Origin of the sequence: Kitasatospora sp. NPDC028055 (genome assembly GCF_040637885.1) — a bacterium.
GTDB lineage: Bacteria > Actinomycetota > Actinomycetes > Streptomycetales > Streptomycetaceae > Kitasatospora.
The window spans coordinates 1-57671 of sequence record NZ_JBEZXE010000021.1 but is presented as its reverse complement, the minus strand read 5'-3'; the positions used below and the strand labels follow the sequence as shown (position 1 = coordinate 57671).

The 57671-nt window shown below is 73.7% G+C and carries 47 protein-coding genes (1 of these 47 running past the window's edge); 20 read left to right on the top strand and 27 right to left on the bottom strand.

Going from position 1 to position 57671, the window contains the following annotated elements:
• Window positions 1-1365: the 5' portion of a hypothetical protein gene (locus tag AB0F71_RS21530; RefSeq protein ID WP_360236807.1), read on the bottom strand. Its footprint begins 2424 nt before the window's first position; only the first 1365 of its 3789 coding nucleotides appear in the window; it begins with the start codon at window positions 1363-1365; its stop codon lies beyond the left edge, outside the window.
• A gap of 3 nt (window positions 1366-1368) precedes the next feature.
• Window positions 1369-5046, bottom strand: coding sequence for a hypothetical protein (locus tag AB0F71_RS21525; RefSeq protein WP_360236804.1), 3678 nt, complete (start codon window positions 5044-5046; stop codon window positions 1369-1371).
• 948 nt (window positions 5047-5994) lie between these two features.
• Between AB0F71_RS21525 and AB0F71_RS21520 the strand changes: the two genes are divergently transcribed.
• From AB0F71_RS21520 to AB0F71_RS21505, 4 genes are all read left to right on the top strand, one after another.
• Window positions 5995-11496, top strand: coding sequence for a PA14 domain-containing protein (locus AB0F71_RS21520; RefSeq protein ID WP_360236801.1), 5502 nt, complete (start codon window positions 5995-5997; stop codon window positions 11494-11496).
• Between the two features lie 119 nt (window positions 11497-11615).
• Window positions 11616-12674, top strand: coding sequence for an RICIN domain-containing protein (locus AB0F71_RS21515; RefSeq protein WP_360236798.1), 1059 nt, complete (start codon window positions 11616-11618; stop codon window positions 12672-12674).
• 206 nt (window positions 12675-12880) lie between these two features.
• Window positions 12881-14206 (top strand): Tim44-like domain-containing protein, encoded by a 1326-nt coding sequence (locus AB0F71_RS21510; RefSeq protein ID WP_360236795.1) that lies wholly within the window; start codon window positions 12881-12883, stop codon window positions 14204-14206.
• Window positions 14207-14256: 50 nt separating this feature from the next.
• Window positions 14257-15174, top strand: a complete 918-nt coding sequence (locus AB0F71_RS21505; protein WP_360236792.1) for an alpha/beta hydrolase — start codon at window positions 14257-14259, stop codon at window positions 15172-15174.
• Window positions 15175-15260: 86 nt separating this feature from the next.
• Here AB0F71_RS21505 and AB0F71_RS21500 read toward each other — a convergent pair whose 3' ends face one another.
• A complete protein-coding gene (locus AB0F71_RS21500) occupies window positions 15261-16202 on the bottom strand; it encodes a hypothetical protein (protein WP_360236789.1) in 942 nt (313 codons plus the stop codon).
• Window positions 16203-16704: 502 nt separating this feature from the next.
• Between AB0F71_RS21500 and AB0F71_RS21495 the strand changes: the two genes are divergently transcribed.
• Both AB0F71_RS21495 and AB0F71_RS21490 read left to right on the top strand, forming a co-directional pair.
• Window positions 16705-17409 carry a DUF4232 domain-containing protein gene (locus AB0F71_RS21495; RefSeq protein WP_360236786.1) on the top strand — a complete coding sequence of 235 codons (705 nt, stop codon included), beginning with the start codon at window positions 16705-16707 and terminating at the stop codon, window positions 17407-17409.
• Between the two features lie 141 nt (window positions 17410-17550).
• A complete protein-coding gene (locus AB0F71_RS21490) occupies window positions 17551-18453 on the top strand; it encodes a hypothetical protein (protein ID WP_360236783.1) in 903 nt (300 codons plus the stop codon).
• 100 nt (window positions 18454-18553) lie between these two features.
• On the opposite strand, the gene lanL is transcribed toward AB0F71_RS21490, so the two are convergent.
• The 5 genes from lanL to AB0F71_RS21465 form a co-directional block, all read right to left on the bottom strand.
• Window positions 18554-21073 (bottom strand): class IV lanthionine synthetase LanL, encoded by a 2520-nt coding sequence (lanL, locus tag AB0F71_RS21485; RefSeq protein ID WP_360236780.1) that lies wholly within the window; start codon window positions 21071-21073, stop codon window positions 18554-18556.
• A gap of 2 nt (window positions 21074-21075) precedes the next feature.
• Window positions 21076-21243, bottom strand: coding sequence for an SflA family class IV lanthipeptide (locus AB0F71_RS21480; RefSeq protein WP_360236777.1), 168 nt, complete (start codon window positions 21241-21243; stop codon window positions 21076-21078).
• Between the two features lie 211 nt (window positions 21244-21454).
• Complete coding sequence (locus AB0F71_RS21475; RefSeq protein ID WP_360236774.1) at window positions 21455-21835, bottom strand: CBS domain-containing protein; 381 nt, start codon at window positions 21833-21835, stop codon at window positions 21455-21457.
• Window positions 21836-21940: 105 nt separating this feature from the next.
• Window positions 21941-23500, bottom strand: coding sequence for a DEAD/DEAH box helicase (locus AB0F71_RS21470; protein ID WP_360236771.1), 1560 nt, complete (start codon window positions 23498-23500; stop codon window positions 21941-21943).
• Window positions 23501-23870: 370 nt separating this feature from the next.
• Window positions 23871-24074, bottom strand: coding sequence for a cold-shock protein (locus tag AB0F71_RS21465; RefSeq protein WP_031068443.1), 204 nt, complete (start codon window positions 24072-24074; stop codon window positions 23871-23873).
• 256 nt (window positions 24075-24330) lie between these two features.
• Here AB0F71_RS21465 and AB0F71_RS21460 point away from each other — a divergent pair, with 256 nt between their 5' ends.
• Both AB0F71_RS21460 and AB0F71_RS21455 read left to right on the top strand, forming a co-directional pair.
• A complete protein-coding gene (locus AB0F71_RS21460) occupies window positions 24331-24558 on the top strand; it encodes a hypothetical protein (protein ID WP_360236768.1) in 228 nt (75 codons plus the stop codon).
• A 116-nt stretch (window positions 24559-24674) separates the two neighbouring features.
• Window positions 24675-25037 (top strand): hypothetical protein, encoded by a 363-nt coding sequence (locus tag AB0F71_RS21455; protein WP_360236765.1) that lies wholly within the window; start codon window positions 24675-24677, stop codon window positions 25035-25037.
• Between the two features lie 138 nt (window positions 25038-25175).
• Here AB0F71_RS21455 and AB0F71_RS21450 read toward each other — a convergent pair whose 3' ends face one another.
• Window positions 25176-25541 (bottom strand): hypothetical protein, encoded by a 366-nt coding sequence (locus AB0F71_RS21450; RefSeq protein WP_360236762.1) that lies wholly within the window; start codon window positions 25539-25541, stop codon window positions 25176-25178.
• Between the two features lie 411 nt (window positions 25542-25952).
• Between AB0F71_RS21450 and AB0F71_RS21445 the strand changes: the two genes are divergently transcribed.
• Window positions 25953-26156: a cold-shock protein gene (locus AB0F71_RS21445; RefSeq protein WP_360236759.1), complete on the top strand. Its 204-nt coding sequence runs from the start codon at window positions 25953-25955 to the stop codon at window positions 26154-26156.
• Between the two features lie 115 nt (window positions 26157-26271).
• On the opposite strand, the gene AB0F71_RS21440 is transcribed toward AB0F71_RS21445, so the two are convergent.
• Window positions 26272-26637, bottom strand: coding sequence for a VOC family protein (locus tag AB0F71_RS21440; RefSeq protein WP_360236756.1), 366 nt, complete (start codon window positions 26635-26637; stop codon window positions 26272-26274).
• Window positions 26638-26756: 119 nt separating this feature from the next.
• A complete protein-coding gene (locus AB0F71_RS21435; protein ID WP_360236753.1) occupies window positions 26757-27248 on the bottom strand; it encodes an Lrp/AsnC family transcriptional regulator in 492 nt (163 codons plus the stop codon).
• 184 nt (window positions 27249-27432) lie between these two features.
• Between AB0F71_RS21435 and AB0F71_RS21430 the strand changes: the two genes are divergently transcribed.
• Window positions 27433-29088: a histidine decarboxylase gene (locus AB0F71_RS21430; RefSeq protein ID WP_360236750.1), complete on the top strand. Its 1656-nt coding sequence runs from the start codon at window positions 27433-27435 to the stop codon at window positions 29086-29088.
• 68 nt (window positions 29089-29156) lie between these two features.
• On the opposite strand, the gene AB0F71_RS21425 is transcribed toward AB0F71_RS21430, so the two are convergent.
• The 3 genes from AB0F71_RS21425 to AB0F71_RS21415 all read right to left on the bottom strand — a co-directional run bounded on the left by AB0F71_RS21425 (window position 29157) and on the right by AB0F71_RS21415 (window position 30903).
• Window positions 29157-29660, bottom strand: a complete 504-nt coding sequence (locus tag AB0F71_RS21425) for an LURP-one-related family protein (protein ID WP_360236747.1) — start codon at window positions 29658-29660, stop codon at window positions 29157-29159.
• Window positions 29661-29919: 259 nt separating this feature from the next.
• Complete coding sequence (locus tag AB0F71_RS21420) at window positions 29920-30150, bottom strand: hypothetical protein (protein ID WP_360236744.1); 231 nt, start codon at window positions 30148-30150, stop codon at window positions 29920-29922.
• A gap of 69 nt (window positions 30151-30219) precedes the next feature.
• Window positions 30220-30903: a LuxR C-terminal-related transcriptional regulator gene (locus AB0F71_RS21415; RefSeq protein ID WP_360236741.1), complete on the bottom strand. Its 684-nt coding sequence runs from the start codon at window positions 30901-30903 to the stop codon at window positions 30220-30222.
• Window positions 30904-31070: 167 nt separating this feature from the next.
• Between AB0F71_RS21415 and AB0F71_RS21410 the strand changes: the two genes are divergently transcribed.
• Complete coding sequence (locus AB0F71_RS21410; RefSeq protein ID WP_360236738.1) at window positions 31071-34352, top strand: cytochrome P450; 3282 nt, start codon at window positions 31071-31073, stop codon at window positions 34350-34352.
• A 103-nt stretch (window positions 34353-34455) separates the two neighbouring features.
• On the opposite strand, the gene AB0F71_RS21405 is transcribed toward AB0F71_RS21410, so the two are convergent.
• From AB0F71_RS21405 to AB0F71_RS21385, 5 genes are all read right to left on the bottom strand, one after another.
• Window positions 34456-35340 (bottom strand): S1 family peptidase, encoded by an 885-nt coding sequence (locus AB0F71_RS21405; protein ID WP_360236735.1) that lies wholly within the window; start codon window positions 35338-35340, stop codon window positions 34456-34458.
• Between the two features lie 195 nt (window positions 35341-35535).
• Window positions 35536-36975, bottom strand: a complete 1440-nt coding sequence (locus tag AB0F71_RS21400; protein ID WP_360236733.1) for an amidase family protein — start codon at window positions 36973-36975, stop codon at window positions 35536-35538.
• Window positions 36976-37036: 61 nt separating this feature from the next.
• Entirely contained in the window at window positions 37037-38206 is a 1170-nt protein-coding gene (locus AB0F71_RS21395; RefSeq protein ID WP_360236730.1) for a damage-control phosphatase ARMT1 family protein, read from the bottom strand.
• A 479-nt stretch (window positions 38207-38685) separates the two neighbouring features.
• On the bottom strand, window positions 38686-39246 hold the full coding sequence (locus AB0F71_RS21390; protein WP_360236727.1) for a GNAT family N-acetyltransferase: 561 nt from the start codon (window positions 39244-39246) through the stop codon (window positions 38686-38688).
• 7 nt (window positions 39247-39253) lie between these two features.
• Window positions 39254-39493, bottom strand: a complete 240-nt coding sequence (locus tag AB0F71_RS21385; RefSeq protein ID WP_360236724.1) for a hypothetical protein — start codon at window positions 39491-39493, stop codon at window positions 39254-39256.
• A 27-nt stretch (window positions 39494-39520) separates the two neighbouring features.
• Here AB0F71_RS21385 and AB0F71_RS21380 point away from each other — a divergent pair, with 27 nt between their 5' ends.
• Entirely contained in the window at window positions 39521-40600 is a 1080-nt protein-coding gene (locus AB0F71_RS21380) for an NAD(P)-dependent oxidoreductase (RefSeq protein ID WP_360236721.1), read from the top strand.
• Between the two features lie 103 nt (window positions 40601-40703).
• Here the strand turns inward: AB0F71_RS21380 and AB0F71_RS21375 are convergent, their stop codons facing one another.
• Window positions 40704-41330 carry a DUF4937 domain-containing protein gene (locus tag AB0F71_RS21375; RefSeq protein ID WP_360236718.1) on the bottom strand — a complete coding sequence of 209 codons (627 nt, stop codon included), beginning with the start codon at window positions 41328-41330 and terminating at the stop codon, window positions 40704-40706.
• A 184-nt stretch (window positions 41331-41514) separates the two neighbouring features.
• On the opposite strand from AB0F71_RS21375, the gene AB0F71_RS21370 reads away from it, so the two are divergent.
• From AB0F71_RS21370 to AB0F71_RS21355, 4 genes are all read left to right on the top strand, one after another.
• The gene (locus tag AB0F71_RS21370) at window positions 41515-42237 is read left to right on the top strand and encodes a ribonuclease H (RefSeq protein WP_360236715.1); all 723 of its coding nucleotides are present in this window, start codon (window positions 41515-41517) and stop codon (window positions 42235-42237) included.
• 71 nt (window positions 42238-42308) lie between these two features.
• Entirely contained in the window at window positions 42309-43022 is a 714-nt protein-coding gene (locus AB0F71_RS21365; protein ID WP_360236712.1) for a hypothetical protein, read from the top strand.
• A gap of 148 nt (window positions 43023-43170) precedes the next feature.
• Complete coding sequence (locus AB0F71_RS21360) at window positions 43171-43479, top strand: hypothetical protein (protein WP_360236709.1); 309 nt, start codon at window positions 43171-43173, stop codon at window positions 43477-43479.
• A gap of 9 nt (window positions 43480-43488) precedes the next feature.
• Window positions 43489-45306 carry a DUF1003 domain-containing protein gene (locus tag AB0F71_RS21355; protein ID WP_360236706.1) on the top strand — a complete coding sequence of 606 codons (1818 nt, stop codon included), beginning with the start codon at window positions 43489-43491 and terminating at the stop codon, window positions 45304-45306.
• Window positions 45307-45408: 102 nt separating this feature from the next.
• On the opposite strand, the gene AB0F71_RS21350 is transcribed toward AB0F71_RS21355, so the two are convergent.
• The 5 genes from AB0F71_RS21350 to AB0F71_RS21330 all read right to left on the bottom strand — a co-directional run bounded on the left by AB0F71_RS21350 (window position 45409) and on the right by AB0F71_RS21330 (window position 51235).
• Window positions 45409-46581: a hypothetical protein gene (locus AB0F71_RS21350; protein WP_360236703.1), complete on the bottom strand. Its 1173-nt coding sequence runs from the start codon at window positions 46579-46581 to the stop codon at window positions 45409-45411.
• A gap of 292 nt (window positions 46582-46873) precedes the next feature.
• Complete coding sequence (locus AB0F71_RS21345) at window positions 46874-47770, bottom strand: carbohydrate ABC transporter permease (RefSeq protein WP_360236700.1); 897 nt, start codon at window positions 47768-47770, stop codon at window positions 46874-46876.
• Window positions 47757-48845, bottom strand: a complete 1089-nt coding sequence (locus AB0F71_RS21340) for a sugar ABC transporter permease (RefSeq protein ID WP_360236697.1) — start codon at window positions 48843-48845, stop codon at window positions 47757-47759. Before AB0F71_RS21340 ends, AB0F71_RS21345 begins: the two co-directional genes overlap by 14 nt.
• Window positions 48835-50088, bottom strand: coding sequence for an extracellular solute-binding protein (locus AB0F71_RS21335; RefSeq protein ID WP_360236695.1), 1254 nt, complete (start codon window positions 50086-50088; stop codon window positions 48835-48837). The genes AB0F71_RS21340 and AB0F71_RS21335 overlap by 11 nt, the downstream gene beginning before the upstream one ends.
• A gap of 112 nt (window positions 50089-50200) precedes the next feature.
• Window positions 50201-51235: a LacI family DNA-binding transcriptional regulator gene (locus AB0F71_RS21330; protein WP_360236692.1), complete on the bottom strand. Its 1035-nt coding sequence runs from the start codon at window positions 51233-51235 to the stop codon at window positions 50201-50203.
• Window positions 51236-51359: 124 nt separating this feature from the next.
• Here AB0F71_RS21330 and AB0F71_RS21325 point away from each other — a divergent pair, with 124 nt between their 5' ends.
• The 3 genes from AB0F71_RS21325 (at window position 51360) to AB0F71_RS21315 (ending at window position 55418) form a co-directional block, all read left to right on the top strand.
• Complete coding sequence (locus AB0F71_RS21325) at window positions 51360-53453, top strand: glycogen debranching N-terminal domain-containing protein (protein WP_360236689.1); 2094 nt, start codon at window positions 51360-51362, stop codon at window positions 53451-53453.
• 260 nt (window positions 53454-53713) lie between these two features.
• A complete protein-coding gene (locus tag AB0F71_RS21320; protein ID WP_360236687.1) occupies window positions 53714-54496 on the top strand; it encodes a hypothetical protein in 783 nt (260 codons plus the stop codon).
• A gap of 211 nt (window positions 54497-54707) precedes the next feature.
• The gene (locus AB0F71_RS21315) at window positions 54708-55418 is read left to right on the top strand and encodes a hypothetical protein (RefSeq protein ID WP_360236684.1); all 711 of its coding nucleotides are present in this window, start codon (window positions 54708-54710) and stop codon (window positions 55416-55418) included.
• On the opposite strand, the gene AB0F71_RS21310 is transcribed toward AB0F71_RS21315, so the two are convergent.
• Window positions 55394-55816: a helix-turn-helix domain-containing protein gene (locus AB0F71_RS21310; protein WP_360236681.1), complete on the bottom strand. Its 423-nt coding sequence runs from the start codon at window positions 55814-55816 to the stop codon at window positions 55394-55396. The two genes, AB0F71_RS21315 and AB0F71_RS21310, sit on opposite strands and share 25 nt — an antisense overlap.
• Before the next feature lie 113 nt (window positions 55817-55929).
• Here AB0F71_RS21310 and AB0F71_RS21305 point away from each other — a divergent pair, with 113 nt between their 5' ends.
• Complete coding sequence (locus tag AB0F71_RS21305) at window positions 55930-56769, top strand: NAD(P)H-binding protein (protein ID WP_360236677.1); 840 nt, start codon at window positions 55930-55932, stop codon at window positions 56767-56769.
• Between the two features lie 245 nt (window positions 56770-57014).
• Here AB0F71_RS21305 and AB0F71_RS21300 read toward each other — a convergent pair.
• A partial coding sequence (locus AB0F71_RS21300) for an MFS transporter (RefSeq protein WP_360236674.1) occupies window positions 57015-57671 on the bottom strand: 657 nt, incomplete at its 5' end.

Here is a 57671-nt window from a genome sequence, read left to right as displayed (position 1 = left end):
GCGTCGGCACAGCGAGTGCCAGGTCTGGTGCTTGTCGTCGAACACGTCCATCCGGTAGCCGCCGAGGAGGGAGTCCGCGAGCAGGGCCGAGGCCATCAGACCGGCCGGGGTGGAGCGCTGCTGCGCCCGCCGGATCTGCTTGCCGTGCTCCTCCTGCCGCGCCCGGTCGACCAGGGCGAAGCCCGTCGAGTGCAGTGCGGGCAGCGCCCCGACCGGGACCGGGGAGTTCCCGTCGGGCGGGGCCGACGAGGCGTCCGACCGGGCCGTGCTGACCAGCCGCAGGGCGGCACCGTCCACGTCGAAGGACAGCAGCTCGAAGCGGGGGTTCGCGGAGGGTGCGAGACGGGCGCCGGTCAGCGGCAGCAGGCCGTCGCTGAACCCGGTGGAGGTCGGGCCGTCGACGGAGGAGGGCACGAAGCGGGTGCCGGTCAGGGTGTAGGCGGTGGCGGGGGAGAGGTCGCTCTGGGTGGCCGCGCCCCAGCCGGGCAGCGGGTGCGGGCCCGGGGCGGGCCACAGCGGCACCACGCTGAGCTCCGCCGGGTGGGCCTGGTCCACCGGGGTGAGCGCGGAGGCCGGGACGGCGAGGTCGAGCAGCAGGCCGAGTGCCCGCAGGACGACGGGGTGGTCGGCCAGGTGGGTGACGGTCTGGTGGAACTCGGGCACGGGCGCGGCGTCGGGGGAGATCCGGCGTGGTGGCGCGGTGGTGCCGGGGGCGCCGCGCCGGTAGAAGGCGTAGGCCTGGGCGAGCGCCGGCGTGGCACCGGTCGGTACGTCAGTGGGGGAGGCGTCGGCCGGGGCGCCGACGGGCGCCAGCAGGCCGGGCTGCCATTGGTCGGCGATCGCGCGCAGCGCGGCCCGGAGCCCGGGGTGGCTCTCCGGCGCCGCGCCTCGGTGTGCGGCGTGGGCCTGGGCGGTGGCGGTGTAGATGCCCTTGACGTCGGTACCGGCCTGGCCGGCCGGGAAGGCCGTGGTGTCGCGCCCGTCGAAGCCGCTCGGCCGGTACGGCTCCACCGGCATCGTGCCGGTGATCAGGGCGTGCCAGACGGCGAGTTGCCGCTCCGGCGGGAACTGGACGGTGCTTCCGTCGAGGGCGGTGTACGGGATGCGCACGGACCGCAGTGACCGTCCGGCGCGGCGGATGTCGAAGCCCGTGACGGCGAGCCACTTCGGCCAGTCCTGCAGCCCGAAGTCCGTGACGGTGAGCGCCGTTCCGGCCGGGCCGATCAGGCGCGGTGTCAGCAGCACCGACAGCAGCGCCATCGGTTCGGACTGCCCGGGGACGGCCGTCACCCGGCCCGCCGGGATCACCGTCCAGACGAACTGCCGCTCCAGGCTGGTCGAGTCGTGCGGGCCGGTCGATGACATGGCTCACTCCCCTGCGAAGGCCCGGCAGTAGGTCTGCCACGGGAAGGACTGCCCCTGCGGTCCGAGCGCGGCCCGGACCGAGGGGTCCGCGGCGGCCGGGGCGCCGGGGAGGGTGGCGCGTTGTCCGACGGAGGGCGGGCAGTTGCCGAAGCACTTGTGGCACTCCAGCGTGAAGGACTTGGAGAAGAAGGTCAGGTCCACGGTGACCACGAGCCGCGCCGAACCGCTCAGCGACCCGCTGGTGGCGTCGTACGTCAGGGCGAGGGTCAGCTCGATCGAGACGCTGATCAGCCCGAGCAGGGAGACGCTGCCGCCGATCCGCAGATAGCCGGTGACCTCGGTGTCGGTCCCGTTCTTGGCGAACACGACGCCGCCGAAGACGTGCACCTCCGCGGAGACGATGACGAAGTCCATCGCGATGGCGGCGCCGAACTCGATCCCGCCGGTGAAGCGTTGCAGGCCGCTGTCGGCCCCGCCGGCGCTCAGGCCGAGTTCCAGGTACCCGCCGCCGCCGAAGCCGGACACCGTGACCAGGAACGGCCGCTCCCGGGTGCCGAACGCGAAGTCCATCAGGAGGGGCCGGCCGGTCAGGGAGAGCGTGACGCCGACCTGGATGGTCAGGTTCTGCAGGCTGAACACCAGCAGGCCGAGGCTGGGGACGGCGACGGTGTACGAGGCCGTGATGCCGGTGGCCGAGGGGTCGATCCTCGGGCCGTCCTCCCCGAACGAGAGGTACCGCTCCAGGGTGGCGAGGAAGCCGAGGTCCCCGCCGAGTGTGACGTCCGAGAGCCGGACCTTGAGGTCCAGCCGTCTGCCGGGGTCGGCGGTGAAGGTCACCGACGGGAAGGTGAGGGTGACGTACGCGGGGGCGTTCGGCTCGGGGACGATCAGCCGGAAGTCCGTGATCACCCCGGTGGCGTGCATCTCCGCTCTGCCGTCGACCAGTTGGGACCTCACGTCGATGCTCAACGAGCAGTCGGGGCCGGGGTGGAACGGTCCGGCGTCCTTCGCCAGCCCCTGGTGCCAGGTCAGCTCCGCGGACGGGGTGGGCGTGCCCTCCCCGGTCCAGACGAGCGTCGGCGGGGCGGAGACGGCCTTGATCAGGCTGCTCAGCGGGACGACGCCGAACAGGGTGGCATCCGGGGCGAACAGCTTGGTGGGATCGGTCCGGAAGGCGTCGCTGACGGCCGGCCCGAGCGTGCGGGAGATCTGCGACACGGTCATGTTGGGCGCCGACAGCCCGCCGACCCGGGCCCCGGCGGCCCCGAAGTCGAGCGGCAGGGGCGTCACGAGCTGGAGCAGCGCGTCGGGTGCCGGGCTGCCCCAGGGCGTGTCGACGAGCGCCTTCGAGACGGTGGCGGGCAGCGCCGGGAGCGGGCCGAGGAGCCGGCGGACGGCCGGCAGGCCGACGGCGAGCTGGGTGACCTGCGGGTAGAAGCCGACTCCGCTGGGGGAGAGCCCGGCACCGGTCCCGCCGAAGGTCATCGACTGCACCTCCTGCACCGCGCCCTCCACGGCTCGGGTCGCCGATGCCATGGCGAGCGGGACGCGGACGCCGATGTCGGACAGCGGGCGGCCGGGGTTCGCGAAGGGCCCGGTGTGCGGGCCCGTCCCGTAGATCCGGTCGAGCGCCGCGCCGTGGTCGGCGCCGGTGGCGGCGTCCTCGACGAACAGCAGCGGCAGGTGCAGCTCCACGGACTGCTGCCCGGCCGTGGCCTGGAGGGTGAACACCACCGGGGCGCCGCCCCTGGTCGGCCAGAAGCACCTCGGCGGGGTGGCCGAGGAGTCCGCCGGGATCCAGGAGGCGTCGTCGAGGCCGCCGGTCTGCCCGGGGTCGATCGAGACGCTCTGGAACGGGAACCGGCGCTCGTGCGGGCCGCCCGCGCCGATGCCGTAGTCGTCGCGGACGGGTTCGGTGACGATCAGGAACGCCTTGCGGTGCAGGGCGGCCACCGAGGGGTCCGTGCCGTCGAACCGGCGGTCGGAGACCTCGATGTAGGCGGCCCGGTGGCCGAACGGGAACAGAGCGCCGGGGACGGACACCTTGACGTGGAAGTCCCGGCCGAGCGCGGCGTCGTGGGCCCACTCCAGCCGGGGCCAGTGGGCGGCGGCGGAGAACCGGGCACCGTAGGCGCTGAGGATCAGTCGGTCGACGGTGAGGGGCACGGCCGGGGAGGCGGCGGCGGCCGAGATGATCCTGTCGTACCAGGTGTCCAGCGGAGTGCCGTGGTCGGTGCCGTCGGCCAGGGACCGCAGGGGATGCGCCGTCAGGTGCCCGTCCGGGCCGGCGATCCGGCTGTGCCACAGTTCGGTGCCGCCGGCCGCGCCGGTGGCGGGCAGGGTGCGGTGGGTGCACCGGGCGTCCGGCTGGAGGGTGAGCAGCAGGTTCCAGGGGACTTCGAGCCGGGCCAGCAGGTCGGCGGTGGTGGCCGTCGTGACGAGCAGCGGCAGGCGGTTCATCGCGTCGAGCAGGCCGGCCACGGTGAGGGTGACCGGATCCGCGCCGACGGCGAAGCACAGGGTCGACGGCCCGGCCAGGAAGCCCCGGGGCGGCTGTCCGGACTCCACCACCGTCTCGGCCAGGTGCTGCGAGGGGAGGTCCACCAGCAGGTGCCCGCCGCCCGGGTCGGCGACCAGTTGCACCGTGCCGTCGGGCAGCGTCCGCTGGTGCAGGCCCTGGCTCCGGACCGTCAGGGTGACCAGGTCCTCGGGGCGCAGCACGGGGTAGCTGTCCGTGGGCGCGGCCGGCAGGTCGAGGAGCTGCCAGTCCTGCCAGCCGCGGTCGAAGCGGCGGTGCATCAGGGCGGTGCCGGACCAGACGGCGAACACGTCGAGGCGGCTGCCGCCGGAGGCGACGGCGGCCAGCCGGGCGCCGGTCGGGCCCAGTGTGCTGGTCGGGGCCCCGGCGGTGAGGTCGCCGCCGAGCTGCTCCCAGCCGAGCCAGGGGTCCAGGGCGGAGTGGTGGAGGCCGCGGTCGCCGCCGAGGAAGACGTCACGCTCCGTCGCGGCGAGGCAGGTGAAGGAGCGTTCGTCGCCGTCGGGGAGCGGACCGAGCGCCTCCCAGGGCGGCGGCCGGTGTGTCGGCGGGGTGTCGCTCTCCAGTCGGGTGTGGAGCAGGAGGTGTTCGCGGGGGTCGGCGAGGAGCAGGTCGACCCGGCCGGGTGCGGTGGCCGTGGCCGCGGCCGCGAGGTGGCCGGGTGGTCGCTCGCCCGTGCGGAGCACAATTGGCCCCTTGCTTGGGTGGGCGTGCAGATGCTCCCAGGTGGGGGCGCCGGTGTCCGGGAGGGTCTCCAGGACGAGGTGGACCTCGCCGGGCCGGCCCGGCACGACCGTGAAGCCGGTCACCGGGCCACGGCCCAGGCCGGGGGCGCCGAGTGACGTCCAGTGCGGGTGCTCCCCGGCGCCCGGGCGCAGGCACCGCAGCTCGCCGTCGGCACCGAGGGCGAACACCTCGACCGGGCGGCCTTCGACCGCTGTCGCGCTCAGCCAGTTGAAGCCGGGGGCGCCGGTGGCCCCGGGGGTGCCGGGCGCGGGCCAGGGGCGGTCCAGGGTGCGCCAGGGGTGCCAGCCGCCGTCGAAGGCCTGGTGCCGTACGGTGCCGTCCTCCGCGCCGACGAAGAGGTGGAGTCTGCCGTGCCCTGGCGAACAGACGGCCAGGGCCCGTGCCGGGTGGGTGTGCATCGGGCGCCCCCAGCAGATTGAACGCAGCAGATTGAACGCAGCAGATGAACGCAGCGGATGAACGCAGCACATGGACACGGCGGATTGACGCCGTGCCGGTCGGCGGGGGCGGAGTACGGACTGCCGGGGCCCGCCAACTCGCGGTGCTTCCAGGCTATTCCCGGTTCGGATGCGGATCAATTCCTGGCCCTGGCCTCGGTCCTGGCCCGCTGCCCCGGCCCGCTGTCCGGGCCGGGCGGCGTCACTGCGCGTAGGCGGACCGGGGACCGCGCCGACGGTCGCGCGCCATCGGCCGGGTGCTCGACGGGCCGTACGGTTCCGGCCAATTGGGGCACCCGCGCCGGGCGGTTCCACAACTCCGCTTAGGGATGCCCAGGGGCACGATCTTTACCATGTCCCTGACAGGAGGGCCGGCGGTGACGGCCGGGCCCTGCGGCGGGTGTTCCGTTTGGCGGCCCGGAGATCCGGTGGTTCCGGCCAAGGTGCACGGCACCTGTTCCCCGGGGCCCGCCGGTCCCGGAGGATGCCAGTCGTTGCGTATGCCTCCCGGTCGGGAGTGCAGGAGCGTTGGCCCGCGCCCTGACGTGTCGCGGGTTCCGGCGGGCGTCGACGGCGTTGGAGGGGGCCTTGTCCAGAGGTGCCGGCATGGCGCGGGGGTCCGCGCGCTCGTGGTTCCGGTGGGTCGTGTTCATGGTGGCGACGGTGTTGGTGGCTTCGCTGGCCCAGGCGGGAGGCCTGCCATCGGCGCAGGCGTCGGCGTCCGCGCCCCTGCCCGAGCCCGCATCCGCGCCCGAGTCCGCCCCGGCGAGGACGGTCCCACGGGACCTGCCGATCCTGTCGGTCCCGTCGGCGGCCGAGCAGAAGCCGCAGGCCGAGGTGGGGCAGCCGAAGGCCGACTTCGCGCCCTTGGCGACGGGCGGGCATCCCCGGCCCGGCGCGCGCGGATCCGTGCGCGCCGCAGCCCCGGCGGCGCCGCAGACCAGTCTGGTGTCCCCGGTCGACGGTGCCGTGGTGGGTACGGAGACGCCCGCGCTGCAGGTGGCCGCGGCCGGTGACGGTGTCCTCTACTGCTTCAAGATCTCCACCGGGTTCGACGGCCGTTCGGGCAGCGTGGTGGACTCCGGCTGCCTCGACCAGCCGCAGTGGACGGTCCCCAAGCACGTGCTGCACGACGGCGGCCGTTACACCTGGACGGCGGCCACCGCGGTGTCCGGCGGGACGACCGCGACGCCGCCGCAGTGGGTCGGGCACTTCACGGTCAACCAGCGGGTCGGCGACCCGGGGCCGGCACCCACCGACCACCTGGGCCCGGTGACGGTGAACCTGTTCAACGGCAACGCCCACGTCGAGGCCGCCGGGCCGGCCTTCCGGACCGTCGGCGGATCGGCGGGGGTGAACCTCGCCTACAACTCCCGGGAGGGCGCCCCGCACGGCGTCCGCACGTCGTACTTCAACGACTCCCGGCACGCGGGCACTCCGGACGCGATCCCCGTGATGGTGCGCGGCGAGTCACAGGTCAACCTGGACTGGGGCATTCCGTGGACCGGCAACCCGGACAACCTGCCGTGGCGTGACAACCCGATGCCGCCCGCCCTGGACAAGAACTGGTTCGTCGTGCGCTGGGAGGGCCAGCTCAAGGCCCCGGTCACCGGGGACTTCCGGTTCGCCGGCGCGCACACCGACGGCGCCCGGATCTGGCTGGGCGACAAGCTCGTCTACGACAACCCCGGGCCCGCCGAGCCCGGCGATGACTTCCTGCTGCCCGGCCCGCGCCAGGACCACGACCTCGCGTTGAAGGCCGGCCAACTGGTGCCGATCCGGGTCGAGCTGTACCACCACTCCGACCAGCGTCCGCGCATGGTGCTGTGGGCCAAGAGCAGCACCGGCACCGACGACCAGCGCGCCCACAACCTGGATCCGAGGATCGTGCCGACGGAGTGGCTGCTCTCCGCGGATTCGCAGGCGCTCCCGGCGGGTTGGACCCTGTCGGCGCAGTCCAGCGGCTACAGCCGGGCCGAGATGCTGGACGGCTCGGTGGTGCTCACCGACGGCGCCGGCGGCAAGCACACCTGGGCCAAGGCCTCCACCGGCGGCTACGCGCCGCCGGTCGGCGAGGACGGGGTGCTCGCCTTCGACACCGCGGGCCGGATCACGCTCACCGAGGGCGACACCGTGTCGCTGTTCAACCCCGACGGCACCCTGGCGGCGGTGGAGTCGGTGCTGGACGGCAAGAAGCCGGCCGCACTGCAGTACGGCTACAGCGGGACGCCACCGCGGCTGACGCAGATCAAGGACCCGGTCTCCGGCCGGTCGCACCAGCTCTTCTACAACACCGATGGCAGCGACGGCTGTTACGGCGGAGTGCCCCGCCCGCCCGGCTCCGACCCGGCCCCGCCGCAGATGCTGTGCCGGGTCCGGTACTGGGACGGCAGCGAGACCAGGCTCTGGTACCAGATGGGCACCCTGGCCCGGGTCGAGAACCCCGGCGCGGTCATGCAGGACTTCGACTACCTGGGCCGGGCCTCGGCCAAGCAGCGCTACGACGAGGCCGGGGACAACGAGGAGGAGAAGCAGAAGGCCCTGGACAGCATCGGGCCGCTGGCCACCATCCGGGGCAGTCTGGCCTACGACTGGGTGGCGCACCAGGCCCCGTCCGCGGCGAATGGCTGCACCAACACCGGTGACACCGCCGCCGCCTGTACGGTGATCGGCTACGACTCCGTGACCGAACAGCCCCAGGAACCGCCCGCCCTGCGCGCGGTGCAGGTGCTGGCACCGGCCCCGGACGGCCGCTCCGGCGACAAACGCGCCGAGCACTTCTACCAGTACTACCTGGAGCGCAAGCAGGCCACCGTGGCCCTGGCCGGGGTGTACGACTCCACCCGCTCCCGCACCGTCACCTACGACGACGCCGGACGCACCCTGGTCACCACCGACTTCACCGGGGCGAGCATCGCCGCGGAGTGGAACACCAAGGACCAGGCCACCGCGGCCGTCGACAGCGCCGGCCGACGCTCCACCACGGTCTACGACCACGCCGACCGCCCGGTCGACAAGTACGGGCCCGCACCGGCCTCCTGCTTCACCGGCCAGATCCCGACACCCGCGTGCGCGGCGACGATGCCGCACACCCGCACCAGCTATGACGAGGGCTTGGCGGGGCTGTCGGCCGCCTTCTACGACAACCCGGAACTGGCGGGCGTCCCGACGGTGTTCGCCACCGGGGTCGGCGCCGCGGACGGGGCACTGTCACGGTCGTGGGGAACGAGCCCACCGGTGCCGAACACCGGTGGCTGGTCCGGGCGCTTCACCGGCGAGTTGCAGTTCCCGGCCGCCGGGCAGTACGGCCTCGGGTTCACCGCGGTCGACGGAGTCCGCCTCTGGGTCGACGACGTCCTGACCGTCGACGGCTGGGGCGACAAACCCGCCACCGCGGTCACCGGCACGTACGCCAACAGCACGGCCGGCAGCTGGCACCGGGTCCGCGTCGACTACTACAACCGCTCCGGCACGACCGGGGCCCTGGCCTTCACCTGGACCCCGCCCGGGGCCGGTGCCCCGGCCCCGGTGCCCGGCACGAACCTCGCGCCCCGCTACGGCTGGGCGACGGGCACCACCACCGACGACACCTCCGGCGGCGGCCAGGAGCGGGCACCGTCCAAGCACAGCACCAGCAGCTACTCGGACCCGGCGGCGGGCATCGACCCGGCGTACGGGCTCACCGTGTCCACCACGGGTGATCCCGGCGGACTGGGTCTGACCGCCCGTACCAGCTACGAGCGCCCGGGCGAGGGATACCTGCGCAAGCTGGCCTCGGCCATGCCCGCCGGTGACCTCGCCAACCCCGACAAGCGCAACACGACCGTCTACTACGGCGACTCCGAGACCCGCGCCAACCCCTGCGACCCGAGCGCTCCGGCCGCCAACCAGGGCGGCATGGCCAGGACCGCCACCGCGGCCAAGCCGGGCAGCGGGGCGGCGCTCACCGGCGAGACGGTGTACGACGAGGCCGGCCGAGTCGTCGCCGAACGTGTCAACGACGAAGCGTGGACCTGCACCGCCTACGACGCCCGCGGACGGGTGGTCAAGCGGAGTTCTCCGGCCTACGGGGACAAGCCCGCACGTACCGTCACCACCGACTACGCCGTCGGCGGTGACCCGCTGACGGCGAGGACGACCGACGAGAACGGCTCGATCACCACGGCGATCGACCTGCTCGGCCAGGAGGTCGGGTACACCGACGCCAACGGCGTCACCTCCACCTCCACCTACGACCAGGTCGGGCGTCTGATCACGGACACCACCACCGTCAAGGGCGTGACCAGCACGGTGGCGTACGCCTGGAACGACGCCAACCAGTTGACCGACGTCAAGGTGGACGGGACCACCGTCGCCACCCCCTCCTACGACGCGGCCACCGAACTGGCCGGAGTCGCCTACGGCAACGGATCCCGCCTGGACTCGCTGGCCCGCAACGGATCGGGCAAGCCGACGGCGCTGACGTGGAGGACAGCCGCGTCCACCGTGGTCGACACGGTGACCCGCTCCCGGGACAACCGTGTCACCGACGACGCGGTGACGGCGGACGGGAAGCCCGCCGCGAACTACTCCTACACCTACGACGCCGTGGGCCGACTCGTCGCGGCGGTCGTCCCGCACCACCGACTCACCTACCGGTTCGACCCGGCCGACGGCTGCGGACCGGCGCAGACGGCGGGGTCGAACACCAACCGCACCGCATCCACCGACAGCCGCGACGGCGGCCTCGCGGTCACCACCGTCTACTGCTACGACGGTGCCGACCGGTTGACGTCCACCAGCGGCGGTCTGACCCTGGCCCTCGCCTACGACACCCACGGGGACACGGTCAGACTCGGGGACGATGCCCTGGGTTACGACTCCACCAGGCGGCACATCCAGACCACGACCGCGTCCGGTACCACCATCTCGTACACCAGGGACCCGGCCGACAGGTTGACGGCCCGTACCGTCACCGGCGCCACCGACGCAGCGAAGAACGGAACCACCCGCTACTCCTACAGCTCCAAGCACGACGACGCGGACCTCGTCCTGGACAAGGACGGCAAGCTGCTGCAACGCATCGTCGCGCTGCCCGGCGGGGTCCTGCTGACCAAGAACTACGACAAGGCCGCCACCACCAACTGGTCCTACCCCAACATCCACGGAGACGTGCTGTTCACCGCGGACGGGGCCGCCACTCGCACCGGTGACATCCGCCTCTACGACCCGTACGGCCAGAACATCGACCCCGGTACGGGTGCCTTCACCGACATCCCCGCCCCCGCGACGGTCGCCGGCGGGATGGACTTCGGGTGGCTGGGCCAGCACGAGCGGCCGGTGGAGCACCTGGCCGGCCAGCAGGCGATCGAGATGGGCGCACGCGTCTATCTGCCGGTCCTGGGGCGGTTCCTGCAGGTCGACCCGGTACCGGGTGGGTCGGCCAACGACTACGACTACGTCAACGCGGATCCGATCAACGGCCTGGACCTCGCCGGAACGTTCAGTTGGAAGTCGGTGGTCCGCGTCGGCACCACCGCAGCGGAAGTGGTGGCCTTCGTGCCGGGTCCGATCGGGACGGTCGCCTCCGGGGTGGCCGTGGCCGGTCAGCTGGCGCAGGGCAACAAGCAGGCCGCGGCGATGGACGCGCTGGGCATGATCCCCGGCGGCAAGCTCGCCGGCACCCTCGCCAGGGACGCTGCCAAGGAATCCTCGACACTCGGCAAAGCAGCCGAGGCCGTCGAGAGGTCGTGCAATTCCTTCGCGCTCGACACCCAGGTCGTGATGGCCGACGGCACTGTCAAATCGATCGGCGACGTCCACGAAGGAGACCAGGTCCGGGCAACGGACCCGGCGACCGGCCACACCGCGGCTGAACCCGTCGCGGACGTGATCACCGGTCAAGGCACCAAGCACCTGATCGACATCGGCATCGAGGGCCCGCAAGCGGTGACGATCACCGCCACGGACGGCCACCCCTTCTGGATCCAGGGTCACGGCTGGGCCGATGCCGGGGAGATCAGGCCCGGTGACCTCATTCGTGGTGGGCCCGGCTCCGGGGTCGTCCGGGTCGCCACGGTCCACGACCGCGGCGAGGTCGTCGGCCAGACCGTCCACAACCTCTCCGTCAGCGGCGTCCACACGTACTACATCCAGGCCGGGGCGGCCCAGGTTCTGGTGCACAACTGCCCGGCCAAACGCCCCTCCACGCCGAACCAGATGAACCAGGAAGTGAACCTCGGGAGCGCCCCGTCGGGAGTCAAGCGGGTCGACAAAGGGATCATTCCGGGCGAGCAGGACCACGTTCACTTCACTGACGGAACGGCGTTGAACAGGGACGGGACCTGGAAGCACGACGGAAACGGAAGTCCGCGGCCGCCGACCAAGAGCCAGCAGAAGTGGCTGGAGGGGCACGGCTGGACGCTTCCCTGATCAATGAACCACCTGGTCTTCGTCCCTTCCTCCGCACAGTCCGGAGCGACGGTCAGAACGAAAGGATCCCACCGATGGAAACCACGCCTGCGAAGCACCCGAGACCCTCGTGGAGAAGGATGGCCGCCGTCGTCGTGGCACTGTTCGCGGCAGTGGGGCTCATGGCCGCCCCCGCCGCCGCGCGGGAGGAGAGCGGCACGTCGCTCACGGCGCTGATCCAGCTGACCTTCACCAACGTCAGCAACGGGAAGCAGCTGGACGTCCTGGACGGCAGCTACGACGACAACGCGCCCGTCTCGGTCAGCCCGGCTCCGGGGTCCGCCACGACGTGGCGCATCAACACGGGCATGAGCTTCGGCTCGGGGTTCGCCATCGTCAACAACACCACCGGCAAGTGCATGGACCTGACCACCGCCCGCTACCAGCTGCGGCAACAGCCCTGTGACGGGCGGGCGTCCGAGCAGTGGTACGTCCAGCCGGTCGCCGGATCGGCGCAGAAGGCGTTCAGGATCCGCCAGGTCGGCGACAACACCTGCCTGACGGTCCAGATACCGCCCGGCATGGACAACTGGGCGTACACCTACCGCTGCGACAACACGCCGTACCAGCAGTGGACGCTGCCCGCCGAGGTCTACCAGACGGCGTGGAACCTCGCCGTGGACTACGCGGCCGCCCGGTGCAACAAGGACACGGCGACCTGCTCGTGGTCCACGGCCAGTCAGACACCGCCGTTCACGCTGCCGGAGGCGTGCGTCTCCCCGATCTGGTTCAACGACACCTCGACCACGATCCCGTGGGAGTTCTCGCTGAGCACCACCACGGGGTGGACCAACACCATCGGCTTCAAGCTGGGCGGGAGCCTGAGCGTCGGCGGAAACATCGGTCTCGCCAACGTCACGCTCGCAGTCACCGGCGAGATCAACGGTGCGACCACGGTGGACCTCAAACAGGAACTGGGCAGCAAGCTGACCGTGAGCGTGCCCCCGCGCCAGTACGGGTGGGTCACGCTGTCCGAGCTGGCCACCAAGGCCACCGGGACCTGGACGTTCGACGCCCAGGGCTTCCCCTGGACCGCCGACGACACCATCACCGTGCCCCTCAAGTACGACACCAAGGGCGGCGCGAGCATCTACAGCGCACGGACCAGGCCCACGTTCACCAACTGCGCCGGAACGTAGCAGCGCCACCGGGCGCGGGGAGCAGGGCAGGGGGTGTGGTGGCCAGGGCCACCACACCCCCCTCGTCGCGTTGTGTGACCGGCCGGGGGCAGTGTGCGAAGGCGTCCGACCGGGCCGACGGCGTGGGCGACGCTGCTTGTAGGCTCGTACGGAACAGCTCGGATTCTTGAAGGGGGAGCCCGGTGCGCGCCCGTCGGTGGACAACTGTGGTTGCTGGAGTCGTCACGCTGAGCAGCCCGGCGGTGGCGTACGCCCGCGGCGGGGGCGGTAGCCACGGGTTCAGCGGTGGGGGCAGCCATGGTGGTGGGGGCGGTGGCAGCCACGGCAGCGGCTTCCACGGCTCGACCGGCGGCGGCTTCGGTTTCGGTTTCGGCTCCGGAGTCGGCAGCGGTGGCGGCGGGCTCGTCCTCCTGCTGGTGATCGTGGCCGTCCTCCTCCTGGTCCTGTGGATCATGTACCGGCGCCGGAGGACGGCGCAGGCGGTCGGTCTGAACACGGTCTCGGACCGTACGGCGCACCGCGCGGACGAGCAGGCGCGCGAGCGCGCCGCCCAGGTCGGGGCCCGGGTCGACGCCATCGCCGACACGGACGCGACCTTCGACCGCGCCGCGCTCGAGAGCCGGGCCGGCTGGCTCTACGTGACCGCCCAGAACGCCTGGACCCGGCACGACCACGCCACGTTGCAGCAGATCCTGTCCCCGGTGCTCTACGGCAAGTGGGCCGACCAGCTGCGCGACTACGCGTCACGCGGCGAGGTCAACGTCGTGGAGATCGTCTCCGGCCCGGTGGTCGAGCTGGTCGACGTCGCGAATCGCGCGGGCGAGGAGAACGACACCGTCACCTTCCGGGTCACCGCCACGCTCCGGGACTACGTACGCCGCGGCGACGGCGCGGATGCCGTCCGAAAGGACGGCTCGACGCGACCGGTCGAGTACTGGACGCTGCGCAAGAACCGGGCCGGGGAGTGGATCGTGTCGTCGGTGGAGCAGGCGGCCGAGGGTGCGCACCACCTGACCGGTGCCATCGAGACGGACGGCTGGGACCAGAAGGAGGTCGCCCGCGAGGCGGTCCTCGAGGTGGCCGGCCGGACCGCGGTCCAGGGCGCGGGCGACATCCTGTCGCTCACCAACATCTCGTGGAGCACGGATGCCGACACCGCCGTCGGCGATCTGAGCGTGCTCGACGGCCGGTTCGACAGGGCGGTGCTCGAGGTGGCCGTCGAGCGGTTCCTCGAGGAGTGGGTGATGAACGACGGCAGCCTGGACTTCACCTCCGTCCGCACGGTCGACCGAACCGTCATGCGTGACGCCGTCGTCAGGTCCGTCACGGTGCGTTCGCTGGTCTCACGCGAGCCGATCGTCTTCCGCGTCGCGGTCGACGCGGAGGGCGTCTACTACGAGGTCGACCGTCGCACCGAGCAGGTGCTCCGCGGCGACGCGCGCGAGCGCCGGCCGATCACCTTCGCGTTCGACCTCCGGCTGGACGACACCTCGACCAAGGCGTGGACCGTGATCGCCACCCGCGTGGAGTAGGGGCGTCGAGGAAGCAGGCGTGACGTCAACTGGCGTGCGAGCATGGCCGGATGACTGCGAGCATCGAAGAGGCACTCGACCTGCACCGGGTGACGACACCGGTTCTGGAGATCGCCTACCACCGGACCGGTGGGCGCCGCCGGGAGACCGACGCCCCGGTGATCCTGCTGCACGGCTTCCCCTACGACGTGCGGGCCTACGACGAGGTGGCGCGGCTGCTCGCCGAGGGCGGCCGGGAGGTCCTGGTGCCGTACCTGCGGGGCTTCGGGCCGACCAGGTTCCTGGACGGGGGCACGCCGCGCAGCGGTGAGCAGGCGGCGCTCGGGCAGGACCTGGTGGACTTCATGGACGCGCTGGGGATCGAGCGCGCCGTGCTCGCGGGCTACGACTGGGGCGGGCGGGCGGCCTGCGTCGTGGCGGCCACCAGCCCGGAGCGGGTCCACGGCCTGGTGGCGGCGGGCGGCTACACCGTCCAGGACATCGCGGGTGCGACGGAGCCGGCCGCCCCGGAGGCGGAGCACAACTTCTGGTACCAGTACTACTTCCACTCGGAGCGCGGGCGGCTGGGGCTGGAGCGCAACCGCGAGGAGCTGTGCCGGCTGCTCTGGCGGCTGTGGTCGCCGACCTGGGCGGGGGCGGAGGAGGCGTTCGCGGCCTCGGCGGCCAGTCTGCACAATCCGGACTTCGTCGCGGTGACGGTCCATTCCTACCGGCACCGCTACGGCCTGGTGGAGGGGGATCCGCGCTACCGGGCGCTGGAGGAGCGGCTGGCGGCCCGGCCGCCGGTCGGGGTTCCGACGGCGGTGCTGGTGGGCGGCGACAACGGGGTGATCGCGCCCGCCGACCAGACCGGCACCGAGCGGTTCACCGGCCCGTGCGAGCTGCGGACCCTGCCCGGGGTGGGGCACAACGTGCCGCAGGAGGCGCCGGCGGCCTTCGCCGAGGCGGTGCTGAGCCTGGGGTGCTGAGCCCGTTGGGGTGCTGAGGCCCGGGGTGAGCCGTGTGGGGGCCGGACGGGCTCCCGTCCGGCCCCCACGGCTTCACCGGGCGGCCGTCAGCCGTGCGTCACGCACTTGTTGGCGCTGTTGGACCACAGGCCCTGGAGGTCGAAGGTGCCGGTGCTCAGGGTGACGTAGGCGTCGAGGTTCTGGCACGCGTCGCCGATCTCACCGCCGCCGCCGTTCCAGCCGATGCTGGGCCAGAAGTCGGTGACCGTCTCCGCGTACTCGTGGGTCTCGGTGGACTCGATGCCGGAGAGCAGCCGGCCGTCGGTGAAGGTGGTGCAGGCGCCCGCCCCGTTGTCGGGGATGTACGGCAGGTTGGTGTACGCCAGGGTGCCGTAGGAGCTGCTGGTCTTGTCGTGCCAGGCGCAGAAGCCGGAGTTGGGGAAGCCGTCCGGGTGGGTGCCGGTGGGGGACACCACCACGTACTGGGCGTTGAGGTTGGGCGCCTGGGTGGTGTTGCCGAAGTGGGCGGCGGCCTTGCCGGCCTCGGCGGCGATCTGGGCGGCGGTGGCGTTGGCCGGGGTGGCGGCGGCGTTGTCGAACCAGACTCCGGCCAGGGGGGAGGAGGCCGGGTGCTGGACGTGGGTGCCCTTGGTGCCGCAGGTGGTGGTGCCCTTGGCGACGCCCTCGCAGTACTGGCTGAGGATGGTGCCCCAGGTGTCCTGGCTGCCGTAGAGGCCCTTGAACATGTTCTGCATGTCGGGGGCGACCCCGGCCGGGTCGGAGGACCACTGGGAGCCCCAGAACACCAGGTACACCTTGGGGGTGGGGGAGACCACGCCCTGGGTGGCGGAGGAGCGGACCGAGAGGGTGTTGCCGGAGGTCGCGGTCGGGCTCTTGGTGGTGGTGCCGGGGTGGAGCGGCTTGGCTCCGAAGTGGGCGGCGGCCGGGGCGGGTTGTGCCTCGGCGCCGGCGGCCAGGGTGGTGGTGCCGAAGGCGGCCAGGGCCAGTGCCGTGAGGGTGTGGGCGGCGGCCTTGAGGGGGGTGCGCATGCGTCTGCTCCCGAGTGTGAGGGTGTGGGAGGTTCGTCCGTACGGGCCTGCGGGACTACGGGCCTGTGGGCCCGCGGGCCGGGTCCGGACACCACATCAACTCGGCCGTCCGTCCGTCCAGATGGTGGGCGCGCGGGCGGGGAACCCTTTGCCGTGCTCATACCAAGTCCTTGTCGCGGCGGCGGCGGCGGGGCAGGGCGGGGCGGGGCGGGGCTGGGGCGGGGGTGGGACGGCGGCGGAGCACCGCCTCCGCCACCGGCACCTACCCCGAACTCCTGCACGGCCACCCGGACTTCCGCCAGCTGGCGGGCCACCACCGGTCGGGCTGACCGATCATCACCGGGCGGGTGTTGTCAACCGGCCCGTCCCCGAACGGGTGTCACAGTCCCGTCCCTGTCATGTCCTGGTGATTGTGACGCCGGGTGTGCCACCGAATACCGGTGGGCCGACGTCCTGTGAAGTGTTCCAGGCAGTCAGCACACACCGTCATCGGGGAGCCGCCATGTCCGTCCGCCACCGTCGTCCGCTGCTCGTCGCCACCGTTCTCGCCGGCGCGGGGCTGGCGTTGACCGCCTGCGGGCCCGACAACACCGACCCGGCCGCCGGGCCGGCGCCCTCCGCGAGCAGCACGGTGGCCGCGAAGCCGACGGCGGGCGGTGCGGCCACGGCGGGCGCGCCGACCACGGGCACGGGCTCGCGCCCGGCCACGCACGCGCCGTCCGGCGGCAGCACCAAGTCCGGATCCGGGTCCGCGGCCGGTGGCCCGTGCGACGTCCAGCACCTCTCGATCCACGTGTCGGCCCGCTCCGGGGCGCCCAGCCAGCGGGTGATCGAGGTGCAGAACACCGGCGGGAGCTCCTGCAGCCTCAGCTCCTCCCCGGGCGTCGACCTCGGCAACGCCACCGCGCGCGACCGGAGCAAGAACATCAAGCCGATCCTCGCCAGCGGGACCACGCGGTTCACCGTCGCGGCGGGCCAGAAGGCCTACGCGGTGATCGACCTCGACCCGAGCGGCGCCACCACCGGTACCGCCCCCGGCATCGACGAGCTCAACGTGCTGGCCGACGACGAGGGCACCAACATGCCCCTGTCGAGCACCCAGAACTTCCCGCTCGGCGCCGGCGCCAAGGTGCTGGAGCCCAAGATGAGCATCTACCGGGGCACCGTGGCGGAGGCCGTCACCTCCATGACCGCCGCCCCCAACTGAGCGGGACCTCGAGCGCCGTCCGGGGCAGGCCGGGCTCCGACCCTCGAATCGAGGGTCGCCTGACCTGCGGGAACGGCTGGATCGCCGGGCCGAGCCCGGGATCTGGGCGTGTCGGGCGGGCGGACGGGGTACCCGAAGTGCATGGCAGTCTTCCGAAAGCCGGGGCGCTTCAAGCGGGCGGGCCGTTCCGGTCCGGCGCGTCCCGAGCCTGTTCCCCGGTCCGGATCCGGTCCGGAGGGGGGTCTGGCCGAGGGCCTCGCCGAGCTGGTGGAGGAGGCCGAGCGGCCCACCGGGGCCTGGCAGGTCGCCGAGTACCACGCGGAGCGCGGGCGGGGGCGGGCGCTGGTGGCGGGCGTGGCGGGGCGGCTGGGCAGCGGGGGCCGGCTGGCGGCCCGCGGCGCGGCGCTCGGCGGCAAGGCGCTGGCCGAGCAGCTGGTGCGCACGGCGCCACGGATCCCGGTCCGCGACCTCGCGACCCTGCGCTCCCAGCACCCGGACGCGGCCGACCCCGAGCAGCTGGCCGATCTGCTGGTGTCCGGTGCCACCCGGGCCTCCGCCGCCCTCGGCGCGGGCGTCGGGGCCGCGGCCATGCTGCCGGTGCCGCCCGCGATGCCGCTGGAGATCGCGGCCGAGACGCTGGCGGTGGCGGCCGTGGAGGTGAAGCTGATCGCCGAGCTGCACGAGGTCTACGGCGTCCCGGCGCCGGGCAGTGCCACCCAGCGGGCCGGGGCCTACCTGGGGGCCTGGGCGAACCGCCGGGGGATCGACGCGATGCTGCTGACCCGCCCGGCGGGCTTCGCGGCGCTGGCCCTGGGCGCGGAGGTGCGCCAGCAGGTGCGGCGCCGGCTCACCCGCAGTTGGGTGCGCCGGTTGCCGTCCGTGACCCCGCTGCTGCTGGGCGCGGGCATCGGCGCGACGGTCAACCGGCGGGACACCCGGCGGCTGGCCGGGCAGGTCCGGGACGACCTGCGGTCGCGGCCGCCGACGGACCGCGGGTACTGGGCGGCGGCCGGGCCGGCGGTCGAGGGCGAGGTCCTTCCGTGACCCCTCGCCCGGGACAGGCCGAGCGCCCTCGCCCGGCACAGGTTGAGCGCCCTCGCCCGGGACGGGCCGAGCGGGAGCGTTGACGGCCGGCCGGGCGCGGTCAGTCGAGCAGGCCGAGCCGTGGTCCGCCCCGCTCGTGCAGCCGGCGGAGGAAACCGAGCACTCCGGCGGAGCCGCCGGCCCAGGTGGCGCTCGGCCGGGCCAGGCCGGCGTCCGGGAACACCGGACGGGACGGCGGGCCGCCGCTGCGGCTCAGCAGGATCGCCGCGACGGTGCCGGCGGCGTCCCAGAACTCCTCGGCTCCGGTACCGCCACCTGACTCGGTCCCGGAGCCGGACGCGACGGCGACGTCCACCAGCAGCTCGCCGACCCCGGCCAGCCCGCAGCACTGGGTGACCAGCGGCATCCGGGGCGCGAGCGCGGCACAGGTGCGGGCGGTCCGCCGGGCGAGGTCCAGGTACCCGGGTTCGGCCAGCCGGTCGGCGGCCCGGACCAGCACCGATCCGACCCCGGCCAGGCCCCGGCACCAGGAGCCGTAGCGGCGGGTCGCCCCCGGCGCGGTGGCCCGGGCGATCAGCCCTGGGGTGTCGGCGGCGAGTCGGGCGCAGGCCTGCTCGGCCCGGTGCCGGTCGGCCGGATCGCCGCTGGAACTCCCGTACTCCAGCAGGAAGTAGGCGACGCCCGCGGTGCCGTGCGCCAGGCCCTCGCGCAGTGCGGCACTGCCGGGAGTGTCGGCCCCGGCGGGTGACAGGCGGGCCCGGCCGGTGGCCAGCAGCCGGGCGCACTCGGCGGCGACGGCGAGGTGCCGGTCCCGCCCGGCGGGGTGGGACCGGGCGAGCAGCAGTCGGCCGACGCCGATCCCGGCGACGCCCTCGATCAGGTCGGCCTCGGGCGGTCCGCCGTCCGGACCGCGGGTGGGCAGGTCCTCGCCCCCGCCGGCGGGCAATCCGGCCCGGGCGAGGAACAGTTCGACCCCGGTGCGGCCCGAGTAGAACCCCGGGGACAGCCGCCGGGACTGCCCCGCCGTCCACTCGGCCAGCGCCGCCACGGCCTCCGGCACCCCGGGCCGGTGGAGGTGGTGGAGCAGCTCCAGGCCGAGCCCGGCGCTGCCGCCGTAGACGTCGATCGGCGTCGGGACGGCCGCCCGGGCGGCGAGCACCGGGTCGGCGATCCGGTGCGCCTCGGCGACGCAGTACGCGGTGGTGTGCTCGACGACCGCGCGGAGCCGGTCGGGGGCGAGCCGGGTCCGGCGCGGTACCGGCGGGGATGGAGTCCCGACAGCCGGGCCACCGCGGAGCCGGGCCGCACCGGTGGTGCGGACGGCCGGGTCCGGGCTGGTCAACTCGGCGATCAACGCGCGGAGTTGCCGGTGCTCCCGGCCGGGCAGTGCCCAGGCCAGCCCGGTCAGGGTGCGGTCCCGGTTGACGGCGGTGTCGCCGTCGACGATCACCGGGTCCAGCCCGGTGGCGGCGAAGCCGAGGGTCGCGCCCAGGGCGTGGAAGTCGTCGGCGGGCCGCGCGGGTTGCCCGGCCGGGCGCCGCACCGGGTCGCTGTAGCCGGGTGTCGAGCCGTCCGGGCCGGCGCCGTCCAGCGCGCTGATCCCGAAGTCGACCAGGTGGCAGCGGCCTTCGGCGTCCAGCGCGATGTTGTCGGGTTTCAGGTCGCGGACGACCACACCCCGGCGGTGGATGCCGTCCAGCAGGCGCAGCAGCCGCAGGGCCAGTTCGGCGAGCCGGGCGGCCTCGTACGGGCCGTGCTCCTGGACGTCCCGGCGCAGGTCCCGGTCGCCGCAGCTGGTCATCACCAGGTACTCGTCCGAGCGGTGCCGGAAGGCGTCGAGGGCCCGGGGCACGCCGGGGAGGCCGTCGAGGGCGGTGAGCACCGCCCGCTCGTTGCGCAGCCGGTCGCGGGCGTCCGCACCGGACTCGTCCTCGGCCACGAAGGCCCGGGCCTGCTTGACCACCACGGGCCGCCCGGTGGTCAGGTCCACCGCCCGGTAGACGTTGCCCTGCGGTTTGCGGGCGATGCCGCCGGTGATCCGGTAGCGGCCGCCGCCGAGGCCGGGGGAGTCCTGGGGCGGCGCCGCCTTGCGCGGGAACGGGTCCTCGGCCCAGGGCGGGCACCGGTAGGAGCCGGCCGCCAGCCCGTCGAAGGCCCGGCCGTCGGGGCCGACCATGACGGACTCCAGGCGCCCGCCGCGCCCGGTGCGGTAGTCGCCGGTGAAGGGCCCGTAGCGGTAGTAGACGGGCGCGTCGGGGTCGACCCGCCGGTCGCTCACGACCTGCGGTCCCTGCTGCCCGCGCAGTGCCGCGACCAGTTCCCCGGCCAGCGCGACGGCGGTGCACGGCGCCGGGTAGACGGTGAGCGCCTTCCCGACCGAAGCGGCGCTCCGGGTGCCGGAGTTGAGCTCCCGCAGCACCTCCGGGCCGCTGGCCCACTTGGCGTGGCAGACGTACCGGGCCAGTACCGGCAGGGCAAGGGCGAGTACGGTGTCGAGCCCGCCGGGGCGGGCCGAGACGTGCAGTTTCCAACCGTGTTCCACCGCCGGCATCCGCGGGTCGTTCAGGTACGACCAGGTCTCGTCGGACCAGCCGCTGCGGCCGGCGATGGAACCGGTCACCGTCAGGAGTTGAAGTCGCAGGCGAAGCGGGTGGTGGCGGTCACCCACGGGTCGGCGAGACACGCCGTGGCCTCGCGGTCGCCGCGGTCGTCGTCCTCGAACGCGATGGTCTCGTCATCGACCAGCAGCGGACCCGCGTCGCGGACCTCGTCGATCATGGCTCCGGGCATGGGAAACCTCCAGATCTTGTGGTGCCTCCGGTGATGGTGCGGGCCGCGGCCCCTGCGGCTGACCGAGCGGGCCGGGATCCCGAAGCACGAAGGTAGGGAGGAACGTTCCGCCTGACAAGGGGTCAGGACGCACCAACTCCACTTCCTGGACACATTCGTGGAGGATCCGTAAACACCGGACGGCCGTCCGGCCCAGGCCGCCCCCGAGCGCCTAGAGGCTGAGCAGGCCGACGGCGTGGCCGTCGGGATCGACCACCGGCCAGGTGGTCAGGCCGCGGGCGCTCATGGCGGAGGCCGCGGTGGCGGCGGGCATGTCGGCGGTGGCGAACGGGGCGCGGTCGAAGGCGATGTCACGGACCGGGGTGCGCTCGGTGGACCGGGTGCGGTTCTGGAACGGGGCGAGGTGCAGGCGGGTCAGCAGCCCGGCGCAGCGGCCGTCGTCGTCGCGCACCAGGAGGTGGTCGGCGCCGGAGCTGTGCAGGATGTGGATCGCCACGTCGAGCATGACGTCGTCGCTGATCTGCAGCTCGGGGCCGGTCATGAGGTCGCGGACCGTGGTGGTGGTCGCGGGGCGTTCGAGGGTGAGGGCCATGGGGGCTCCGTGGTGTCGTTTCCGCCGGGGCCGGCGGTGGTCGGGGTGCTGGCGGCGGGACGGCCGCCGGGGCCCGGACCGTGGGAGCGGTCCGGGCCTGCTTTCCTAGGCGGCGAGGGCGACGCGCCGGGGTGCCCGGCGGCGGCTGGAGGAGGCCTGGGTGGCGCGGCTCGCTCCGTCGGCGCGGGTGCCGCCGCCGGCGGGGGCGGGACGGCCGCGGCGGCCGCGGTTCGTGGCCGCGCCGCGGCGGGGGCGTTCGACGACGGGGTCGGCGATGACGACCGGCACGCCGGTGGGGACGCGGGCGCCGGTGATGCGGGCCAGGTCCTCGTCGCCGGCGCTCACGCGGGTGGTGACGGGGGTGATCCCGGCGGTGGTCATCAGACGGGCCGTCTGGCGGCGCTGGCTGGGCAGGACGAGGGTGACGACGGTGCCGGACTCACCGGCCCGGGCGGTGCGGCCGCCCCGGTGGAGGTAGTCCTTGTGGTCGGTCGGCGGGTCCAGGTTGACGACGAGGTCGAGGCCGTCGACGTGGATGCCCCGGGCGGCGACGTTGGTGGCGATCAGCGCGGTGACCTGGCCGGTGCGGAACTGCTCCAGGGTCCGGGTGCGCTGGGGCTGGGACTTGCCGCCGTGCAGGGCCGCGGCCTTCACCCCGTTGGCGAGCAGGTCCTCCACCAGCGCGTCGGCTCGGTCCCGGGTGTCGGTGAACATGATCACCCCGCCGTCGCGGGAGGCGATGTGGGCGATCGTGGCGTCCTTGTCGAAGTTCTGCACGTGCAGCACGTGGTGCTCCATGGTGCTGACCGCCGCGGCGGACGGGTCCACCGAGTGGGTGACCGGGTCCTTGAGGAAGGTCCGCACGAGGCGGTCGACGTTGCGGTCCAGGGTGGCGGAGAACAGCATCGTCTGACCGCCTTCGGCGACCTGTTCCAGCAGTTCGGTGACCTGCGGCAGGAAGCCCATGTCGGCCATCTGGTCGGCCTCGTCGAGGACGGTGACGCCGACCCCGTCGAGCTGGCAGTCGCCGCGCTGGATCAGGTCCTTGAGCCGGCCGGGGGTGGCCACCACGACCTCCGCCCCGCGGTTGAGTGCCTGCGCCTGGCGGCCGATCGACATCCCGCCCACCACGGTCACCATCCGCAGCCGCAGCGCGTGCGCGAACGGGGTGAGAGCGTCGGTGACCTGCTGGGCGAGCTCGCGGGTGGGGACCAGCACCAGGGCCAGCGGGCGGCGCGGCTCGGCGCGTCGGCCGGCGATGCGGGCCAGCACGGCGAGGCCGAACGCGATGGTCTTGCCGGAGCCCGTCCGACCACGTCCGAGGACGTCCCGTCCGGCCAGCGAGTTGGGCAGCGTCGCGGCCTGGATCGGGAACGGAGTGGTGAGGCCCTGGCGGGTCAGCACCGACAGCAGTGCCTTGGGCATGTCCAGCTCGGCGAAGGACTCGACGGCCGGGAGCGCCGGGGTGGTGCTCACCGGCATCGCGAACTCGCCCTGCGGAGAAGGACTCTGGCGGGCGCTACGGCCGCGGGCGGGCCGGTCTCCGTAGAAGGAGCTGCCGCCGGAGCGGGAGGACGAGGAGGAGCGGGAGTATGCCGAGGACCGGGAGGACGCCGAGGAGCGGGAGTTGGCGTTCTGGTACGAGGAGCGACTGGAGCGGTTCATGTGAGACCTTCCTGGGGCGGCACGTCGCGAGGAAGCTCCGCAGCGCGAGGCGCCGGCAGGAGGCCACAAGGAACGGGCCGAAAGTGTGGAGAGCGGGGCGTGGACGGTGGAACCGTGCGGCACGTCACCTACGGTCGGCCGCTCACCGCGGAGGGCGGGAGCGGAGAACCTCGAACCGTGAGCTGTCACGGCGGGGCGGCGATCCGGACGCGGCGCTGGGCGTCTCGCGTGGGGACGGCCGCCGGGTGGCGGGGCCAGGGGGCCGGAAACAGCCGGGGAAGCGCGTCGTGGCGCAATGCCGAGGGGCCCGCACCGGGCATCATGTACGCGGTGCGGGCCCCTCGCTACCAGGCGGGTGCCGTGGCAGAAACTACAGCGGACGAATGTTCTCGGCCTGCGGGCCCTTCTGACCCTGCGTGACGTCGAACTCGACCTTCTGGCCCTCGAGCAGCTCACGGAAGCCGTTGGCGTTGATGTTCGAGTAGTGGGCGAAGACGTCCGGGCCGCCGCCGTCCTGCTCGATGAAGCCGAAGCCCTTTTCCGCGTTGAACCACTTCACAGTGCCATTAGCCATAAAAAATCTCCTTCAAGGGGCTGTCCGAAGCGTGCACAGCGCGCGCTTCGAGTCGCCGCGATGAGCACCCACCCGGGAAAGACCCGGGAAACAAAAATGCGCCTGCGAAACATCAGCAGGCGCACACAAAGTTCATGGGAACCACTACTGCAACTGGAACGAGCCTAGCAGGCTTGGGCCCGCCGTGGGGGGATGACTTCGAAACCGGGTGCGCCGAAACGGCCCGGCCGCGCGTTTTCGGCGCATACTGCAGGCAATGACGAAATCTGCAGCAGTCCGCCGCGTCCTGCCCGCCAGCCCCTTCAAAGCCCGGACCGAAGCCCCGCGCAAGCACTTCGCCGTCGGTGACCGCGTGACCCACGACACCTACGGCCTCGGCTGGGCCATCGGCGTCGAGGGTGACAGTGACATCGCGGTACTCGTCGACTTCGGAACGCGACGGGAACGCATCACCCAGCCGTACACCACGATGTTCAAGCTCTGACCCGGCGGTGCGGCAGCGCTCGCGGCGCGCCGCCGCACCGCGAGCGCTGCCGGAAACCGCCGTGGCCGCCGGGCCGCCCCTGGGCGCCGAGGCGGCATTGTCGTAGCCTGGGGCGCATGTCGAACCCCGACGGGCTGCTCGTCGACATCGCCGCGATGGTCGAGTCCGAGCACAGCAACCAGATGTCCCTGACCGTGGTGGTCCCCGGAGCCGTGATCACCGGCCGGCTCGCGCCGGTGACCTTGTGGCTGGAGCGGGTGGCGGAGGTCCTCGAGGCCTCAGAACACCTGAAGCCGTTCGCCGCCCTCTTCGCCCCACCCGCCGACGGGGCGCCCGAACGGCCCACCCATCTGCACCTCCATCGGGCGAAGATCCTCCAGGGTGACTTCGGGCTTCCCCACACCGGTGGCATGTACCGCATCGCCATCGAGGACGTCAGCAGTTGGACGGTCGGGGACCTCAGCTACTCCGACTCCTGACAGCCACGGTGGGCGAAGCGGCCGCCAGGCTCGGCGCCCGGGTCTCCCCGGTCGGCGGCCTGGCGGCCGCTCGCGCTTGCGGCCGCTCGCCCTTGCGGCGCGGCGGATCTGACGCCAGGCCGGGCGCACGTCACCCGGTCAGGGCCGGTCCGTGGCCTGCGGCGGGCTCCCCGGCCACACTTCGAACGCCTGTGAGAATCCCGTCGGCGGTCCGGCGCGGAAGCGGGCACGGATCAGCGCCTCGACCTTGACGACGGCATCGGCCCGGCCGCTGAGTTCCACTCTCACCGCGTCGGTGCCGGCCGCGGCGAGGGCGACCGGGCGGGCGGGGGCTTCCTCGACCGGCGCCGACGTGTCCACCTGCCAGCGGGTGCGGACGACCTGATCGGCGGGTGAGACGTAGTCCCCCGCGCCGCCGGGGCCGGGGACGGTGGTCAGCCGGAACGACTGCCCGACCGTGTCCGCGACCACGTTCGCCGCGGCGGGCGCGCCGGAGATCGACATGTGCGCCATGGCACTCGGTTCCCGTGTGCCACCGGTACTGGTCATCGCTCTCCTCCGAGGTCGGCTTCCCTCCCAGGGTGTGCCGGTGCGAGACCCCGCGCATCCGTTCGGCGGGGGTGAGTCCCGTTCGGGTCCGCGGGCATCGGCGGCTCGCCGCGCCCGGGGTGCGTAGGGGTGCGTAGGGGTGCGTACGGGTGGCAGGGATGTGCCGCCGCGTGTCCGGTGCGCGGTTCCCTGGCAGGGGGAGCCCCCGCGGTGTAACGTTTTGATCAAGCAGTCGTGGTTCCGAAGTTCTCGCCCGCGGTTACGTGCCGTGGGCGTTTTTGCTGTTTCGACGCCTCTCCGGACCAGGGCGATCACCTCCGGGCCCGCATCGGCGGGACCCGGTCAGTTCCCGTGAAGGAGGAGCGCATGGCTACCGGCACTGTGAAGTGGTTCAACGCGGAGAAGGGCTTCGGTTTCATCGAGCAGGACGGCGGCGGCCCCGACGTGTTCGCCCACTACTCGAACATCGACGCCCAGGGCTTCCGTGAACTCCAGGAGGGCCAGAAGGTGTCCTTCGACATCGTGCAGGGCCAGAAGGGCCCGCAGGCCGAGCACATCCGCCCGGCCTGACCTCGGCACCTGAGCGGGTGCCCCGCACGTACCCGCGTGCGGGGCACCTGTGCGTCTGCGCCGGATCGTCGGCGGCCGCGGGCCCCGCGACCGGCCGTAGGGCCGAACCGCCGTGCTACCGCGGCGACATGACTTCGTAGAGGTTCCCGGCGTCATCGGTGAAGTACAGCCCGCGGGCGCACAGCGGGTGGTCGGTCCGGCCGTTGTCGGGCTCGCGGGGATCGTCGCCGTACGGCACCCCGGCGGCCCGCAGCCGGTCGAGTATCCCGTCGAAGGTCTCCGGGTCCACGTCGAAGGCCAGGTGGTGGCCGGACGGGTCCTCCGTCGTCAGGAAGTCCAGCGTCAGCGAGTCGTTCACCCGCACCGGCGCGAAGTGCCGGTCGGGGCCGGGGTAGTCCAGGCCCATGACGGAGGCGAAGAAGCGCGCCGCCGCCTCGTTGTCGACGGCCGGGACGATGGTGTGGTTCAGCGAGATGGGCATGCTCCGCCTTCCTGGGGCGACTGGTCGTCAGGGTGTCGAGTCCTACCACGCGGCCAGGGCGGGATCGGTTGCGTCCGCACCAAACTGACGGTCCGTCGGGCGGGCGCGCGGGCCGGCCGTCAGGGGCCGGGGGCGAGGTAGCGGCGGCCCGGTATCTGTTCGAAGATCAGGTTGGTGCGGGTCTGGGCCACCGCGGGGTGGGTGGTGAGGTGGTCGACGACGAAGTCGCGCAGGGACTCGGGCCCGGCGACGCCGACGTGCAGCAGGTAGTCGTCCGAGCCGGCCATGTGGAAGACGGCGAGGACGCCGGGCAGGTCGGGGGCGGTGCTGCGGAAGCTCTCGTTCTGCTCCCTGGTGTGGGCGCGCAGCCGCACCGAGATCATCGCCTGGAGCGGCAGGCCGATCGCGGCCGGGTCGAGTTCGGCGCGGAAGCCGCGGATGATGCCGCGCTCCTGGAGGGCGCGGACCCGGGCCAGGCAGGTGGAGGGGGCGATGCCGACGGCGGCCGCGAGGGCGTTGTTCGGGAGGCGGGCGTTGTCGGCCAGGGCGCGGACGATCGCCCGGTCGACGTCGTCGAGGGCTGCCCGCCTGGCCTGCGGATTGTTCGGCATGCCTGCCAGGATCCCAGGCCGTTCCGCAGATTCGCAAACCTGATCGACCTGGAACCGAATGTTCTTCGGAAGGGCTTCCCTCGGGTGTCCAAAAGTTCCATCCTTACCGACGGTCCTCCCCGGCACCCAGGGTGACGGTGGCGACCTCCCGTCGTCGTCCCCGCACCTCCGGAGCGCCCCGCCCATGAGTCCGACCGCCTTCCCCGCCGCCGCGACCGCCGTCGACCCCGGTCCGGAGCTGGACGGCGGCGACTTCGCCCTCCCCGAGGGCGGCCTGGACGAGGCCGGGCGGCTGCGCGCGCTCGACGCCGTGGACGAGTACCTGACCCGCAAGCGCAAGCACCTGGTCGGCTACCAGGCCACCCAGGACATGCAGGGCACCGCGCTGGACCTCGCCCGGTTCCTGCCGAACAACATCAACAACCTCGGCGACCCGTTCCAGAGCGGCGGCTACAAGCCCAACACCAAGGTCGTCGAACGGGCCGTGCTCGACTACTACGCGAAGCTCTGGCACGCCGAGCGCCCGCACGACCCGGCCGATCCGGAGTCCTACTGGGGCTACATGCTGTCCATGGGCTCCACCGAGGGCAACATGTACGCCCTGTGGAACGCCCGGGACTACCTGAGCGGCAAGGCGCTGATCCAGCCGCCGACCGAGCCCCTGGACGCCGTGCGCTACGTCAAGGCCGACCCCGACCGGCGGAACCCGAACGCCCACCACCCGGTGGCGTTCTACTCCGAGGACACCCACTACTCCTTCGCCAAGGCCGTCGCCGTGCTGGGCGTGGAGACCTTCCACGCCGTCGGCCTGGAGAAGTACCCGGACGAGTGCCCGCTGGTCGACCCGGTGACCGGCCGCCGCGACTGGCCCACCGAGGTGCCGTCCCGCCCGGGCCCGTCCGGCCTGTCCTGGGACGGCTCCGGCGAGATAGACGTCGACGCCCTCGCCGTCCTGGTGGAGTTCTTCGCCGCCAAGGGCCACCCGGTCTTCGTCAACCTCAACCTCGGCAGCACCTTCAAGGGCGCCCACGACGACGTCCGCGCGGTCTGCGAGCGGCTGCTGCCGATCTTCGAGCGGCACGGGCTGGTGCGGCGCGAGGTCGTCTACGGCAGCTGCGAGCGGACCGGGCGCCCGCTGGTCGACGTGCGCCGCGGCTTCTGGATCCACGTGGACGGGGCGCTCGGCGCCGGCTACGCGCCGTTCCTGCGGATGGCCGCCCAGGACCCGCAGGCGTACGGCTGGACGCCGGAGGCGGAGCTGCCCGAGTTCGACTTCGGACTGCGGCTGCCCACCGCCGGGCACGGCGAGCTGGACATGGTCTCCTCGATCGCGATGAGCGGCCACAAGTGGGCCGGCGCGCCCTGGCCGTGCGGCATCTACATGACCAAGGTGAAGTACCAGATCTCGCCGCCGTCCCAGCCCGACTACATCGGTGCGCCGGACACCACCTTCGCCGGCTCCCGCAACGGGTTCTCCCCGCTGGTCCTCTGGGACCACCTGTCCCGGTACTCCTACCGCGACCAGGTCGGCCGGATCCGCGAGGCCCAGGAGCTCGCGGCCTACCTGGAGCGGCGCCTGGTCGCCATGGAGCGGGAGCTCGGCGTCGAGCTCTGGCCGGCCCGCACCCCGGGCGCGGTCACCGTGCGGTTCCGCAAGCCGAGCCCGGAGCTGGTGGCCAAGTGGTCGCTGTCCTCCCAGGACGTGGTGATGGTCCCGGGCGACGAGAGCACCCGGCGCAGCTACGTGCACGTCTTCGTGATGCCCTCGGTGGACCGGGCCAAGCTGGACGCCCTGCTCGCCGAACTCGCCGAGGACCGGGTGGTGCTGGGCACCTCCTGACGGAGGGCGTCGTCGGAGCGGAATCCGTTGTCGGAGCTGAGGGCGGCCGTCGGAGTGGAGGGCCGCCGTCAGAGGTTGGTCAGCCGGTCGCCCTTGGCGTCCTGGAGCACGTGGTCGACGCAGACCGCGAGGACGACCAGCAGCAGGGCGTCCCGCTGCTCCAGGACGTCGACGGCGTAGGCGTCGCGGACGGTGAACCAGCGCCGGGAGACGTGCGCCAGGGTGGTGCCCTCGTGCTGGATGTCGAACTCGCGGTCCCACAGGTTGCCGTTGACCCGCAGCCGGCGGCCGTCGCCGAGGCGGACCTTGAAGCGGTCGCCGAAGAGCGTGAACATCTTCTTGCTGATCTTGGCGGTCGGCTGGCCGTTCTGCTTGATCAGCAGGGTGTGGTGGATCGTGAAGGCCTTGCGGACGATGCTCGCGACGTGCTCGCCGCGGGTGTCCTCCAGGGCGAAGGTGCGGCGCAGCCGGAAGAACTTCCGGTTCACGCGGTAGAGCTTCTCCCGGTGCTCGGTCTCTATCCAGGCCTCTTCGTGGAAGGCGAACATGCGGTCGCGGACCAGGTAGCGCACTGTGGGTCCCCCCGTGGTGGTGCCGCCGGCCCCCGTGGCGCGGCGCGGCCCAGAGCGTAGCGGCTGGTCAGCGCGGGGGAGGGGCGGGGGGTGGTGGCTTTACCGGTCCGCTACCGGGCTGCGACGATCCGCTGACGCGGCGGTGACCCGACGGTGACACCGGGCCGCGCGGCGGGCGTCGGCGGGTGGATCTCCAGGGCCTCGGCGGGTGGATCTCCAGGGCCCCGGCGGGTGGGTGTCCAGGGCGCCGGCGGGTGGGTCAGGCGATGCCCTGCCCGTCGATGTCCGCCCCCCACTGGTCCTCGCCGACGGCGCCCACGCAGTAGCCCCCGCCCTGCACGGTGCCGCCGGCCTCCTGGCACTGCTCGGCGGTGACGTCGGCGGGGAGCACGGCGGCGGTGGCGGGCGCCGCGCCCGCGAGGGCGAGTACGGCGGCGGCGAGCGGGACGGTGAGCGGGGCGGCCAGACGGGCCGGCGATGAGATGAACATGTGCCTCACAAGAGCACGCGCCGGGGGGTGACGGCCAGTCAGATACGTCCGTTCGCGGGCCCCGGCCCGTCAGTGCGGGTGGGCCGGGGCCGGGGGCCAGGCGTCCGGGTCGAGGACGCCGAGGGCGTAGGCGCGGGCGACCAGGGCGGTGCGGTTGGGGAGCTGCCAGCGGCGGGAGAGGCGGGTCAGGTGGTAGTTGACGCCGTCCGCGGTGAGACCGATCTCCTTGGCGATCCGGGCGGTGGTGGCGCCCCGGGCCGCGGCGGCCAGGATGCGGGCCTCGATCGGGCTGGCCTCCGGGCGCGGGGGCGGCGCCGGGGGCGCCTGGCGGGCGGCCGGTACGGCCAGGGCGCGGAGCGAGAGCAGCATGTTCGGGGTCTGCTCCGGGGTGTCGCTGACCAGGTCGACGGTCATCTCGCCCGTTCGCTCGGTGCCGCCGGCGGGCGTCCAGGACACCCCGACGGAGTACTGCGAGCGGCGGTGCAGCCGGATCGCCTCGGCGAGGGTCTGCAGCGAGGTGTCGTCCCGCAGGGTGAAGTACTCCAGGATCCGGCGGTTGCGCAACTGCCCCGGCAGTCCGCCGAACTCGGCGGCCATCGCACGGTTGACGATCATGATCCGGCCGCCCCACTCGCAGACCGCGATGGGCACCGGGTTGTGGTCCAGCAGGCGCAGCGCCCGGTTGCGCCAGACCACCGCGGCGTCCACGCGGGTGCCCGGCACCGGACCGCAACCGTCGGTCGGTCGCATCATCGTCTCTCCTTCCGCGGCAGCCGCCCACGCCAGATCTGACAGGCCGTGGGCAAGGGTCGGGCAGCCGCCGGCACTACACAATCATGTAGTGATCGCGGCCCGGCGCTCCTGACGAGGGCAGAGAGTGGAGATACCGAGAACTTTCCTGCCGTGGGAGGGACCTACCGATGACCGACACCACGACCGAGGCCGTACCGGCGCCACCGACCGCCGAGGCCATGCCCGCGCTCCGGGCCGGCGCCCAGGCGGAGCCCCGGACCGGGCTCCAGGCCGGGCCCCGGGCCGCCGCCCCGGGCGTCCCGTTGGTGGACATCTCCGACCTGCCGCCGGTCGGCGTCCCCGTGCTGCGCACCATGGAACTCGCCAGAACGCACGGCCCCGCGTTCTTCCAGCGCCTGCACGGCCGCGAGACCCTGATCGTCAGCAGCCTGGAGCTGGTGGAGGAACTGGCCGACGAGGAGCGCTTCACCAAGTCCGTCGGCCCGGCGCTGGAGAACGTCCGGGAGTTCACCGGGGACGGTCTGTTCACCGCGTACAACGACGAGCCGAACTGGGCCAGGGCGCACGACATCCTGATGCCCGCCTTCGCGCTCGGCTCGATGCGCACCTACCACCCGGTGATGCTGGAGGTGGCCCGCCGGGTGATCGGCGCCTGGGACCGCCGCGCGGCCGCCGGGCTGACCGTGGACGTGCCCGGCGACATGACCCGGATGACCCTGGACACCATCGGGCTGGCCGGGTTCGGCTTCGACTTCGGCTCCTTCGAACGGGACGAGCCCCACCCGTTCGTGGAGGCGATGGTGCGCTGCCTGGAGTGGGCGATGACCAAGCTCACCCGGGACCCGGATCTCGACCACCGCGAGCGCGACGCCGCGTTCCGGCGGGACGCCGACTACCTGGCCGGCGTGGTCGACGAGGTGATCGCCGCCCGGGCCGGGAGCGGCGCCGAGGCCGGCCCGGCGCAGGACCTGCTCGGCCTGATGCTCGGTGCCGTCCACCCCTCCGACGGCAGCAAGCTGGACATGGAGAACATCCGCAACCAGGTGATCACCTTCCTGATCGCGGGGCACGAGACCACCTCGGGCGCGCTCTCCTTCGCGCTGCACTACCTGGCCAAGCACCCGTCCGAACTCCGGCTGGTCCAGGAGGAGGTGGACGCGCTCTGGGGCGACCGGGCCGACCCGGAGCCCTCGTACGAGGACGTCGGCCGGCTGCGGTACACCCGGCAGGTGCTCAACGAGGCGCTCCGACTGTGGCCCACGGCGCCCCAGTTCAGCCGGGAGGCGCGCGCGGAGACCCTGCTCGGCGGGCGGATCCCGGTCCGTCCGGGGACGCCGATCTTCGTGCTGACCCCGATGCTGCACCGCGACCCGGCCTGGGGTGACAATCCGGAGCTGTTCGACCCCTCCCGCTTCGACCCGGAGCGCGAGGCGACCCGCTCGCCGCACGCCTTCAAGCCCTTCGGAACCGGCGAACGCGCCTGCATCGGGCGGCAGTTCGCGCTGCACGAGGCGACCATGCTGCTGGGCATGCTGGTCCACCGCTACCGGCTGATCGACCACGCCGACTACCGGCTGACCCTCAAGCAGACGCTCACCATCAAGCCCGACGGCTTCACCCTCGCCCTCGCCCCGCGCACCCCCGCGCCGCTGGCCGGCACCGCCCCCTCCGCACAGGCGGCCCCCTCCGCGCAGGCGGCCCGGGCGGGCCGGCCGGTCGGGTCCGCGTCCGCGGCGGAACGCGCCGCGCGGGTCCGCCAGGGCACCGGCCTGCTGCTCCTGCACGGGTCCAACTACGGTGCCAGCCGGGAGTTCAGCCGCCAACTCGCCGACGTCGCGGCCGAACTCGGCTGCGACACCGCGATCGCGCCGCTCGACGCCTACGCCGACGGGCTGCCCACCGACCGCCCGGTGGTGATCACGGCCGCCTCCTACAACGGCCAACCCACCGACGACGCGGCCGAGTTCGTCCGCCGACTGCGCGAGGCCCCGGACGGCGCGGCCGACGGCGTCGAGTACGCGGTGCTGGGCATCGGCGACCGGACCTATGCCGCCACCTACCAGCGCGTCCCCACCCTGATCGACGAGCGGCTCGGCGCCCTCGGCGGCACCCGGCTGCTCGCCCGCGCCGAGGCCGACGCCTCCGGTGACCTGGCCGGTACGGTACGGGAGTTCACCGAGGCGCTCGTCGAGCTGCTGCTGACCCGGCACGGCGACGCCGAGGCGGTGGCCCCGCCCCGGGAGGAGGCCGGGTTCACCGTGACCGAGCTGGTCGGCGGCCCGCTGCACGCGCTCGCCACCCGGCACGGCATGAGCGAGCTGACCGTCACCGCCGTCGACAGCCTGACCGACCCCGGCTACCACCGGGTGAAGCGCCTGGTCCGGCTCGCCCTGCCGGACGGCACCGACTACCGGACCGCCGACCACCTGACCGTGCTCCCGGCCAACGACCCGGCCCTGGTGGAACGCGCCGCCGCGCTGTTCGGCGCCGAACTCGACACGGTGCTCGGGATCGTCGCCCACCGGCGCACCGGCCCGGCCGTCGACCGCCCGCTGACCGTGCGCGAACTGCTCACCCACCACGTCGAGTTGCAGGACCGCCCCACCGCCGAACAGCGCGCCGTGCTGGCCGGGCTCAACCCGTGCCCGCCCGAGCAGGCCGCGCTGCGGGCGCTGCCCGCGGACGACCCGCGCACGCTGCTCGACCTGGTCGAGGACCACCCGGCCCTGCGGGAGGCGCTGAGCTGGCCGGTCCTGCTGGACCTGCTGCCGCCGATCCGGCCGCGGCACTACTCGATCTCCTCCTCGCCGTCGGTCGACGGCGACGAGATCGACCTGATGGTCTCGGTGCTCAGCGCGCCCGCCCGCTCGGGCCGGGGCACCTTCCGGGGCACCGGCTCCGGCTACCTCGACCGGCTGGCCGTCGGCGACACCGTGCTGGCCCGGGTCCAGCCCTGCCGGGAGGCGTTCCGGATCGGCCACCGCACCCCCGTGGTCATGATCGCGGCCGGCACCGGCCTGGCGCCCTTCCGCGGCGCCGTCGCCGACCGCCGCGCGCTGCTCGGCACGGGCGCCGAGCTGGCCCCGGCGCTGCTGTACTTCGGCTGTGACGCCCCGGACGCCGACTACCTGCACCGGGCCGAGCTGGAGGAGGCCGAGCGGGCCGGCGCCGTCTCGATGCGGCCCGCGTTCAGCGAGCGGCCGCAGGACGGGCGGCGCTTCGTCCAGGACCGCATCGCGGCCGAGGCGGCGGAGGTCTGGGAGCTGCTCGCCGCCGGGGCCGAGGTGTACGTGTGCGGCGACGGCGCCCGGATGGCGCCCGGCGTGCGGGAGGCCTTCCGGGCGCTCTACCGGGAGCGCACGCCGGGGGCGGACGAGCGGCAGGCGCAGGACTGGCTGCAGGGCCTGGTCGAGGCGGGCCGCTACGTCGAGGACGTGTACGCGGGCTGAGGGCCCGTTCGGCGCGGGACGGCCGCCCGGCCGCTGCTCGGATCGAGCGGCGGCCGGGCGGCCGGTGTGTCAGTGGACCGGGTGCGGCGGTAGGCCCGGGGTGTCAGTAGACGCTGACGTCGTACGCGGCGAGGGCCGCGTTCACCGGCTGGAAGAAGGTCGTCCCGCCGGTGGTGCAGTCCCCGCTGCCGCCGGAGGTCAGACCGAGCGCCTTGTCGCCCTCGTACAGCGGGCCGCCGGAGTCACCCGGCTCGGCGCAGACGTCGGTCTGGATCAGGCCGCGGACCGTCCCGCCGCCGGTGTAGCGGACGGTGACGTCGAGTCCGGTGACGGTGCCGGTGTGGGTGCCGGAGGTCGAGCCGGTGCGGGTGACCGCCTCGCCCACGTACGCGTCGGGGGCGGAGCTGAACCCGCCGGGGTGGTCGAGCGCTTCGTTGTCGTAGCGGACCAGCGCGTAGTCGTGGCCGGGGAAGGTGGAGGCGACGGTTGGGCCGATCCCGGTGCGGTGGGCGCTGTCCGCGTACCAGGTGGCGGCGACGTTCCCGCAGTGCCCGGCGGTGAGGAAGTAGTGGGCGCCGCTGTCGACCACGTTGAAGCCGAGCGAGCAGCGGTAGCGGCCGCCGTAGACGGCGTCGCCCGCGGCCAGCAGCGGGGTGAAGCGTCCGGGGACGCGCTGGACGGTCAGGGCGGGCGCGTCGGGGCCGACGGCGTGCACGAGTTCGGCGAGTGCGGCCGGGGAGACGCTGCTGTCGGCGGTCACCACGACCCGGCCGCCGGCCCGGTCGACGTACCAGGCCGTCCCGTCCACCTCGGCGTTCAGGACGGCGTCGCTGACCGCGGCGAGCCGCTCGGCGGCGGCGGTGCGGGTGGGCGCGGTGGCGCGGGCGGGCACGGCGGCGGCGCCGGGCGCGGAGGTGGCGAGGGTGGTGGCGGTCAGCAGGGCGAGCAGTGCGGCGGTCCCGGGGATACGGGCGGTGGTCCTGCGCATGGTCCTCCTCCTGGGGGCGGGCCCTGGGGGGCCGGGCCTCCGGGAGCAGCACGGGATGAGCTGCTCCTGACAGGCGCTGTCCGGAAGTATGAGGAGCAGGACGGTTCCGGTACAGCCTTTCTCGGACGGCGTCGGAGGCGTGGTCCCGGCGTGCGGATGCGCCGGTGCGACGCGGTTCGGGTCAGTGCGCCGTGCTCATGGGCACCGGAGGACGGCGTCGACCCGGGCGGCCGTGGCGAGCAGTTCACGGTCGGCCAGCCGGCGCCCGATCAGTTGGACGCCGACCGGGGCGGAGCCGGTGACCGGGAGTGGGATCGTCACCGAGGGCAGGCCCGCGGTGGCCGCCGGGGAGGTGTTGCGGATCAGGGTGTGGAAGGTGGGCGCGTCCCGGCCGTTGAGCGGGAGGCTGTCCTCGTACCGGCGCAGTGGCCGGGCGCACACCGGGACGGTCGGGCTCAGCAGCGCGTCCAGGCCGTGGGCGGTGAACAGTTGGGCGTAGGCCTCCTGGAGGGTGCGGCGGGTGGCGAGCGCACTGCGCAGGCCCGCCTCGCCCGGGTACCCGGGGGAGCCGGGCAGGGCGGTGGCTCCGAGCAGCGCCGCGAGGTCCGGGTCGCCGACCGCGGCGATCAGCTCGGCCGGGCCGACCCCCGCGCCGTGCTCCGTCAGGTAGCGGCCCAGGGCGGTGGCGAACTCGCCGAAGACCAGCGGGAATCCGATCCGGGCGTCGTACTCGACCAGGTGCGCCGTGTCCACCGGCACCCACGTGGTCCGCGCGGCGGTGAGGCGGTCGAGGGCCTGCTCCCAGGCCGTACGGACCGCGGCTTCCAGGTCCTCGGCGAACACCTGCCTCGGCAGGCCGAGGCGCAGCGGGCGGGCCGGGGCGGCGGGGGTGTCGGCCGTGCCGGTGGCTCCGGCGGTTCCGCGCGCTCCGGTGGTTCTGCGGGCTGCGGTGGCTTCGCGGGCTCCGGTGACGAGGGCGTCCAGCGTGGTGAGGCGGTCCAGCGTGCGGGCCATCAGGCCGGGGGTGTCCCGGGTGGTGGACAGCGGGGTGACCCCCGCCGAGGAGTAGCGCCCGGCGCTGGGCCGCAGGCCGTAGACGCCGTTGAGCGCGGCCGGGATGGTGACCGACCCGCCGGTGTCGGTGCCGAGCCCGGCCTCCGCCACGCCCACCGCCACCGCGACGGCCGTACCGCCGCTGCTGCCGCCCGCGAACAGGGCCGGGTCGGTGGCGTTGCCGACCGCGCCGAAGGTGTGGTTGCACGAGGTGGCGCCCAGGGACAGCTCGTGCATGTTCGTCTTGCCCAGCACGATCGCCCCGGCCGACCGCAGCGCCGCCACCACGGGTGCGTCGGCGGTGGGCACGAAGTCGGCGAGGGCCGGGGTGCCGGCGGTGTTGGGCAGGCCGGCGACATGGGTGTTGTCCTTGACGACCAGGGACCACGGCGTCGGGCCGCCGCCCCGGGCGTCACGGCGGGCGTCGCTGCGGGCGGCCTGCGCGAGCGCCCCCTCGGCGTCGAGCGTGATGAAGGCGTTGAGGTGCGCGACGGCGGCGGCGCGGTCCAGCGCGGCCGCCACCAGGTCGTGGGCGCGGCCCGGGCCCCGTCCCTGGCCGGAGGTGGTGTGCGGCTCGGCCATGGGGGTCGGCTCCTTCGTTGCGGGCGTGCCTCGGTGACGGACGGTCACACCGTAGCCCCCGCTACCGGTGCGTGTGGACCTGGATCACGGCGTGGCGGCCGGTGGTGCGCCACGGTGTGCCGGTGGCGTCGAGCTGGGCGACGGTGGTGGGGGCGAGGCCGACGACCACGTCGGACTTCAAGGTGCGCAGGGCGGCGACGGGCGAGGGGAAGTGCCCGGCCGCGGTGCGGAACGGGGTGGTCGGCGGCCAGTGGCGGTCGCCCACCAGGCGGCGGTAGTTGAGGTCGCCCTTGAGGATCGTCAGCGCGGCGCCCGCGAGTTCGGACCGCAGGTCGTCCGGCAGGTCGTGGTACGGGAGCGGCGCGCAGAAGAACGGGTGGGTGCGGATGGTGAGCGCGCCGTCGTTCAACGCCCGCCACAGGCGGCGGCCGACGGCCCCGGCCGCCGGTGACGGCGCGGTGCGCAGGCGCTCGACCGCGGCGAGGGCGTCGGCCGTGGTCGCGTCCGACACGAAGTACGGCCGGGGCTTCACCTGGAGGACGACCTCGGCCACCGGGCCGGTCCGCAGGAGGTGGTCGATCAGGACGAGGTCCGGCAGCAGCTCCCGGCCGGCGTTGTCCGCGATGACGTGGACCCGCCCGCCGCCGGCCCGCTGCAGCTCGGCCCGGAGCAGCGCGCTGTCGTCGGCGAGCAGGTCGGCGTCGGCCGGTCCGCCGCCGGGCCCCGCGGTGAGCTGGAAGCTCAGGTCGGCGCGGTTGCCCCACAGCGCGGACCGCAGCAGCGCGTCCGACCGGCGCGGCTCCGGCAGGGCGTCGAGCCCGTCGAGCGCGGCCAGCTCCTCGTCGACGGCCGGACCGGCCAGTTCGGCGTGCTTGAACGGGGCGAACGGGTCGACGCCCTGCCAGGCGCCGGGCCCGAAGTACCCGGTGGCGTCGAGCAGCCGGTGGTAGAACCAGCTCTCCGCCCACAGGAACGGCGCCTCGCCCCACGGCCTGCCCCACAGGCCCTCGCCCCACGCCAGCCAGCGGGCGGCGTCCGGCCCGTCCGCGGCCGGTGGCTCCAGGACGCCGCTGGTGCTCTCCGCGAGCAGCCGCTCCACGGCTGCCCGCTGCTCCGGGCCGTACGGGAGGGCGCCGAGGACCCGGCGGACCAGTTCGGGGTGGCGCTCGTGGAAGACGCCCCAGGCGAAGGAGCCGGGGGCGTCGCTGCGGATCACGGGGGCGTTCGGCACGGTGGGGCTCGGCTTTCTCGTCGTCCTTCTCGTCGCCGCCGCCGAGGGGAGGGGGGTTGCGGGGGCCGGGGCGGCGGCTGGAGCCGAGGGTAGACGATCAAGGGTGCCGGAGGGGGCGGCCGTGGCCGGGGAGTCGGGGAGCCGGGGCGGCGGGGCGGCGCGGAGGTGGCGGGAGGAAAAGTGTTATCCGGCGTGCCGAGCGGGGCTCTCCTGGGCGTGGGAACGAACGCGCAAGGCCGCAGCAGAGGGTATGCGGCCGGCCTGCGGGGTTCGAAATGGGGCGCTCCGCACGGAGGCGTGAGTCTCCGGTCGCGTTCGTTCCCACGGCGCCCGGCCGGATCGTCCCGTCCGACCGGCGCCGCCCGGCGGTCCGCCCGCAATCCCCCACGGCGGCGGACCGCCGGGCCCTCGTACCACCGGGCCGGTCGGCGGTCAGCTGGTCTGGCGATCAGCTGGTCCGGCGGTCAGTTGGCTGCCCGTCAGCTCCGTCGGAGCCGCCAGATCTGCTCCTCGCCGGTCTCGGCCGGGGCGAGCGCCTCGGCCGGGCGGCGTGCGTGCACGGTGAAGCCGAGGCGGGCCGGGACGGCGCCGCTGGCGAGGTTGGCCGGGTCGTGCACGATCTCGACGAAGTCCACGCCGGGGAGCCGGAAGGCCTGGCCGACCAGCGCCCGGGCGGTACGGGTGGCGATGCCGCGGCCGGTGGCGGCCGGGTGCAGCCAGTAGCCGATCTCCCGGCCGTTGTCGGCGGTGTCCGCGCGCCGGAAGAGCCCGCAGGCGCCGACGATCGCGCCGTCCAGCAGGATCGCGTAGGTGAAGTCCTCGCCGCTCTCCCACTTCCCCGGCCGCTCGGCCAGGAACTCGGCGGTCTTGGCCTCGCTGTGCTCCGCGACCCACGGCATCCAGGGCCGCAGGTGCTCCAGCGACTCCTCGATGACCCGGAAGAACTCGGGGAAGTCCGCCTCGCCGCGGAAACGGCGCAGCGTCACCTCGCCCAGGTCGATCTCCTCTTCCGCCTGCTCCGTCTGCTCTGTCGGCTCCATTCACGGATCATGGTCGTGACCCCGCCGCCCGCGCAACGGGATTTCGGCGTCCCCGCAGGAGGTGGAGCAGTGCGTCGACGACGGCCGCGACACCGGCGATGAGCAGCGGGGACAGGTCGGCGACGCCCACCATGGCGACGTCGAACCGGGGGTTCTCGGCGGCCTCGGTGAACTCCGGGTCCACCAGGCCGTCCGGATCCTCGGTGACGCCGGCGGCCGGCGCGGCGGTGTCAGTGGTACCGGGCATGATCGGGGGTGGCTGCACACTGACGGCGTGGGCGTGAGGGGGGTGGTGGCCGTGGGGCCGAGGCGGGTTCTGGTGCTGGACGCGGCGCCCGGGGAGTTGCTCGACCGGGAGCTGGAGCGGCTGTGCGGGCACGGTCTGGCCGTCACGCTGAACCTGCGGCGGGTGGCGGATCCGGCGGGGGTGACGGCCCGGTGGGCGGAGCGGGTGGAGTTCACCGACGTCGACCTGTTCGACGAGGCGGTACTGACCGCCGAGCTGGTGCGGGGCGGGCTGGGCTTCCACGCGCTCAAGTCCCGTGCGGGGGTCCCGCTGCGCGCCGCGCTCCTGGCGGCGGCGACGGACCCCGCGTTGGCCCACCGGCTGGGGGTGATCGGACGGGCGGGCGCCGGCACCGACCACGTCGACCTGACGGCCGCCGCCCGGCACGGCGTCGCCGTCACCCACACGCCCGGCTCCAACGCGAACGCCGTCGCCGAGTTCGCGCTGGCCCAGCTGCTCGCCCTGACCAGGAACCTGGTGCCGTACAACGAGGCCGCGCAGCAGGGCCGTTGGAGCACGCCGGGCGCGCCGGCGGTCGGGCTGTCGGAGCTGACCCTGGGCATCCTCGGGCTGGGCCGGATCGGACGGGCGCTGGCGGAGCGGGCCACGGCGCTGGGCATGAGCGTCCAGGCCCTCACCCGGCACCCGGCCCGCGCCGCCGTACGCCCGGTCGCCGACCTGGACGCCCTGCTCGCCACCAGCGACGTGGTGTCCCTGCACGTCCCGCTCACCCCGGACACCCGGGGGCTGATCGGCCGGGCGGAACTGGCCCGGATGCGGCCCGGTTCGATCCTGCTGAACACCGCCCGCGGCGGCATCGTCGACGAGCAGGCCCTCGCCGAGGCCCTCCGCGACCCGGCCCACCCACTGGCGGCGGCCGCCGTGGACACCTTCGCCCACGAGCACGCCGCCTTCGCCTCACCACTCTCCGGGCTGCCCAACGCCCTGCTCACCCCGCACGTCGCCGGGATGACCAGGGGTGCCATGGCCGAGGCGGCCCTGCGCTGCGCCGACCACGTCTCCGCGCTGCTCGCGGGTCGGCCGGAGGGGGTGCCGGTGGTGCGCTGACCCAGGGTCAGGGCCAGGGGCGTCGGCGGTCACGCCTGACGCCCGAGGATGTCAGTGCAGGGGGCTGAACGGAAAGAGGCTGCCCGCGGGCACCGCGCGGCGCCTACTTGACGTGCCAGGTGGGTTCCAGGGGTACGACGTGGCCGGTCAAGGTGGCGACGTCGGCGGGGACGTTCGCGCGGGTGCGCAGGGTGGGGAAGGTGTGGGTGGTGTAGTCCGCGTGGGCCTCGGGGGAGGTCCAGAGGGTGGTGACCAGGTAGCGGTCGGCGGCGAGGCGGGTGACGGTGCCGGCGAGGAGGCCGCCGGCCGCGGCCATGCCGGGGGCCCAGATGTCGCGTTGGACGGTGAGGAAGTGGTCGGCGCGGGCCGGGAGGAGGTGGCAGTCGGCGGCGCGCAGCAGGGTGGCGTGCCGGAGGGCCTCCGGGAGGGAGGGGGCCGCGCCGGGGAAGGCCTGGACGACCGGGCCGGTGGCGACCCGGATCGAGTCCCAACTGCCCTGCTGGGCGGCCTCGGTGGCGACCTCGTCGTGGCGCTCGCGCATGAAGCGGTCGTAGGCGGCCCGGTCCGTCCAGAGGGCGTACAGCAGGGCCCGGTCGCCGGTGCGGTCCCAGCCGCCCAGTTGCCCGAGCAGCCCCGGCTGGTCCGCGATCGCCGACCAGCGGCGCTGACCGGCGGCGAAGGCCGCGCGGGCGCCGGGCCGGACTCGGCAGTCGATCCACTTGCCCCACATGGGGGCCATCATGCTGCGCCGGGCGGGCCGAGCGGCAATCGGCCGGAGGTCGCGGGCGGGCTCGGGCCACGGGCGTAGGGCCGCCCGGTGGCTCCGTTCAGCTGGTCCGCCGCGCTGCTGCTGCCCCTGCTGCGCAGCTGACCCGCTTTGGCTCCGAGGCGCCTGACCAGGCATGATCGGGGGCATGGTCGAACGAGTCATTGCAGCGTGTGACGGAGCAGCCAAGGGCAACCCCGGCCCGGCGGCCTGGGCCTACGTGGTCGCGGACGCCACCGGGGCGCCCCAGCGCTGGGAGGCGGGGCCGCTCGGGCACAGCACCAACAACATCGGCGAGCTGACGGCGCTTCAACAGCTGCTGTCCGCCACCGACCCGGCCGTCCCGCTGGAGGTCCGGCTCGACAGCACCTACACCCGGGACTCGGTCACCAAGTGGCTCAAGGGCTGGAAGCGCAACGGCTGGAAGACGGCCGCGGGCAAGCCGGTGGCCAACCGTGAGCTGATCCAGCGGATCGACGAGCTGCTGGAGGGCCGGGACGTCACCTTCGTCTACGTCCCCGCCCACCAGGTGGACGGCGACCCGCTGAATGCCATCGCCGACAAGGCCGCCAGCGACGCCGCCCGCACCCAGCAGGCCGCCGCCGGGACGGCCGCCGACCTGCCGGTGCCCGACCCGGCCGCGGCGGTCAAGACGCCCCGGGCCGCGAAGCCGCGCACCGCCTCCGCCGGGACCGGCACCGGAACCGGCACCGGCACCGGAGCCGCCAAGCGCAGTGGCGGCGGCTCGCGCACCCTGAACGCCCGCTTCCCCGGCACCTGCCCGTGCAGCCGCCCGTACGCCAAGGGTGACAAGATCACCAAGGTCGGCAGCAGCTGGGGCCACCCGGAGTGCGCCGCCGCTCACGCCTGAGCACCGCCGGGACGCCGCCTGAGTACGGGTACTCAGGCGGCGGCCCGGCCCGGCCGGGCACGATGGTGATCATGACGAAGCGTGTTCGGACGGACGGCCGGGGCGGCCGCAAGGCGGTGCGGGTGGCACTGGTCACGACGGTCGCCGGAGCGGCGGTGCTCGGTACGGTCGGCTACCGCGGCGCCGTGACGGTCGCGGCGGAGGTCCCGCGGGTCTGGTCGGGGGAGCCGTACCCGGTGGCCGACCCGGCCGCCGTCGCCGCGCACCTGGACGCCCGGACCCAGGCCGTCTACGACGCCCTCGCCCTGCCGCCCGGCGTGGCACTGACCCCGGCGCGGGTCGGCGACGACGGGATCACCGCCCGGGTCCAGGGCGTCTGCCACGCCCGCGGCCTGGAGCACCTCCTGGAGAGCATGAACGACGGGGGCGCCGACCAGCCCCGCACGGCCGTGCTCAGCGCCCACTTCACCCTCGCCGGGGTCAGCCCGGCCCAGTGGACGGAGGCCCTGGGGCGCGCCCGGACGACCCTGACCGCCCAGGGCTGGACGGTCGTCTCGGTGGACGAGTCCGCGCCCGTCCCTAGCCTGAGCCTGGCACCGCCCTCGGACGGCCCGGGATCCCTCGCCGAGGGCGCCTCGCTCCGCTACGACCCGGTGGCCCGCACCCTCACCGTCGGCGCGGGCGCCGAGTGCTCCCGCTTCACCGACGGCACCGCGGTGGACCAGGCCGGGGAGCCGACCGCGCTGCCGACCCCCACCGCCCCGAAGCAACTGCGCGCCCGCTGAGTACCCGACCCACCGCGCTCCGTACAGCCGGGTGAACAGACCGGCCGAGCAGACCGGCGAACCAGTACCGGCGGACCAGCACCGGCGAACCAGCACCGGTGAACCGGCACCGGCGGACCAGTACCGGAGGAGCGAGGAGGTGGGCCCGGTGATCGTCTCCGAGACCGCGGAGTTCCACATCGGCGACCGGGTGTGGGTGTACCGCGAATCCTCCTACGGCACGGTGGAAAGCGCCGTCGTGGTGGACGCCCCCGCGGACCGCAGTCTGCGGCTGGAGTTCGCCGACGGCCACCGCAACCACCTGCGCCACGGCCGGGTCGAGCTGCACGGCCTGCACCGTACGGGTGTTGACGGAGCGTTAAGATCCTGCCCCGGAGAGCCTCCGCCCGCCCAGGCCGCCCCGGCCGCTGCCATCATGGGCACGACTCCGGCGGCGGGCGCCGGCGTTCGACCGTGAGGAGCGGGCGTGACGGAAGCCGGTACGGCGATCGACCAGCCGCGGCAGCAACCGGTGACGGTGGCGGACGAACAGGTCGGGCTGAACGGCGCGATCGCGGCCGCGCTGACCCGGGCCGTGGGCTCGATGCCCGCCCTGTACGTGACCCTGGTGCTGGTCGCCGGCTGGATGGCGCTGGCGACCTGGGGGCCGCTGCACTCGATCGACCCCTACCCCTTCGGCTTCCTGCTGTTCCTGGACAACGTCGTCCAACTGGCGCTCTGCCTGGCGATCCTGGTCGGCCAGCGGGTGCTGGGCCAGGCCGCCGACCGCAGGGCGGTGCAGACCTACGAGAACGCCGAGGCGATCTTCGCCAGGGTCGCCGACCTCCAGGCGCACCTGGACCGGCACGACCGGGCGCTCGGGCGCGGGGTGAGCCTGCTGGAGACCAGCGGGCACCCGTGGATCCAGCGGCACCGGGTGCAGCCGCCGCCGCAGGCCCTGGACCAGGTCGCCGGGGTCAATGGGCGGATCGCCGCCTGGCTGACCGGGCGGCTGGGCAGCATGTGGGCCTTCTACCTCGCCGCCGTGACCCAGGTGCTCTGGATCGGCCTGTCCCAGCTCGGGGTGCAGACCTTCGACCCGTACCCGTTCGCCTTCATGAGCTTCCTGTCCACCCTGGCCCAGCTGGTCTTCATGATCGTGATCATGGTCGGGCAGGACGTACTGGGCAAGGCCGGCGACCGCCGGGCCGAGCAGACCCTGCTGGACGCCGAGGCCGTGCTGCACGAGTGCGGCCGGATGAAGGCCCGGCTGGAGGCGCAGGGGAGGGTGATCGAGAGCCTGGCCGACTACACCGACGCCCAGGTCACCCGGCAACTGGCCCGGGCCATCCACCGCAGCCGGGTGGCCGCCGCGGTCGAGGACGGCGAGGAGGCGGGCAGCCGCCCGGCCCTGCTGCCCTGGGAGGAACTGCCCGAGGAACTGCGGACGGCCAACCGGCGCCAGGCCCGCCAGCTCGGCGAGCGCCTCGCCGCGGTCGGCTGCCTGATGGTGCCCACCTCCGAGCAGGTCGCCCCGGACGCCGTCGGCGGCTTCGAGGACTTCACCGAGGAGGAGGCCGAGGTGCTGGCCCGGCTGGAGCACGAGCACGAGCACCGCTACGGCACGGGCGCCGAACCGGAGGCGCTGCTCCCCGGCCAGCGGGACGGCCGGGCGGTGTTCCTGCCCTGGGAGGAGCTGTCGGACCGGGCCCGGGCCCGTACGGTGGAGTCGGTGCGGCTGATCCCCGCCGTGCTCGCCGAGGTCGGCTTCCAGGTGATCCGGATCGGCCGGGTCGCCGACGGCGCGGGGGAGTTGGACTTCACCCCCGAGGAATGGACGACGCTGGGCCGGGCCCTGATGGCCTCCGGCGTGCTGGTCGCCCTCGCCGAGGGCGTCGCGGACCCGGAGGAGGTGATAGCGATCGTCAAGCTGCTGCGCGAGGCGAGCAGCACCCATCCGCGGCGCTTCGTCCGCGAGTTGGCGGCGGCCTCGACCTTCGACACCGGGCTGCGCCCCGACACCCGCTACGCCGGGTACCGCGGGCCCGCGCTGGAGACGATCCGGGCCGCCACCCGGATCGTGGCCGAGCGGGCCCCGGACGAACTCGCCGGGTACCGGGAACTCCTGCTGGAGATCGCGACCGTGGTCGCGGACGCCAACGAGGAGGGCGGCATCCTCGGTCTGGGTGCCCGTACCCGGGTGCCGAACGAGGTGGCCGCCATGGAGGCCGTCCGGGCCGCGAGCCTGGGCGAGCCCGAGGCCGCGCCGGCGCGGGCCAGGACGGGCCCGCGCAAGCGCGGTTGAACGGACGCGACCGGCCGACCGCGGGAGCGGCCGGTCGGTCGGTGCGTCAGGGACGCATGCGGGGGCGCGTCAGAGGCGGTAGCGGCACCCCTCAGGAGCGGGTCACTTCTCCTCGGCCATCGCCTTGATGTCCTCGAAGCCCAGCCCCATCTTGTTGAACGCCTTGGCCTGGGCCTCCGACATGCCGAGCGCGGCCAGCGACTTGAGCTGGGCGTCGGTCAGCGGCGCGGCCTCGGTGTTGAACGGCGGGACGCCGGTGGCGTCGTCCCCGGCGGTCGGGTCCTGGCCGCCGGTGGCCAGCGCGAGGAAGGACTTCATCAGGTCCTCGCTGGTCATCGGGGTGGCGTCGGCCGGGGCCTCGACCTTCGGCGCGTCCTGGTTGAAGGCGAGCTTCACCGGGAAGCTGACGCCCGGGTCGACCTTCTTCTCCAGCTGCGACAGGTCGAAGGTGGCCGAGTTGAGCGCGCCGTCCTTGAGGTACAGGTCGACGCCGACCTTGCGGTCCGGGACGTCGGTCGGGGCCTCGGTCGGGAACTTCTTGAACTGCTGCGGGAACTTGGCGGAGAGCGGCTTGACGGCCTTGTACAGCTCGTCCACGGCCTGGCGGGCCGGGGCGCTCATCCAGATGTGCTCGGTGCCGTCCTTCGTGCCCTTGTCCTCGAAGGTGACCGTCCGGTTGAACACGTCCTTGAGCGAGTTGAGGAGCTCCTTGCCGGCGGCCGGGTCGACCGAGGGCACGGCCTCCGGCTTGCCGCCCTTGGCGCCGTCCTGCTTCTTGGCCTCGTCCGCGAGCTGCTGGAGGTCGAGCGAGACCCACTTGCCGTCCAGCAGGCTCTTGGCGGGGGCCAGGTCGGGGGAGAGGTCCTTGGCGATGGTGTCGGCCTCGGCCGGGTCCTGGCCGGTGAGCTTGAGCACGCTCTTGAGGTCGAGGTGCAGGAAGCCCTTGGCGTCGACCTGGCGGTACTCGAGGAGCGGGGTGCCCTTCTTGTCCGCGACGAGGTAGGAGATCCGCACCGACTTGTCGAGCGTGATGTCCTGCTGGTTCTTCCGGTCGCCCGCCCCCGCGTTCTTGACGGCGTCGAGGTCCTTGAGCGGCTTGTCGGCCGAGACCGCGACGGAGACCGAGAGGCCGGACAGGCTCTTCGCGCTCTGCTCGTCGATCGCCTCGCCGCCGCTGGCCTTGGTGAAGGCGACGATCTGCTCCGGGGTGGCGTCCACGGAGAGGGTGAAGTCGGCGGACTTGCCGTCACCGACCTTGCCGAAGGCCTTCGACACCTTCTGGCCGGCCGAGAGCTGCTCGGCGGTGCCGCAGGCGGTGAGGCCGGCGGCGAGGACGGAGGCGGTGACGGCGACGGGCAGCGCACCGCGGGCGGCCGTGCGGATGGCGGTGTTGATGGTGGAACTCCTGGTCTGACGGGGCCTGAGTGAAACGGGTCAGGCCATTCCCTCCCCTGCGGTGAGGAGCGCCGCAGCGTACACAGGCGATCACATTATCAGCAAGAAAGCACCTGATTATTGACCTCAGCTTTAACTGAACAGGCCGATATGCGTACCTTTTGGCTGGTTTTCAGCCCTTTGACGAGCCGGAGTTGGCACCCCGGACGAATTGGCGCTGGAAGCAGAAGAACAGCACCGCCACCGGCACGGTGGAGACCAGCGCCGCCGCCAGCTTGAGCGGGTACTGCGTCCCGGAGCCGAGGCCGCCGGAGACGAAGTGCGCCAGACCCGTCGTCAGGGTGTCGTGCTCACTGGACTGGGTGGAGACCAGGAAGTGGGTGAACTCGTTCCAGGAGCCCTGGAAGGACAGCACGGTGAGGGCGATCAGCGAGGGCCGGGACATCGGCAGCACCACCGACCAGAAGATCCGGAACGTCCCGGCGCCGTCGATCCGCGCCGCCTCCTCGATCTCGCGCGGCACCGAGACGAAGAACTGCCGCATGATGAAGATCCCGGCGGCGTCGACCAGCAGCGGCAGCACCATCCCACCGTAGGTGTCGAACATCCCGAAGCTCTTGAGCACCAGGAACTTCGGGATCAGCAGCACCACACCCGGCACCGCCATCACCGCCAGCACGAAGCCGTACAGCAGCCGGCGGCCGGGGAAGGCGATCCGGGCCAGGGCGTAGCCCGCCATCGAGTCGAACAGCACCCGCCCGGCCGTGACCAGGACGGTCACCAGCACGCTGTTGCCCAGCCAGCCGAGGAACGGCACGTTCTCCACGCCGTGCGCAAGCCCGAACAGCCGGCGGTAGGAGTCGAGGGTGCCGCCGTCCGGGAGCAGCGTCATCGGGTGGGCGGCCGCGTCCGGGTCGGTTTTGAAGCTGTTCGCCAACTGGAGCAGGAACGGCAGCAGGTAGAGCAGCGCGAAGCCGAGCAGCACGGCGTACCCGAGCAGGCGCAGCGGCCGGGGGAAGCGGGCGAGCACGGGCCGTTCCGTGCCCGTCCCGTGGTCAGCGCGCCGCACGGCGGACACCCTTCGAGCGGGGCCCCGGGGCACCGTCCCGCTCCCGCAGGGCCCACCGCTGCACGGCGGTGAGCAGCAGGACCAGGCCGAGCAGGACGAACGCGATGGCGGCGCCCTGCCCGTAGTCGGCGTTGTCGAAGCCGGAGGAGTAGGAGAGGTAGGCGGGGGTGAGGGTGGTGTTGCCGGGCGCGCCCTTGCCCATCACGTACACCTGGTCGAAGACCTGCCAGGTGGAGATCAGCCCCAGGGTCAGCACCAGGAACAGCACCGGCCGCAGGGCGGGCAGGGTGACGTGGCGCAGCACCTGGCGCCGGCCGGCGCCGTCCAGGGCGGCGGCCTCCTCCAGTTCGCGCGGGACGTCCTGGAGGGCCGCCAGGAAGATCAGCATGAAGGTGCCGGAGGTGGTCCAGACGGCCATCAGGATCAGGGTGCACATCGCGACCGAGGGCCCGGCGAACCACTCCGACCAGGCCAGCCCGAGCGGGCCGCCGGCCGTCGGCGCGGGCTGGTCCACGCCGAACCACCCCAGCACCAGCCAGACCAGCCCGCGCGGATCGGCGAACCAGTTGGGGCCCTGGACGCCGACCCAGCCCAGCATCCGGTTGACGGCGCCGCTGCCCTGGAAGAGGAACAGGAAGACCGTCGAGACGGCGATCGAGCTGGTGACGGACGGGAAGTAGAACACCGTGCGCAGGGCGCCGCGGCCGCGCAGCAGCCGCTGGTTGACGGCGAGCGCCAGGGCCAGCGCGAGCACGGTCTGCACCGGCACCGTCAGCACCACGTAGTAGAGGGTGTTGCGCAGCGAGGTGGCGAACAGGGTGCGGTCCAGGCCGTCCACGGTGAACAGCCGGCGGTAGTTGTCCAGGCCGACGAAGTCCGCGCTGCCGTCGAAGGGGTTGGACTGGCCGTCCCAGTGCAGCAGGCTCACCCACAGCGCCATCGCGATCGGCAGCACCATGAAGAGGCCGAGGACCAGGACCATGGGGGTGGTGAACAGCCAGCCCCAGGCCCCCTCGCGCAGACCGCGCAGACCGCGCAGACCGTGCAGACCGCGGGGGCGCGGGTCAGCGGGCATTCTTGACGACCTGCTCGCCGTTGCGCTGGAGGGCGGCCAGCACGGCCGCCGGGTCGGCCGTCCGCAGCGACTGGAGGTCGGTGTTGAACTGGGTCAGCACCTGGTTGAACCCGGGCACGGTGACCGGGGGTTGGGCGTGGGCGACGCCGTCCACCCAGGCCTTGGACTCCGGGTACTTCTCGGCGTAGGTGGCGAGCGCGCTGGTGCGGGAGGGCATCACGCCGAAGGCCTTGGCGAACTCCAGCTGCTGGTCGGCGGAGGTGAGCTGCTTGACCAGGTCGACGCCGGCCGCCTGGTGGCGGCTCTTGGCGGCGATGCCCCAGCAGTTGCTGAACGCCAGGGTGCCGGGGCCGGCCGGTCCGGCGGGCAGCGGGAGCACCTTGTACGGGACGTTCGGGTAGTCCTTGGCCATCGCGCCCTTGAGCCAGTTGCCCTCGATGGTCATCGCGGCCCTGCCCTTGCCGAGCGCCTCGCCGCCCCAGCCGGCGTCCACGTCGGCGACGTACTTGGCGGAGCCGGCCTTCAACAGGCCCTGGACGTACTCCAGCGCCTGCCGGTTGCCGGGGGCGTCGGCGGTCATCGCGGTCTGCTCGGGGTTGGTGATCCAGCTGCCGGCCTGCTTGAACAGGGCGCCGAGCCGCTGGTAGTCGGGGGCGGTGACCAGGCCGGTCACGCCGTCCTTGGTGAGCTTGGCGGCGTCGTCGGCGAGTTGCTGCCAGGTGGTGGGGTAGTCGGCCTCGGTGAGGCCGGCCTGCTGCCACATCGTGGTGTTGACGGCCAGGGCCAGGGTGGAGCTGTCCTTGGGCAGGCAGGTGAGCCTGCCGTCGTGGCTGAACGCCTTGCGCAGCTGCTCGGAGAAGTCCGAGGCATCGGGTATCTGCTCGCCGTAGGCGTACAACGAGCCGCCCTTGGCGTAGTTGGCGAACTGGTCGGAGTTCACGTAGAAGAGGTCCGGCGGGTTGCCGCCGGCGAAGGCCTGGCCGAGCTGCTGGTTGATGTTGCTCGCGATCTGCACGGTGACGGTGTTGCCGGTCCGTTGCGCCCAGGCGGCGGTGGCGGCCTTGACCGCCGCGGTCTCGGCCTCGCCGGAGCTGGCGATCAGGACGGTCAGGCTCTGACCGGCGCCGGTGGACTGCTTGGCCGACGTGTCCCCGAATCCGCCCGAGGAGGAGCAGCCGGTGACGGCGCCGAGGGCGACGGCCGTGCAGACGGCGGCCGTGGCGAGGGTGCGGGAGGTGGCCATGCGGATCTCCTTGCGGGGGTGGGTGGTGAACGGCCTTCGGTGGACGGGTGCTTCGGGTGGGCCTCGGCGGCGGGGATCCGGGGGAGTGGATGGGACGGGGGCGGCGCGGGCGCTACGCGCTTTCGCGGAGCACCAGCTCCGGTTCCAGCAGCACGTGTTCGACGGGCCGCCCGCGGTCGCCCAGGCGCTCCAGCAGCAGCTGCATGCAGACCCGGCCGACCGCGTCGAGCGGCTGGGCGAGGCTGGAGAGCGAGGGGAAGAGCAGCGGGGCGATCGGGGAGTCGTCGAAGCCGATCACGGCGGCCTCCGGGCCGGGGGTGCGGCCGGCCCGGCGCAGGGCCTGGTACCAGCCCAGCGCGAGGGTGTCGCTGGCGGCGACGACGGCGGTCGCGCCGCCGGCCAGCAGCTTCTCGGCGGCCTCGGTGGCGCGCTCCGGGTCGTCCGGGCTCTCCATCCGGCGGCCCCGGGTGGACAGGCCCAGTTCGCGCATCGCGCTCTGCCAGCCGCGGGCCCGGTCGTCGCCGACCCCGGAGCCCTTGGGCCAGCCGAGGAAGCCGATCCGGCGGTGGCCGAGCCCGGCCAGGTGGCGGACGGCCGCCGAGGTGCCGGCGGCGCCGTCCACGTCGACCCAGTCCCCGACGTCCTTGCCGGACCAGGTGCGGCCGAAGGCGACGAAGGGGACGCCGCGCTCGTGCAGCCAGGCCTGGCGCCGGTCGCCGCGGTCGGTGCCGCTGAGCACGAAGCCGTCGGCGCCGTGTTCGTCCAGCAGCTGCTGGTAGCGGGTGAGTCCGTCGTCCCCGGGGGCGACGGCGAACAGCACGACCCGGTAGCCGGCCCGGTCGGCGGCCTCGGAGAGCGAGTGCAGGAACTGGTCGAGGACGGGGGTCGGGACACCGGTGCTGCTGGAGCGGATGCCGTAGCCGATCAGCCGGCTGGCCCTGGTCTTGAGCGCCTGGGCGGCCCGGTGCGGGCGGTAGCCGAGTTCGTCGATGGCGCGCCGGACCCGCTCCAGCGTCTGCGGCCGCAGCAGCTCGGGCGAGTTGATCGCGTTGGACACCGTCTGACGGCCCACGCCGGCCCGGGCGGCGACCATTTCGAGGGTCACCGCGGACCCGTGGCCGATCCTGGGCGATGAGTGTGCATGCATGACGGTGATCCTAGGTTCTGTCGCCGCAAGGCTTGGCTTGGAGCGTTCCAAGCGGGGGTTCCATCAACCCCACCAGGGGAGTTAATGTCTTGGAACGCTCCAATGACAGAAAGGTTGCGCCCGGGTGGAAGCAACTGTCAAGCCCCGCACCGAGAACGAGGAGACCATGCCCGCTCCCGACCGCCAGCCCTTCCTGCACGACGCCCGGCTCTCCGTGGCCGCCCCCAGCTTCTGCGCCAGCCGCCCCGACGGCCGGATCGGCGAGGGCGCCGACGGCTTCTACCACGGCGACCGCCGCATCCTCTCCCGCCTGGAGATCGGCGCCCCCGGCATCCCCGAAGCCCCCGTCGCCACCGCCGAACTCCCGGACGGGCACACCGTCTTCGTCACCGTGCTGCGCGGCCCCGGCGAACGGACCGCCGACCCCGCCACCACCCTGGAACGCCGCCGCGAACTCCACCCCGGCCGCCTGGTCGAGCACTGCACCCTGCACAACGCCGGCGCCCGCCCCGCCCGACTGCGCCTGGAGATCCGCGCCGAGAGCGACTTCGCCGCCATGGACACCGTCAAGGCCGGCCGCACCGGCACCCCGGTCGAACCCCGCGCCGACGGTGACGACGGCCTGCGCTGGCAGGACGGCCCGCTCACCGCCGCCCTCACCCTCACCCCCGCACCCCACCACCTCGACCCCGCCACCGGCACCCTCGGCTACGACCTCGAACTCGCCCCGGGCCAGAGCTGGCACGCCGTCCTGGAGTGCACCGCCGAACACCGCGACGGCGACCTCTTCCCCGCCGCCCGCACCACCCCCTGGAGCACCCCCGAGATCACCGGCCGCGACCACCACCTCGCCCACTGGCTCACCCGCTCCCACCACGACCTGCGCGGCCTGCTGCTCGCCGACCCGCTGCGCCCCGCCGACACCTTCCTCGGCGCCGGCGCGCCCTGGTTCCTCACCCTGTTCGGCCGGGACTCGCTCTGGGCGGCCCGGATGCTGCTCCCGCTCGGCACCGACCTCGCCGCCGGCACCCTGCGCACCCTGGCCCGCCGTCAGGGCCGCGCCGTCGACCCGGCCACCGAGGAGCAGCCCGGCAAGATCCTGCACGAGGTCCGCCGCGCCGAACAGCACCTCGACACCGGCTCCCGCCTGCCGCCCCACTACTACGGCACCGCCGACGCCACCCCGCTCTGGCTCCTGCTGCTGCACGACGCCTGGCGCTGGGGCCTGCCCGCCGAGCAGGTCGAGGAGCTGCTCCCGCACGCCGAGGCCGCCCTCGACTGGCTGGAGCGCTACGCCGACGCGGACGGCGACGGCTTCCTGGAGTACGTCGACAGCACCGGCCGCGGCCTCTCCAACCAGGGCTGGAAGGACTCCTCGGACGGCATCCGGTTCCGCGACGGCCGGATCGCCGCCGCCCCGATCGCCCTCAGCGAGGTCCAGGCCTACGCCCACGAGGCCGCCGTCAAGTCCGCCGACCTGCTGGAGGCCTTCGGCCGCCCCGGCGCCGACCGGTGGCGGCAGTGGGCGCAGCGGCTGCGCGAGCGCTTCCGCGACCGGTTCTGGACCGAGGACGAGCACGGCCGCCACCCGGTGGTCGCCCTCGACCGGGACAAGCGGCCGGTCGACTCGGTCACCTCCAACCTCGGCCACCTGCTCGGCACCGGCCTGCTCACGGCCGAGGAGAGCGCGCTGGTCGCGCGGCGCCTCACCGCCCCCGGCCTGGACAGCGGCTTCGGCCTGCGCACCCTGGACACCGCCACCGCCGGTTTCAACCCGCTGGGCTACCACACCGGTTCGGTCTGGCCGCACGACACCGCCGTCGCCGTGCACGGACTGGCCCGGGCCGGCCGGCCCGAGGACGCCGCGCCGCTGGCCGCCGGACTGCTGCGCGCCGCCGCGGCCTTCGACCACCGGCTGCCCGAGCTGTACGGCGGCCACCCGCGCGAGCGCTACCACCGCCCCGTCCCGTACCCCGCCTCCTGCCGCCCGCAGGCCTGGGCGGCGGCCTCCGCCGTCCTGGTGCTCCAGGCGCTGCTCGGGCTCGCCGCGGACGCTCCCGGGCGCCGGCTGTGGGTGCGCGGGAGCGTCCCGGCCGGGTACGAGTCGCTGCGGATCGACGGGCTGACGGTGGCCGGGCTGCCGATCGAGGTGGCCACCGACCACACCGGCGCCGTCCGGCTGCGCGCCCCGGAGGGGTTCACCGTCATCACGGTCTGAGGGTCTCGTGAAGGTCCTGCATCGCCCGGCGGACCGGGCGTCAGCCGGCCGACAGCCGTCCGCCCTCGGTGAACTCCCGTCACCCGGGCCACCGTCGGGTGCTCCGTGTGCCGACTCGACCTCGCCGGGAAGCGGCCCGGCGGGGCCGCGGCCGCCCCCGGGGGCGCTGGTGTTCGAGGTGTCATCACCACCTGCTAACCTCAGCCGATTTCCCGCCGCACCGAGCCGGCGGACACGACGGGGTAAGAGGTACAGAAGACATGGCATTCCTCCGGGCCAAGCAGAAGGCCCAGGTCATCGAGAAGCTGTCGCAGGTGGCGCCGCCCGGCGAGACCTTCATCGCCTGTGTGCACGCGGAGAGCGGGCCCAGCCCGTGGCTCGCGGCCGCGCTCGGTGAGATTCCGCTCGTCGGCCTGATCATCGTGCTGACCCGCAGGTACTACTTCCTGACGCTCACCAACAGCCACGTGGTGATCAACTCGGCCAACCGCTGGAACAACCGGCCCGGCGACGTGGTCGCGGCCTTCCCGCGGCAGGCCTTCCCGGTCAGCCGGGTCAAGCGGGCGAGCATCTGGAGCTCGATGTACGTCCAGATGCCGGGCAACGCCAACCCGGTGCGGCTGAACATCCACCGCATCTGGCGGGCCGAGATGGACCAGCTGAGCGCCGCCTTCCCGCCCGGGGCGATCGACCCGAGCTCGCAGCCCTTCGACACCCCGCAGAACCAGGGCTTCCCGCCGCCGGCGTACCCGATGGGCGTCCAGGCCGGGCCCGGCCAGCAGATGATCCCGCCGCAGCCGCCGCACCAGCAGCCGCAGCAGGGCTTCGGCGCGCCGCAGGCGCAGCCGTACCCGCCGCAGCAGCCGCAGCCGTACCCGGGGGCGCAGCCGGGCCAGCCGTACCCGGCGCCGCAGGCCTACCCGCCGGCCCAGCCGTACCCGGCGCAGCCGGGGGCCCCGGTGCCCCCGCAGGGCCAGCCGTACCCGCCGCAGGTCCCGAACGTGCCGTACCCGGGGCAGCAGGGCTACCCGGGCCAGCGCTGACCGCGCGCCCGCGCCGACCGCGGCCCCGGTTCCCCGTGCGGGAGCCGAGGCCGCGGCCTTCGGTTCGGACCCGGGCCCGGACGCCGGGACCCGGCCACCGGGGGTGAGGCGGTGGTCGCCGGGCGCGGCCGGCGTCGGCTCGGCGCGCCCGCCCGGGCGGACTCTGCGAGGCTGAGAGGGACAGCAGCCTCGATCGAGGAGGCCCGCACCGATGTCAGCGCAGAGCCCGGAGCCGTCCGGGCGCAAGGCCCACCTCGCCGCGATCCGGGCCGCGGAGGTCCGGCACGCGCGGACCAGGCGGTGGCTGGTGCGCGGTCTGGTCGTCCTGGTGGTGCTCGTGGTGGTCGGCGCGATCGCGGTCGTGATCGCCGAGAACCAGGGCAGCTCAGCGCCGTCGGGCGTCCCGGCGCAGCCCCGGACCACCGCCGAGGGCCGGACCACCCCGCCGCCCTGGGACGCGCCGGCCGACGCCGCAGCGGCCGTCAAGGCGGCCGGCCTGCCGATGCTCGGCGCCGAGGGCACCGCCCTGCACATCCACACCCACCTCGACGTCTACGCCGACGGGCAGCCCGTGACCGTCCCCGCGCTGGTCGGCATCGACGAGAGCGCCCAGCGGATCAGCCCGCTGCACACCCACGACACCAGCGGGGTCGTCCACATCGAGTCGCCGGTGGCGGCCGACTTCACCCTGGGCCAGTTCCTGACCGAGTGGCAGGTCTCCGCCTCCGCGGACCACTTGGGCGGTCTGCGCACCGACGCCACCCACACGCTCACCGCGTACGTGGACGGCAAGGCGGTGGGCGGCGACCCGGCGGCGATCGTGCTGCACGCCCACGACGAGATCGCCCTGGTGTACGGCACGGCCGCCGAGAACGCCGCCGTCAAGGTGCCGAGCGGCTACGACTGGCCGAGCGGACTCTGAGCCGGCCGGGACCTTCCGCCTGGCGGTGAACCGCCGTCGAGTGGGGGCAGCCGTCGGGTGATCCGGTCGAACAGTTCCCTGAGCGGCTCGCCCAGTTCGCGGCCGAACTCGGTGAGCCCGTAGGTGACCTGGGGCGGTGTGGTCGGTGCGACCTCCCGCCGGACCAGGCCGTCCTGGACCAGGGCGCGCAGGGTCTGGGTGAGCATCTTCTCGCTGATGCCCTGGATGCTCTCGCGCAGCTCGTAGAAGCGCAGGTCGTTGCTCCGCAGGGAGATCAGCACCCAGATCCCCCAGCGGCTGGTCACGTGGTCGACGACGTCGCGCGCGGGGCAGTCGGTGTGAAACACGTCATACCGGCCCCCCGGTGCGGCCGCTCTGTACTGCGGGCCTTCCCTCATGTGTGGAGCTTACTTCAAGGTATGTCCTTACCAAAGGTAAGTCGATGCTCCTAGGTTGAGGGCCTCGGAGGACCTCCGAGAAGGACGAGCACGACGAGTGGTGGGAGCTGAACATGATCGTGGTGACCGGGGCCACCGGCAACATCGGCCGGCCGTTGACCCAGGCGCTGGCAGAGGCGGGCCGGGAGGTGACGGCGGTGTCGCGGCGGGCGGCGGCGGTGCCGGACGGCGTCCGCCACGTGGCGGCCGACCTGGCCGAGCCGGGCGCCCTCAAGCCGGTGCTGGCCGGGGCGGAGGCGCTGTTCCTGCTGCTGTCCGGCGACCTGCACGGCGCCGGGGCCCGCCCGGCCGACCTCCTCGCCGACGCCGTGGGCGCCGGGGTTCGGCGGATCGTCCTGCTCTCCACTCAGGCCGTGGTGACCAGGCCCGTCGGCCCGACGCGGATCGCGTTGCGCGCACTGGAGGACAAGCTGCGCGGGTCCGGCGTGGAGTGGAGCATCCTGCGGCCCGGCGGCTTCGCGTCCAACGCCTTCTGGTGGGCCGAGTCGGTGCGCACCGACCGGCTGGTCGCCGCGCCCTTCGGGGACGTCGGCCTGCCGATCGTCGATCCGGCCGACATCGCCGAGGTGGCGGCGGCCTGCCTGCTGGACGAGCGGCACGCCGGCGGCCGCTACGAGCTCACCGGGCCGGAGGTGATCACCCCGCGCGGGCAGGCGGCGGCCCTGGCCGCCGCGCTGGGCGAGCCGGTGCGCTTCCACGAGCTCAGCCGGGAGGAGGCCATGGCCGGCATGGCCCGGAACATGCCGGTGGAGCTGGCCGACGACACCCTGGACATCCTCGGCGCGCCCAGCCCGGCCGAGACCCGGATCAGCCCGGACGTCCAGCGGGTCCTCGGCCGGCCGCCGCGCCCCTTCGCGGACTGGGCCGCGCGCAACGTCGCCGCGTTCCGCTGAGCGAAGGTCCGTTGAGAACGGGACCGTTGGGCACGGGGCCGTTGGGCACGGGGCCGTCGAGAACGGGTCCGTTGAGCACGGGTCCGCCGGGGCGGGCCGGTCAGGGTCGCCCCGGGCCTGCCGAACGGCACCGAGCGGGCCAGGGCCCTGGGCATCGGCGTCGACGGCACCCGCTACCACAAGCCGCTCACCGCCGACGCGCCTGCGGGCGGGGACCGTGCACCGGCCCCCGCCCCGCCCCCGGTTCAGGCCAGGTCGCGCATCCGGCGGATCGGGCCGGCCAGCAGGATCACCGGGCTCACCACACTGACCACGGCGACCAGCAGCAGCGCCGTCCGCGGTCCCCAGGCCGCGGCGGCGGCCCCGGCGGCCAGGGCACCGACCGGGATCGCGCCCCAGGAGACGAAGCGGACCGTGGCCATCACCCGGGACAGCAGCTCCGGCGGGGTGTGGGTCTGCCGGTGGGTGCGGGTCACGATGCTGGTGACCACGACCCCCGCCGAGAACCCGGCGTTGCCGAGTGCGAACACGAGCGTCGCCCATCCGGGCCCGGCGAGCGGGAGCAGCAGGGCGAAGGCGGTGGCGACCACGGCCGCCCAGCGCAACGCGACAGCGCCGCCGAACCGCGCCACCAGTCGGGGCGTGGCGGCCGCGCCGAGCAGGCTGCCCAGCCCGCCGGTGGCCATCAGGGCGCCGACGGCGGCGGCCGGGGCGGCGAGGGTGCGGACCAGGAACACCGGGGTGAGCGTCATCAGCCCGCCGCAGACGAAGTTCACCGCGGTGGCGTCGGCCACGCAGGGCCGGATCACCGGGTGCCGGGTGACGAACCGCCAGCCCTCGCGGATCTGCTCGCGCATCCCGGTGCCGCCGGGGGGGCCGGGGGGGGGGCGGGCGGCCCGCGG

Bases quoted from the DNA above. Each gene is read 5' to 3' on its own strand.
- AB0F71_RS21405 (WP_360236735.1), bottom strand. From the start codon at position 35,340: ATGCGCAGGACCACCGCCCGTATCCCCGGGACCGCCGCACTGCTCGCC.
- AB0F71_RS21365 (WP_360236712.1), top strand. From the start codon at position 42,309: ATGACGAAGCGTGTTCGGACGGACGGCCGGGGCGGCCGCAAGGCGGTG.
- AB0F71_RS21400 (WP_360236733.1), bottom strand. From the start codon at position 36,975: ATGGCCGAGCCGCACACCACCTCCGGCCAGGGACGGGGCCCGGGCCGC.
- AB0F71_RS21435 (WP_360236753.1), bottom strand. From the start codon at position 27,248: ATGCCGAACAATCCGCAGGCCAGGCGGGCAGCCCTCGACGACGTCGAC.
- AB0F71_RS21515 (WP_360236798.1), top strand. From the start codon at position 11,616: ATGGCCGCCGTCGTCGTGGCACTGTTCGCGGCAGTGGGGCTCATGGCC.
- AB0F71_RS21410 (WP_360236738.1), top strand. From the start codon at position 31,071: ATGACCGACACCACGACCGAGGCCGTACCGGCGCCACCGACCGCCGAG.
- AB0F71_RS21310 (WP_360236681.1), bottom strand. From the start codon at position 55,816: ATGAGGGAAGGCCCGCAGTACAGAGCGGCCGCACCGGGGGGCCGGTAT.
- AB0F71_RS21460 (WP_360236768.1), top strand. From the start codon at position 24,331: ATGACGAAATCTGCAGCAGTCCGCCGCGTCCTGCCCGCCAGCCCCTTC.
- AB0F71_RS21480 (WP_360236777.1), bottom strand. From the start codon at position 21,243: ATGCCCGGAGCCATGATCGACGAGGTCCGCGACGCGGGTCCGCTGCTG.
- AB0F71_RS21330 (WP_360236692.1), bottom strand. From the start codon at position 51,235: ATGCATGCACACTCATCGCCCAGGATCGGCCACGGGTCCGCGGTGACC.
- AB0F71_RS21305 (WP_360236677.1), top strand. From the start codon at position 55,930: ATGATCGTGGTGACCGGGGCCACCGGCAACATCGGCCGGCCGTTGACC.
- AB0F71_RS21495 (WP_360236786.1), top strand. From the start codon at position 16,705: ATGTCCGTCCGCCACCGTCGTCCGCTGCTCGTCGCCACCGTTCTCGCC.
- AB0F71_RS21335 (WP_360236695.1), bottom strand. From the start codon at position 50,088: ATGGCCACCTCCCGCACCCTCGCCACGGCCGCCGTCTGCACGGCCGTC.
- AB0F71_RS21440 (WP_360236756.1), bottom strand. From the start codon at position 26,637: ATGCCCATCTCGCTGAACCACACCATCGTCCCGGCCGTCGACAACGAG.
- AB0F71_RS21375 (WP_360236718.1), bottom strand. From the start codon at position 41,330: ATGTGGGGCAAGTGGATCGACTGCCGAGTCCGGCCCGGCGCCCGCGCG.
- AB0F71_RS21390 (WP_360236727.1), bottom strand. From the start codon at position 39,246: ATGGAGCCGACAGAGCAGACGGAGCAGGCGGAAGAGGAGATCGACCTG.
- AB0F71_RS21525 (WP_360236804.1), bottom strand. From the start codon at position 5,046: ATGCACACCCACCCGGCACGGGCCCTGGCCGTCTGTTCGCCAGGGCAC.
- AB0F71_RS21500 (WP_360236789.1), bottom strand. From the start codon at position 16,202: ATGCGCACCCCCCTCAAGGCCGCCGCCCACACCCTCACGGCACTGGCC.
- AB0F71_RS21430 (WP_360236750.1), top strand. From the start codon at position 27,433: ATGAGTCCGACCGCCTTCCCCGCCGCCGCGACCGCCGTCGACCCCGGT.
- AB0F71_RS21420 (WP_360236744.1), bottom strand. From the start codon at position 30,150: ATGTTCATCTCATCGCCGGCCCGTCTGGCCGCCCCGCTCACCGTCCCG.
- AB0F71_RS21470 (WP_360236771.1), bottom strand. From the start codon at position 23,500: ATGAACCGCTCCAGTCGCTCCTCGTACCAGAACGCCAACTCCCGCTCC.
- AB0F71_RS21505 (WP_360236792.1), top strand. From the start codon at position 14,257: ATGACTGCGAGCATCGAAGAGGCACTCGACCTGCACCGGGTGACGACA.
- AB0F71_RS21450 (WP_360236762.1), bottom strand. From the start codon at position 25,541: ATGTCGATCTCCGGCGCGCCCGCCGCGGCGAACGTGGTCGCGGACACG.
- AB0F71_RS21320 (WP_360236687.1), top strand. From the start codon at position 53,714: ATGGCATTCCTCCGGGCCAAGCAGAAGGCCCAGGTCATCGAGAAGCTG.
- AB0F71_RS21415 (WP_360236741.1), bottom strand. From the start codon at position 30,903: ATGATGCGACCGACCGACGGTTGCGGTCCGGTGCCGGGCACCCGCGTG.
- AB0F71_RS21340 (WP_360236697.1), bottom strand. From the start codon at position 48,845: ATGCCCGCTGACCCGCGCCCCCGCGGTCTGCACGGTCTGCGCGGTCTG.
- AB0F71_RS21445 (WP_360236759.1), top strand. From the start codon at position 25,953: ATGGCTACCGGCACTGTGAAGTGGTTCAACGCGGAGAAGGGCTTCGGT.
- AB0F71_RS21490 (WP_360236783.1), top strand. From the start codon at position 17,551: ATGGCAGTCTTCCGAAAGCCGGGGCGCTTCAAGCGGGCGGGCCGTTCC.
- AB0F71_RS21315 (WP_360236684.1), top strand. From the start codon at position 54,708: ATGTCAGCGCAGAGCCCGGAGCCGTCCGGGCGCAAGGCCCACCTCGCC.
- AB0F71_RS21475 (WP_360236774.1), bottom strand. From the start codon at position 21,835: ATGGCCCTCACCCTCGAACGCCCCGCGACCACCACCACGGTCCGCGAC.
- AB0F71_RS21385 (WP_360236724.1), bottom strand. From the start codon at position 39,493: ATGCCCGGTACCACTGACACCGCCGCGCCGGCCGCCGGCGTCACCGAG.
- AB0F71_RS21455 (WP_360236765.1), top strand. From the start codon at position 24,675: ATGTCGAACCCCGACGGGCTGCTCGTCGACATCGCCGCGATGGTCGAG.
- AB0F71_RS21465 (WP_031068443.1), bottom strand. From the start codon at position 24,074: ATGGCTAATGGCACTGTGAAGTGGTTCAACGCGGAAAAGGGCTTCGGC.
- AB0F71_RS21370 (WP_360236715.1), top strand. From the start codon at position 41,515: ATGGTCGAACGAGTCATTGCAGCGTGTGACGGAGCAGCCAAGGGCAAC.